Here is a 57,671-nt window from a genome sequence, read left to right as displayed (position 1 = left end):
GCAGGCAGGTGTCGATCTGCACCGGCTCCGTATCGAGGCGGTAGGTGACGCGCACAACCTCGTCTGTCGCCGTTTCTGTTAGCCACTCGCTGGAGTACAGGCTCTTGTGCTCGACAGGCAGCGAGGTTTGCAGGTCTGGCTGCACGATGTAGTTGCGGCAAAAGCCGATCTTGACGGCCGCCAGCACCTCCTGGCGCGCTACCGGCCGCAATGTGCGCTCGCGCATGTGCTCCGGCGTGATGTACATCGTCGGCGTGCCCACGCCAGGCAAGCGCAGCTGGATCAGCCGCAGCAGGCCGGCGCGCGACAAGATCAGTTGCGCACCTACGCTGGCCGCCAATTGCTGGCACGCCACCAGCACGTTGGTGCGATCGGTCACTGACAGGCCTACTGGCTGCGAGTGCGCGGCATCGAAAATGGCGAAGTTAGCCGCGTCCAGGTCCTCGGCCGTGAAACGCGTCGACGCTTTGCCATAGCCGGTGACAATGCGCTGCACCAGTGGGCCGATGCGGTTGCTATAACCGCCGGCGCTGTCGCCGTGGGCGCTGACCGTGACGGCGCCGGTGCCGACGGCATCGCGGAAGCGGAATGCGCCGCGCTCTGGGTAAAAATCCACCTCGCGCGGCTTGCCGTTGGTGCGCACCTCGGCACCAGGTTCGACCTGGCCCGCGTGGAACTGGTACTCCTGCAACGCCGGGTCGGTCAGCAGCGGTGCCAGGTTGTGGCCCTCGCCGAACAGTAGCGGTAGCAGCGCGCCTTTGTTGGCGGTGGCGCCACCCAGAAGCTGCTCGGTCAGCGGCGTGTTCAGCCGCTGCAACTTGTCGCGCAGCTTGATGTTGACGCTATCGCGGCTGGCACTGTCGATATCGGCGATGACACCGTTGAAAATCGGCTGGAACTGCCCGCGCGGCCAGCTTGGATCGCCTACCCAGGCCCGGATAGTACGGTTCACCCACACTTCACCCAGCCAGCCATCGAGCTCGCCGTCGACGTTTGACAGCTCGATATCGCCACTCGACAGCGATGCCTCGGCCGTCAACGAGACCTGCTCGCTCAGGCCGATGCCGCCCACGATCAGCGGCTCATACAGCGTATTGGCTGGAACGTCGGCCGGGCCGGTCAAGAACGGGCGCGAGGCCAGATAACGGGTGACCTCGACGCCGGCCACATGGACCAGCGCCTCGACCAGTACCATACGCACTGCCGCAGGATCCTGCAGCCATACTAAAAATTGCTCATTTGTCATGCTAGTTCCGCTTTCGATTCATTGGTCCAGACGGACTGTTTGGCTGATTTCTCGACGCCGGCCACTACCGTTTTAGCGGTGATGGCGTTCGACTCGACCGTGGCCTGGATGGTGGCGCCGGTGTGTTTTTTCTGATCGTCACGCAGGCCCTTGATTTCAGCGGTTTGAGCATCCAGGCGAGCATTTAGGGCGCGGACCTCGGCGACCAGCACTTCGGAACTCGCACTTGACCCGGCCGAATAGCGCGTGGCATCGAATACCACCGGCACAGGCGCGCTGGTCATGGCGGCCTGCACGGCGACGGCTGGTGCATTCGTGAATTCCACGCCCAGCCCACTCGACACGCCCATGGCAACCTGCAGGTTGGCAATCGCCTGCGCCACCGTCAGCACGCTGTCGTTGATGGTGATCAGGCCGGATACCTGGGCATTCAAGGCGTCGAGGCTGGCCTGCTGCACGTCGACCTGTGCCGCCGCCCATTTCAAGGCGTCTTCGTTGGCAGCCACCACCCGGGCATAGTCGGCCGCATAACGGCCATCGGCCGCATTGACCACTTGCGATGCGGTGAGGAAAGCCTGCTCGGCGGCTGACAGGCCCGACTGCGCTGAGGCGTCGCCTGCATTGGCTGCCGCCAGGGTCTTCTCGAACTGGGCGCGCGCCTCGGCATACTTTTGCTCCGGCGTCAGCGTCGATTGGGCACCCAGCGCCATGCTGGCGTTCAGGCCATTCAGGGTGGTCACCCAGGACCTGGATTTATCGAGCGCCGATTTGGCTGCCGCCGATTCGGTTTCGTAGGCTTTGGATAGCGCGTCCTTGGCCGTCACCACCGCCTTGGCCGCCTGCACCTGATCGAACAGTGCGCGGTTGACGTCGGCCAGGCCATCGCGCTGTGCCGCCAACAGCGCGGTGTCGCTTTTGGTCAGCTCGTTCAGCTGCTGCTGCAAATCTTGCCGTTCGCTGACAATCTCGCTGGCGCTCTTGTTTGCCGCAGCCACCGCACCGGTGGCCGCGGCCAGGTCGGCCGCGTAATCGGCGGCCGTCTTGAACGGCTCGGCCAGGGCCAGCAGCGATGCATACAGCTGCGCCGCCCCATCCTGGCCCAGCGCCACGCCATCGGCCGCGCTCAATACGGCAGCCTTGAAGCCGTCCATGGTGGTCACACCGGCCAGGCCCAGTTTGCCCATGGCGTCGTTGACGGATTCCGTGATCGGCGCCATGCGTTCGGCTTCGGTCAGGAAATTGTCGACAAAAAAGCTGGTGCCGCTGGTCAGCGCATCGAGATCGCCGGCGGCGGTGATCAGATTCTCGCTGAGCGCCACGGCACCCAGGCCGGTCACCTGGAAGGACTTGCCCAGCACGGCCAGCACGTCCGACACTTGCATATAGTTGTTGGCGACGCGGGCCAGCGTTTCCAGGTAGCCCTCGCCCACCTGCTGGTATTTTTCCAGGCCACCGACGCCGAATTTGGCCATGTCGTCGCCCAGCTTGGAAAACGCGGCTTCCAGGGCTTTCTGCAGCTCCTCGCCCTTCAGGTCTTTCAGGCTGATCTTGCCCAGATTGACGACAAAGGTATTCAATTTATTGGCAAAGGCGTCGCCGCCCAGGCCCAGCGTATCGGAGGCGGCGACGATGGTGTCGCGCAGGCCCAGAATGATCTTGCTGAACTGGTCGTCGGTTTCGGCGCCAAGACCCGTCAGCGCCGTGCGGTATTTGTCGCTGGAGAACCAGCCGCCGGACTTCTTGGTGTCGACATAGGAACTGACGCTGATGCCCGATTGTTCCAGATTGCCCAGGCTCGCCTGGCTGGTCACGATCCCGGTATCGATGACGCTGGTCTTGCCGCCGAAAATGCTGCTGGCGATATTGCCCAGCATGCCACCACTGGAGCCGCTTTTGGTCGCCAAGGTGGCGGTCAGCGAGTCGGAGCGCACCAGCAGGCTGCCCAGTCCGCCGATACCGGACACGATCTGCTTGAGCGACAGCACCATGGACGACGAATACGCCAGGCCCAGGCCGGAATTTTTTTCCATGATGGTCAAGCTGTTGGCGATCGATTCCGACTTGGCCGACGAGTCGCCCAGCACCGTGCCAGTGCCATTAGCGGACTGGCGGTCCTTGGCGGTGGTGTCGGCGCCGCCACCGCCGGAAACGGCGACACCGATCGCCATCAGCATGCCAGCCACCATCGCAAAGGCGCCGATATTGGCTGGAAAAGGTGTCGCCAGGGCGGATGCCAGCGCAGTCGTTCCGTAGGCGCTCGACTTGGCCGCCTCGGCGGCCGCTACGGGAGCGACGGCTGTCGCGGCGCCCGCAATTTCGGCGGTAGTGGCCGCAGTTTTCGCCGTGGTGACCACGGTGATATTGGTCAGCTTCTCAAACAGGGCTTTGGCATTCATGGCGAATTCATAGGCACGGAACCCCTTCTCCACCTTTTCCATCACCTCGTAACCAGTCGTATGCTCCTTGAAGAAGCCCTTGGCGGCGCCTGCCAGTTCCCTGTATTGCTTGACGCCCGCCATATGCGCCTTGTCGCGCGCTTTGGTCTCTTCCGGTTCAGACTTTGCCGCAGCAAGATCCTTCGCCAGGTTGAAATCGATATCGTCCTGCGTCTTCCTGAAGTTGAGCAAGGCAGTGGTCATCTTGCCGATGGTGGTGCCGACACCACCGAAAGCATGTTCCAGTTTTTTTCCGAGCTCGGTGGCGAAGTCTCCCGCCTCCTTCCATTCCGCCTCGCTATATTTGCGCGTTGGCGCCACAGGCGCCGCAGCCGTCTTGGCCTTGGCATCGGCAGCTTCCTTGCCGGCGCCATCCAGATTAATCTGGCGCTGTTCGTCCGAGGCAAAGGCAATGTATTTGTCACCGGCCTTGGTCGCGACACCCTTGCCGGCGCCGATTCCTTCAGTGGCGCCGGCGCGCATGGCGGCTAACCGGGTATAGGCATTGCCCAGGCTGGCCACCTTGTAGGCGTCAGCCAGCGCCTTGGCTTCGGCGACGTTGACGGCTCCCAGCGCCTTTGCTGCCGCAGCGCTGTCCCGCGCCTGTTCTGCCTGCGCGCGCAGCAGCAGCACGGACAATTCCGTCTGTGTATTGACCTCCTTGAGGCTGGCGGCTGCGGCGCTGCTGGCTTCGTCGAGTGCCTTGAGTGCCTCTGCGCCCGCCTTCGACGTATACAAGGTGATTTTTAACTCCGTTATCTCTGGCATGGTTGGCCTGTAAAAAAGGCCGCACATGGCGGCCGGGTTGGAAAAAACAGTCAGCCAGGCGCATGCTGGTGCGACAGGAACAGCGCATCGAGACTATCGAGCAACTGGTGCTCGAACGGCTCCACGGCGAGCCGGTGGCGCGCCTGCCACGCCAGGATCTCGGTGCTGGCGATGGGATTGACGGCCATGCCGTTCTGACGCTTGCGGTTCAGCTGCACGAACCACTCCCAGACGTGGGCCAGCTCGAACGGCAGCGGCGGCGCTTCGGCTTCCGGCGGCGCGCGGTAGAGCGGATGACGGCGGGCGGCATCGAGGTGCTCGCCCTTGGCATGGCCGTCGGCGGCGCGCGCGCCGCGCTCGAACTGGTGGCCCGCGTAGCGCAGCAGGCTGGCCGTCAGAGTTTCAAAAAATTCGACTCGTTTTCCAGCGCGGTGGTGACTTTTTCCTGCCAGGTCGGATATTTTTCAAACGCCGCTTCCAGCAAGGCCGGGTCCAGCGGCACCGGCGCGCCATTGCTGGTGAAGCCATACCAGCCGGTGACCACGGCCAGCGCCAGGCGCTTCTGGTTGCCGTCGATCGCCTGCACCAGCAGTTCGGCGCCTTCGTCGGTGGAGGCGTCGATGGCGGTCTTGCGGCGCGCGGATTTCTTGTAGCCTTCGGCGCGCACGGCGTTGTTGGCGATGCGGTATTGCTCGCTGTTCTTGCCGACAATGGTCAGGCCGGCCACCGCTTCGCCGTCGGCGTCGAAGATGACGGGCACGTCGAAGGTGACGGGCGCGGCGGCCGCGTTGAGGTTGCCGATATCAAAACCTGCCTGGATTTTTTGTGCGTTGTTCATGTGTGCTGCTTTCTGTAGAAAGTAAAAGATAAAAAAAGGCCGCCACGCGGGCGGCCCTGGCAACCGTGGAATGCTTACAGCGCGCTGTCCTGGATGCTCAGGGTGGTCGCTTCATGCTGCGCGTCGGCACCCTGGTAGCGCAGGATGTCGAAGGCGCAGGTGACGATCTTGTTTTTCTCGCCGTCGTCGATCTTGGCCGAGGTGATCTTGACCCGGCCCATGGCCAGCGCCAGCACGTCGGCGGCAGGCGCCGTGCCCGAGGCCATGGCGTAGGCCAGGGCGATTTCCGTCTCGTCCTTGAAGTAGTCGAGATAGACGGCATCCTGCAGCAGCACCGTGAACTGGCCCGAGCCCAGCACCTTGCCGCGCGAGGCGGCGGTGGCGAACTTCGAGCCGATCACCGGATCGACCTTGACCTGGCCGTCGAGCGAGACCGACATGCCGGTGCAGATCTGCGACGGGATGCCGTTCACCGACAGCATCGCCGTGGCGCCCGAGAACTTGCCGCTGCCCGCGGCCGCAGCCGGTGTGACGAAATGCGGCGCAGCCGTGGTCGGGCCTTCCGCCTTGCCCATCAGTGTGAAGTCCAGGCTGGTGATGCCGTTCGGCTGCACCGCGATATCCATCTTGCTGACCAGCTGGTCGACAAAGCTGCGATGCACGCCGATGTTCGGGTCCTGCACTTCGGCCGTGAACCAGTCGGTGGTGTGGCCGGTCAACGGCGTGAAACTGCGCTTGCCCACGGCGCTTACTGCGACCGAATCGCCGGCCGCCTTGACGACCATCGCCGAGCCGTCCATGAACTGGCCGTTCAGGTTGGTGGCCGTAACGGCGGTGACGAAAAAGTTTTTTGCGTTGTTGGCGGTGGCCGGCGCCGTCATGCCGCTGATGCGCACCACGCTGCCGGCGCGGAAACCGTCGGCCAGCCAGGAACCCGCACTGCGCACCAGTCCGTTGGCGGCGGCAGCGATGTTGGTCTGGGCGGCGGCCACGCCACCGGCCGTGAAGTCGCGGCGCAGCAGCGCGGCCATCAGCGGCGCATAGGTACCGCAGGCCGCTTCGGCCTTGATGGCACCGGTCGTGCGGAAGTTGCCCAGGCGGGTGTCGCCCTGCTGCTGGCTGGCGTCGATTTCGCTGCTGGCGTATTTGTCCGCTTCGGTGTCGAAGGTGGCCGTGACACGCGGGTAGACCTGGCCGCCGCCGGCCGCCGCCTTGACGCCTTCGGCGCCTTGTTTGCTGATGACGATCACGCTGTCGATGCCGTTTGCTGTCGATGCCATGGGTAATGCCTTTCATGAGATAAAAAAAAGACCGCCGGGCGGTCTGGGTGGATGTGCTGGAAAAACGGGAAAGCAATGGAAACAGCCCGCAGGCGGCAAGGCTCTGCGGGCTGAAAAGTTCGGACGGCGCGAGGCCGCGCCGAACGGGAGGTGTGCGTAGTATTGCCGGGAAGGCGTGGGCGCTGGAGATTATCCTATCGGTGTCGCGCCGGAAGCGCGTCTATTACGAGTGGACAAGCATGTGGTGTTGCGGTTCTGCTGTGCTGCGTTCGCTTTGTTTGCTGCTTGAGCGAGACTCTATTCTAGGGGCGTTTTTTTCAGTACCAGGCTTCTTGCACAATTATTTTATCTGCCCAGACGGCGCATGGCGCGCCGGCCGTGCGACTGGAAAATCGCTTCCAGTTCGCTGACCATGTCCTTGATACGCTCCAGTTCAAAGCCGCCGGAACAGGTGATCGCCGCTACACCGGCGCCGTGGCAAGCCTTGCAGACGAGCGGTGCGCCCGCCGTGCCGGCGCTGACGACACCGGTGCCGTGGCAGACCTTGCATTTGCTGTCGAGCCAATGGGCCAGCGACGCTTCGGCCACGCGCCGGTACAGGGTATTGGCCGCCTGCGCGTCCCAGGCGGTGCGCGCCTTGACCCAGCGCCGCGCCTGGCCCTTTTTTGCCACGGCCGCGGTCCAGGCGCGCAGCAGCTGCGCCAGGTTGCCGGCATTGCCCTCGAACACGCGGCTGACGGTGCCGTCCGCGTACTTGACGCGGCACAGCAAGGCACCCATGTCGCCGGCCAGCGCGGCGGCGGCGATCACGTCGAGGTCGTGGTGCACCGCGTCGTCCCGCAAATTACGCGACGACAGCGAGGCGATGAATTGTTCTGCAAACCCCATGATGTTCTCCTCGTTGTTACTGTGTTGATGAGCGGGCCGGGCCGAACAGGGCCGCCACCAGCGGATCGCGGCTGGCCGTGCCGCACGGCCAGCTGGCCATGCGGCGCACCTGCGGCGGTAATTCGGCCCAGGCTTCGCCTTCGTCGTCCGCCTCGCCCGGCGCATACAGGGCGGGCCGCTGGCGCCCCGGCTCGGTGCAATGGCGCTGCGCCAGGTGGATCAGTCCGGCGCCGCACATATGGCGCAGGTAGCGGCTCATGGTGCCGGCGTCCAGGCCCAGCAGGGCCGACAACTGCGCCGCGCTGGCCTGGCCGTGCGCGGCGATATGCTGCGCGATATCGGCGATATGCAGCTGCGATTTCTTGCTGCGCCCCAGTATCCTGCGCCCTGTTTGCGGTGGCGCTCCGCGACGGACCACCTGACTGCTGTTCAACATCTCCATCCTCCCTGTACCTGCCTGCCGGGCAACGCTGTGTGCGAATTTGCGACAGGCAACAAGTGGACTTTATCAATCGCTAATGTTAAAGTCAAGCATTTGGTAATTTATCAAACGGTAAATTTCGGGTTTAATGCGGAGATGAACATGTATCAATACAGACGCGACCGACTGCTGGCACTGATCAGCGAGCACTACGAGCACACGCGCAAGAAAATATCCGACGCCAGCGGCTGGAGCGAAGCGCGCATTTCGCAGATCCTGTCGCCCACCTACCGCGAAGGGCGCGCCTTCAGCGAAAAGATCGCGCGCAAGCTGGAGGCGGACCTGCAGCTCGACAGCATGTATTTCGACCAGGGCGCTGCGCCCGACCAGGCGGCCCTGGCGGCGCGCGCCTTGGCCGGCGTCAAGCCGGTCGTCGTCAACGATGGCGAGGACGAGCGCTTCTACGATATCCGCAAGGTGAAATTGCGCTTGTCGGCCGGTATCACCGGCTTTGCGATCGAGCCGGAAACGCATGACGGCAGCACCATCAGCGTGCCGCGCGGCTGGGTCGACCGCCATGGCTATCACCCTGAAAAACTGGTGGCGATCAAGGTCAAGGGCGAGAGCATGGAGCCGGCCCTGTATGAAGACGACGTGGTCATCATCAACACGGCCGATATCCGGCCCATCGACGGCGTGGTGTATGCCATCAATTACGAAGGCGAACCGGTGGTCAAGCGCCTGTCACGCGATGTCGGCGAGTGGTGGCTGACCTCGGATAATCCCGACCAGCGCAAATACCACCGCAAGATGTGCCGTGGCATGGAGTGCATTATTGTCGGGCGGGTGGTGCGCAAGGAGAGTGAGCGCATCTGAGATTCATGGCAAACGCCATCCTTTGTAGGCCGCATCGGCCTCCATGGGCGCCGGTGGCCGGATGCCGGTCTCGCTGAAAAAACGCGCGTAGTTGACCAGTTCCAGCCGCGTCGCCATGCCCGCGCCGTGATCGCCGCGCGCGCGCAGGCGAAAGGTCAGCGAGATACAGCGCTGCGCCGCCGGCACCAGGCTGCTGTTGGAAAATACCGTCCACAACGGCCCGCTGCCAGGCTGGCGCAGGCCGGCCAGCCACGCTGTGCCCGGCAGCGCCAGTTCGCCGGCATCACGCGCGTCCCACGGCTGGCCCGTGACGGCGTCAACCAGCGCCGCATCGCCCAGCTCGGCCCGGACCGCCAGCATCGCCGGCGCCAGCTCCCTGTTTTCGCTCATGCCGATCCAGAAACACTCGTCGTCGGCCAATGGCAGCAGCCACGCGCCCAGCGCATTGCGCCCGACCGGCAACGCGCCGAGGCTGGCCGGTGGCTGGTCCACGCTGCCCCCGGTGGGATAAAAGAAGCGCTGGAACGTCAATATCACGCCGCGCCCGAGTTCCAGACGGCCTGGCCTTGCCTCCTTCATGGCGGCGCGGCGGGAAGCAAGTCCAGCGCAGAAGGAGGCAACTGCCATTTCCGCGCCCGCGCCAGGCGCGCGCGGGAATGCCGCGCCACCGCACTGGCCGGCGCCATGTTCATCGGCATTGCCATCACGGGCGATGGCGGCTCCTGCAGCGCCTGGCGCAAGGTTTCCCATGCCGCTCGCTTGACCCCTTCATCAATGCTCCACGCCATGAACGGCGGCAGCGAGGCCGGCGCCTGCATGCGGCTCCACATGGCGGCCGGTATCTCGATCCGTCCCTCGTGCGCGGCCCGCACCAGCAAGGGCCAGCTGCGGGCAAACATCGGCGGGCCATCCAGGACGACGTCCCGCGGTACGATGACCTTGCTGCACTGCAAGGCCAGCGCCACCCAGTCTGGGTGCGTCGCCCCCAACGGTTGCTGCAAATTACGCACAATCGCATCGAGCTTGCTCACATCGCGGTAGCGGTCGCGCTCACGTTCGAGCAGCAGCAAGTGCGCGCCGGTCAGCCCGAAGATGGGGTTGGCAAGATTCTCCTGTGCCAGCATCTGTTCCAGATCGGCATTCAGTATGCGCCGTTCATCCGCCAGCGCCAGGCGCAGGCTCTCGGCCATGCGGTCTTCCGTCTCATCCTGTGGGGCACCCTGGTCCATCCTGTGCATCATCAGCGACACGCGCGGACGCGCACTCAAACTGTCCTTGCCGGGCACGCCACGGCGCAGCAGATACACTTCCAGGCGCCACCCCTTGCATACCAGCAGGCTTTGTTCCAAAAGGCTGCCATCGCTGAGTTTCTGGCGCAGGAAGTAGTTGCCGGGCGCCAGTTTCCGGCTGCCCACGGCATACGGGTCGGCGTCGCCGCGATGCAGGCGCGTATCGCATGTGCCATCGAATACCATGGCGCCACTGGCGTCGACGATGGCCACGTCTTTCCACAGTTCGGTGTGCGCCAGCGACGAGTTTGGCGCGCTCCAGGCGCGCACCATCAGCATCAGCGACGCGTCATCGCCGTCGGCCGCCTGCCGGCTGCTGGCGTTCAATTCCTGCGCGCGTGCCAGGGTATGCGCGGCCAGAGAAGAGCTCGTGCCTGGCAGCGGCACCACGGACGACGGCAGGCGCGTGACGTCGGTCGGGTCGATCGCCCCCGATTGGCTGTCCAGCAAGATGATGCGCTGGCTGAGGCCGCGGCCGATACGCGTCTTGACCTTGAACAGTCCGAAAGGCAAGGACGTCGACAGGCGGCCGGCATCCCTGTCGACCAGCGACAGGCGCTGGTCGATCACAAAGATTTCAGTGCCCGGCTCGCCGGGATCGACATTGAGCGTGAAGATTTTTCCTGCGGCAGTTGCGTCAACTTGCGGTCCGCTGTCACGCACCACGACACGCATGTCGGCCAGCACCTCGAAACCCTGCGACAGCCCGATATCCGGCACTTGCACCAGATACAGGCCGGGCGCAAGCAGGTGATCCGTGCCGTCCACCGTGAACGGCCGCGCGGCGGGCGGCACGCCGCTCCACAGAAAAGCCGCACGGCCGTTCGCCTCTGGCGGAAAATAGAGCGTGACGCGATAGCGCAACTGCTCGATGCCACGCACGAAGATCAGGCCGGGATCTTCCTGAATGATCTCGGGATCGAGCGCGACATTGCTGTTTTCGCGCTGCGCGTCGGTCATCAAGGCAGCCTGGGCGTTGCGCACCCAGTCGGCCAGGCTGCGTCCGGTGACGCGCCCGTTCTGGTCGGCCGCCGCGCCGCGCAGGCCTTGCAGCAAGGCCCAGGTAAATACGCCATGCACCTTGTTGTCATCGGCCGGTATCGGATTTTCAACCGCCTTCAAGGGGCGCTGCGCGGCGAAGGCAACGAAGCTGGCCCGTGGCGGCACGCCGCCATCGGGTGGATTCAACAGTGGATCGCGCACGGGACCGGTTGCCATGCGGTCCATGCAACAATCCATCCACAGCACGAACTCTTCGAAGAAAGCGCTTTCCTGCAGCCAGTTGAGCCATCCGGTGGCATGGATGTGGGCGTTGAAACCGGGCCGCGCATTGGCGGTGTACAGGCAGGCGTCAGTACGTTCCGGCGAAAAGCCGTGGCCGGCCATGAACAGGTACAGGCGCTCGCCCACGCGCAGGCCAGTACCCCTTGCATTGCTCTTCTGCGCCAACAGCGCGAGATGCAAGAGCACTTCTTCCAGCTCCACGTCCGTCGGCCTGGCGCCGTCAGCGGGCGCGGCCTCGTCCGAGATAATGACATGGATGGTGCTGTCATCGGCGAAGCCGCCACCACGGCAATCAAGCAGCCATGCCTTGACGGCTTCGACATCGTTGACTGGGCCTTGCAGAACGCTGGTTTCCTCGTCACCAAGCAGCGTCGGGTAATCGCGGATGCCGATCAATATCGCATGGTCTGCCATATCGCCTCCGCTCAGTTATGGTACATGGTCTGGACAAACTTCTTGTCCTGCTCGGACAGGACAGAGTTGAAACCGATCGACATGCCGTTGAGCGTCCAGGCCGCCGGAATCGGATACATCATGATCGATTCGCGGTCCATCACCGTATTATAGATCTCGGCGTCCCTGAATTTCTGGAACATATTGTGTTCGATCGTGTCGGCATCCCAGTTATTCGGCGGGCCGCTCAGATCGCGGATCACCGCGTCGCGGTTCCATTCGATGCCGCCGCCCTTGACGTTGAAGTGTTCATGCGTCAGGCCCAGCAAATGACCGAACTCGTGCAGCACCACGCTGCGCACTTCCTCGTCGCTCGATTCGTTCGTCAGCCAGCCGAAATTCATGGTCGGCTGGGGCTCGGGGATGCTCTTGCACATGGTGCCCAGATAAGACCATGAGCCCTTGCCTTGCTGGAAGGCGATGCGCGCATCGCTCGGCCTGCGCTGGTCGAACGAGAATGTCAGGTTGACCAGCTTGTCCCATTCATTGGCGGCCTTGCGCACGCGCTGTTGCAGCGCGGGATCGCCGTCCAGAAAGCGTATGCGGATGACGCTGCGGTCGGGCCACTTCGCACTTTTCAGCAGCACGCCGCGCACCTGGCTGTTCAGCACCTTCTGCACCGCCGGATCAAGATCTTCAAAAGTCAAACAACTGCAATAGTGTGTTTCATTCGCCGACATGGCCGTCTCCTGTCATGGTGGAAGGGTGGATGATGGATGCGGCCGGCAGGCACCGTCCGCTGGCGCAGACCACGGTGCCACCACCGCTCCTTCCATTAAGACGGATCAAAACAGGACCAAGTTCAGTCCTTGCCCGGGCATGGTTTGATCGCGCGCATACAGACCGGCAAGAGCGCTCAAGCCGCCATCACGCTCTCGATCTGCTGCAAGGCCAGCGGATCGTCCATCGACGTCAGGTCGCCCGGATGGCGCCCTTCGCACACGGCCTGGATGGCGCGCCGCAGCAACTTGCCCGAACGCGTCTTCGGCAATTGCGGCACGAACAGCACACGCGCCGGCCGCGCCACGGCGCCCAGCTGGCGGTCGACCACCGCCATCACTTCGCGCTCCAGCAGCGCCCTGCCCTGCTCGCTTTCCGCCGCCCGCGGGTCTTTCAGGATCACGAAGGCCATCGCCACCTGGCCCTTGAGCTTGTCCTCCATGCCGACCACCGCCACTTCCGACACATTCGGGTGGCTGGAAATGCTCTCCTCGATCTCGCGCGTGCCCAGGCGATGGCCGGCCACATTGATCACGTCGTCGGTGCGGCCCAGGATAAAGTAATAGCCGTCGGCGTCGCGCAGCCCCCAGTCGAACGTCGAGTACACCTGTTTGTCGCCGAAGGTGGACCAGTAGGTGTCGACAAAGCGCTGGTCGTCGCCATACACGGTTTGCAGACAGCCCGGCGGCAGCGGCCCTTCCAGCACCAGCACGCCCTTTTCATTCGCGCCGCACTCCTGGCCGGTCGATTCATTGAGCAGTTTCACCTTGTAGCCGTACATGGCCAGGCCGGGGCTGCCCAGGCGCGTCGGCGTATTGTCAACACCCCTGGCCACCGACAGGATGGGCCAGCCCGTCTCGGTCTGCCAGTAGTTGTCGATGATATCGACTTTCAGTTCGCCGGCGATCCATTGCGAGGTGGTTTCATCGAGTGGTTCGCCCGCCAGGTACAGCGCCTTCAAGGACGACAGATCGTGCTTGCGCATCAGCTCCACCGGGTGCTTGCGCAGCACGCGAATCGCCGTCGGCGCCGAGAACATGCGCGTGACCCGGTATTTTTCAACGATGCTCCACCAGATGCCCGCGTCGGGGCAGATGGGCAAGCCTTCGTACAGGATGGTGGCCATGCCGGCGATCAGGGGGCCGTACACGATATACGAGTGGCCGACCACCCAGCCGATATCGGAAGTGGCAAAAAAGGTCTCGCCGGGCTTGCCGCAAAACGTGTATTCCATCGACGAGGCCAGCGCCACCGCATAGCCGCCCACGTCGCGCTGCACGCCTTTCGGCTTGCCGGTGGTGCCCGAGGTGTACAGCACATACGACACCTCGTTCGATTCGAGCCAGGTGATGGGTACCTGCGCCTCGAGATGCTGTTCGCGCAGGGCCGCGTAGTCGACATCGCGCCCGGCCACCAGTTCCATCGGCGCCAAGCGGCGGTCGACCAGCAGCACGTGCTCGGGCTGGTGCGCAGCGATGCGGATCGCTTCGTCCAGCAGCGGCTTGTAGGCAATCGGCTTGCCGTTGCGCGAGCCCGCATCGCTGGAAAACACCAGTTTCGGCTGCGCGTCGTCGATGCGGCTGGCCAGGCTGTTGGAAGCGAAGCCGCCGAACACCACCGAGTGGATGGCGCCGATGCGCGCGCAGGCCAGCATGGCAAACGCCGCTTCGGCGATCATCGGCATATAGATCAGCACACGGTCGCCCTGGCCCACGCCCAGCGACAGCAGGATCGCCGCGCAGCGCTCCACCTCGCGCTGCAGTTCGCGATAGCTATATGTGCGCTCGGTATTGGTTTCGGTGGAAATGGCGATCAGCGCCGGTGCGTCGCCACGGGCGCCGACCCAGCGGTCGACGGCGTTATGGCACAGATTCGTCGTGCCGCCGACGAACCACTTCGTGAATGGCGGCCGGCTGTCGTCGAGCACCTGTGAAAACGGCGTATGCCAGTCTATCTTCTTGGCTTCCTCGCGCCAGAACGCTTCGGGGTGGTCAATTGAATGCTGGTAAAACTGGGCAAAACTCATGTCTCCTCCTTGGGGTTTTTATGGTGTCATTACATCGGTTTTTCGCCGCGCGGTCTGTCACGCGGGTCAAACATTTTTGTTGCGGTTAAAAATACATCCGGCTGGGCCGCCATGCATTCCAGCCGTTCGGCGGCGATGCGCCGCGTGTTGGCCGCCAGCGAGCTTGAGTCAAGGCCCGGGCCAGGCGACTGTGATGCCGGCAACAGCAGCCGCTCCAGCACCACGTCGCCCAGCGCCTTCTTGAAATGCCCGGCTTCCCAATACCACTGCGTGACGGCGCCGCGCTCGCCGGCAGCGGGAATACGCTCGCAGTTGTACGGGCCAAAGCCGCTGAAATCGTGCAGGGAAATCGAGGCGCCGGGGTGGCTGGCCTTGATGGCGGCAATCTCGCGCACCAGCTGCGCCTTCCACTGTTCGAACAGCGGCCACAGGCCGGCCGCTTCCAGCATCGCCAGCCACTGCGCGTGATACGGATAGATCACCAGCTTGATCTGCGCGTCAGTGGTGGACGCCTGCACCAGCAAGGTCCGCAATAGCCGGAAATCGGCCGTGTCCAGCGCGGTGGTGGATTTTCTTTTCAGGCTGGCGGCATTTTCACGCGCACGCTGGGTGAACATCTTGTGATAGCCGTCGTTGCGCACATGCGCGCCATAGTCGCGCAAGGGGTTGAAACCGTCGGCTGACAAGATCGCCGCTTCCGCATCATCCTGTATGCGCAAGGTGTTGAGCGCATCCTTGACGGAAGCGAGCGAAAACAGCGCGTCGAATTGCCAGTAAGTTAAGCCGACCGGTTTTGCGGCGCTGCGAGCCGGTGATTTCAACGCCAGAAAATCCATGAATTCGACAGCGAGTATCACGGTCGCCGGCTTGACGCCGGCGGCCAGCAATTGCGTCAGCTGGTACGCCGAGGTGCCCAGGCCCGTACCCGGTATGGCCAGGTTGTACACCGTGCCATGCGCCGCCGCAAACGCCGGCGCGGCCGGATCGAAGCCGATTTCGGCGCGCGAGTTACCGAGTATCAGCACCTGCGGCCGCAGGCGCAGCGCGTGGGCCTGCTTGATCTGCACCTGGTAGCGAGTCAAGCCCGGCTTGACGGCATTGAAGCCGGGGCGATCGACCACCTTGTACAGGCCATACGGGTCGACGATCACCACCAGCGCGATGGCGGCCAATACGCCGAGGATCAAGCAGGCGCACAAGGCCAGCAGAAAGCGTGGATAGTCGCGGGAGCTCGTTTTCATTGCCGCTCCCTAGAATTGAAAATACAGGAATTCGGCGGGGCGGTTCAAGGACAGCATGCTGGCCAGCGCCAGGCAGGCGATCGCCGCCGCCCAGCGGCGCGTCGGCTGCCAGACCAGATAACTGCCGACAGGTTTGGCATCGAGCGCGGGCGCCACCAGGCGCATGATCTGCTGGGTATTCGGACAGGCAAACGCCAGCAGCGCGGCCAGGCAGATCCAGCGCCAGCCGTCGATAAAGGCGCTGCCGCCGCCGAGATAAAACGAGACGTTCATGGCCGCCAGAAGCGGCTGCACGGGTAGCAGAAACCGGGCCAGCGCATCGGGCAAGGCGACGCCATTGCCGCCATACAGGCCATCGACGATGGCCAGCGCGCTGGCCAGGTCGGGCGCGCGAAAGAAGACCCAGGCGGTGCAGACGGCCACAAAGGTCAGCGCGGTGGAGAAAATCCTCCAGGCGGCCGATGTCGTGGAAAAACGCAGGCGAGCGGCCAGCGGACCCCATGCGCCATGGACGCCCAGGAACACGCCGTGCAGGGCACCCCAGACCAGGAAATTCCAGCCGGCGCCATGCCATAGTCCGCCCAGCACCATGGTGATCATCAGGTTCAGGTAGCGGCGCGCACCGCCATGGCGGTTGCCGCCCAGCGGAATATACAGATAATCGCGCAGGAAGCGCGACAAAGTCATGTGCCAGCGGCGCCAGAATTCGGCGATATTGGCCGCCTTGTAGGGCGAATCGAAATTCAGGGGCAGCTTGACGCCGAACAGGCGCGACAGGCCGATGGCCATGTCGGAATAGCCGGAAAAATCGAAATACAGCTGAAACGCATACGCCAGCACGCCGCTCCAGGCGAGCAACAGCGACGGCTCGCCGGCCTGGTTGAACAGCGCGCCGGCAAACGGCGCCAGGTTATCGGCAATCAGCACTTTCTTGGCCAGGCCGATAAAGAAAATACTGGCGCCGGCGGCGATGTTTTCCTGCGATAGCCGAAAAATGCCGCGGTCGGCGAACTGCGGCATCATCTCCTTGTGATGCAGCACCGGGCCGGCGATCAGGTGCGGGAAATAGGTGACGAACAGCAGGTAGTGGACAAAGCGCCGCTCCCGCACTTGTCCCCGGTACGTATCGACCAGGAAGGCAATCTGGGTAAAGGTGAAGAACGAGATACCGACCGGCAGGATCACGTGCAGCGCCGGCAGTGGCCGGGCCAGCAGTTCCGCGATGCTGGCGACAAAAAAGCCCGCATATTTGTAGTAGCCGAGCAGCGCCAGGTTGGCGGCGATGGCGGCAATCAGCAGCGTCTTGCGGCGCTTGGCCGGCCCGCTGGCCAGCACGGTGGAACAGCCGTAATTGACGCAGATGGAGGCGAGCAGCAGCGGCACATAGCGCAGGTCCCACCAGCCATAGAAAAACAGCGAAGCGGCGGCCAGCCAGGCCGCCCCCATGACAGGGCTGCGCCGGCCCAGCAGAAAAAAGCCGGCGAGCGTGACGGGCAAAAAGCCCAGCAGGAAAATCCAGGAATTAAATAGCATGGGGGCCCCAGGAAGGATGAAAATACACGGACTCGATGGATAAAGCCATGCCATTTTCCTTCGCTGCCGAGCTTGCGATCCTGCAAAAAATCAAGCCTGCCGTCTTTCCTCTTTACCCTGGCACGCGCACAAAACCCTCCATCAGCACGCGCGCGCTGCGGCTCATGATGGCCTTGGTGACGCTCCAGTCACCGTCGACCTGTTGCGCCTCGGCGCCCACCATCAGGGTGCCGGACGGGTGGCCGAAACGCACGCTGGTCTTTTCTCCGCCACCGGCCGCCAGGTTGACCAGGGTGCCCGGAATCGCCGCCGCCGTGCCGATGGCCACCGCCGCCGTGCCCATCATCGCGTGATGCAGCTTGCCCATCGACATGGCGCGCACCAGCAGGTCGATATCCTGCGCTGCTACCCGCTTGCCGCTCGACGACACATAGCTGGCGGGTCTGGCGACAAACGCCACCTTCGGCGTATGCTGGCGCCTGGCCGCTTCGTCCAGGTGGCTGATCAGCCCCATGCGCAGGGCGCCGTGGGCACGGATGGTTTCCAAGCGCGCCAGGGCGGCCGGGTCGCTATTGATCGCCTCCTGCAGTTCGGTGCCGGCATAACCGATGGCGCCGGCGTCGACAAAGATGGTCGGGATGCCGGCGTTGATCATCGTGACGCGCAAGGTGCCGATGCCGGGTACGTCGAGGTCATCGACGAGGTGGCCAGTAGGAAACATGGCGCCGCCGCCGCCCTCTTCTTCGGCCGCCGGATCGAGAAACTCGAGTTTTACCTCGGCGGCCGGAAAGGTCACGCCATCGAGTTCGAAGTCGCCCGTTTCCTGCACTGTGCCATTCGTCACGGGCACGTGGGCGATAATGGTCTTGCCGATATTGGCCTGCCACACGCGCACGACCGCCACGCCGTTATGCGGGATGCGCACCGCATCGACCAGGCCATTGGCGATCGCGAACGAACCGACGGCCGCCGACAGGTTGCCGCAGTTGCCGCTCCAGTCGACAAACGGCTTGTCTATCGAGACCTGGCCAAACAGGTAATCGACATCGTGATCTGGCCGCTCGCTTTTCGACAGGATCACCGTCTTGCTGGTGCTCGACGTGGCGCCGCCCATGCCGTCGATCTGCTTGCCATACGGGTCGGGACTGCCGATCACGCGCAGCAGCAAGGCGTCGCGCGCCGCGCCCGGCACCTGGGCATCGGCGGGCAGGTCCTGCAGGCGGAAGAACACGCCTTTGCTGGTGCCGCCACGCATATAGGTGGCGGGGATTCTGATTTGGGGTTTGTGAGTCATATTATTTCCAGGTAGGTCGGATTAGCGCGGCAACGCCGCGTGTAATCCGACAACATTGTTGACGCTGCCGGTGTTGTCGGATTACGCCGCTTCGCCGCTAATCCGACCTACGGAAGACTCCAGGAAATCCTGCGCAAACCGCTGCAAGACGCCACCGGCCTCATAGATCGACACCTCTTCCGCCGTATCGAGGCGGCAGGTGACCGGCACTTCCTCGGTGTCGCCATTGGCGCGGTGGATCAGCAGGGTCAACATCGAGCGCGGCGTGCGCTCGCCCACCACGTCGTAGGTTTCGCTGCCGTCCAGGCCCAGGGTCTTGCGCGTGACGCCTGTCAAAAACTCCAGCGGCAGCACGCCCATGCCGACCAGGTTGGTGCGGTGGATGCGCTCGAAACCTTCGGCGACAATCGCTTCCACGCCGGCCAGGCGCACGCCTTTGGCGGCCCAGTCGCGCGAGGAACCCTGGCCATAGTCGGCGCCGGCGATAATGATCAAGGGCTGCTTGCGCTCCATATATATCTCGATCGCTTCCCACATGCGCGAAATGGTGCCGTCCGGCTCGATACGCGTGAGGGACCCGGCTTTCACCTTGCCGTCTTCGATCACCATCTCGTTTTTCAGGGTCGGATTGGCAAAGGTGGCGCGCTGCGCCGTCAAATGGTCGCCGCGGTGGGTGGCGTAGGAGTTAAAGTCTTCCTCGGGCAGGCCCATTTTCGCCAGGTATTCGCCGGCCGCGCTATCGAGCATGATGGCGTTCGACGGCGACAGATGGTCGGTGGTGATATTGTCGCCCAACACGGCCAGCGGACGCATGCCTTTCAAGGGGCGTGCGCCAGCCAGCGCGCCTTCCCAGTACGGCGGGCGGCGAATATACGTGGTCTGCGGACGCCAGTCGTACAGCGGGCTGACCTTGATGCCATCATCCACCTGCTTGGCGAACATCGGGATATACACCTTGCGGAACTGCTCCGGCTTGACGCTGGCCGCCACAATCGCGTCGATCTCCTCGTCCGATGGCCAGATGTCGTTGAGCAGAATCGGCTGGCCATCGGGGCCATGGCCCAGCACGTCTTTTTCGATATCGAAGCGGATGGTGCCGGCGATCGCGTAGGCCACCACCAGCGGCGGCGAGGCGAGGAACGCCTGTTTCGCGTACGGGTGGATGCGGCCGTCGAAGTTGCGGTTGCCGGACAACACGGCCGTGGCGTACAGGTCGCGCGCCACCACTTCTTCCTGGATCACCGGGTCGAGCGCGCCCGACATGCCGTTGCACGAGGTGCAGGCAAACGCCACCACGCCAAAGCCCAGTTGTTCCAGTTCGTCCATCAGCCCTGCTTCCCGCAGGTACAGTTCCACCGTTTTCGAGCCCGGCGCCAGCGACGATTTGACCCAAGGTTTGCGCAGCAAACCGAGGCGATTGGCGTTGCGGGCGATCAGGCCGGCGGCGATCATGTTGCGCGGATTATTGGTGTTGGTGCAGCTGGTGATCGCCGCGATAATCACGGCGCCGTCCGGCATCTTGCCCGGCTCATTTTCCACCACGCCCGAGATGCCGCGCGCGGCCAACTCTGAAGTTGGCACGCGGTTGTGCGGGTTCGACGGGCCGGCGATATTGCGCACCACCGACGACAGGTCGAAGCTCAGCACGCGCTCATATTCGGCGTCCACCAGGCTGTCGGCCCACAGGCCGGTTTCTTTCGCATAGGTTTCCACCAGCGCCACCTGCGCGTCTTCGCGGCCGGTCAGCTTCAGATACTTGATGGTCTGTTCGTCGATATAGAACATGGCGGCGGTGGCGCCAAATTCCGGCGCCATATTGGAAATGGTCGCGCGGTCGCCAAGGGTCAGGTGCGAGGCGCCTTCGCCATAGAATTCCAGATACGACGAGACCACTTTCTGCTTGCGCAAAAATTCCGTCAGCGCCAGCACGGTATCGGTGGCGGTAATGCCCGGCTGCGGCTTGCCGGTCAGCTTGACGCCGATAATGTCCGGCAGGCGCATCCACGAAGCGCGGCCCAGCATCACGCTTTCCGCTTCCAGGCCGCCGACGCCGATGGCAATCACGCCCAGGGCGTCGACCATGGGGGTGTGCGAATCGGTGCCGACCAGGGTGTCCGGATAGGCCACGCCGTCCTGCACCTGGATCACGGGCGACATGCGCTCGAGGTTGATCTGGTGCAGGATGCCGTTACCGGGCGGGATCACGTCGACATTCTTGAACGCCTTCTTGGTCCAGTCGATAAAGTCGAAACGGTCTTCGTTGCGGCGGTCTTCGATGGCGCGGTTCTTGGCAAAGGCGTCGGGGTCGAAACCGCCGCATTCGACGGCCAGCGAATGGTCGACCACCAGCTGGGTCGGTACCACGGGGTTGACCAGGGCCGGATCGCCGCCCTGGGCCGCGATGGCGTCGCGCAGGCCGGCCAGGTCGACCAGGGCCGTCTGGCCCAGGATGTCATGGCAGACCACGCGCGCAGGAAACCACGGAAAATCCAGGTCGCGGCGGCGTTCGATAAACTGGCGCAGCGAGGCGTTCAAAGTCTCGGGGTCGCAGCGGCGCACCAGGTTTTCGGCCAGCACGCGCGAGGTGTACGGCAAGGTGGCATACGCGCCGGGTTGAATCGCGTCGACGGCGGCGCGCGTATCGAAGAAATCGAGCTGGGTGCCCGGCAAATTCTTGCGGTGCAAGGTATTCATCGTGATGCTCATTATTTGCGGTCCTTGATCGGCACGAACTGCAAGTCTTCCGGACCCACGTAGTTGGCGCTGGGACGGATGATCTTGTTGTCGATGCGCTGTTCGATGATATGGGCGGCCCAGCCCGAGGTGCGCGAGATGACGAACAGCGGCGTGAACATCGCCGTCGGCACGCCCATCATGTGGTACGACACGGCCGAGAACCAGTCCAGGTTGGGGAACATGCTCTTGATCTCCCACATCACCGTTTCCAGGCGTTCGGCGATATCGAACATCTTGGTCGAACCCGCTTCCTGAGACAGCGAGCGGGCCACTTCCTTGATGACCACGTTGCGCGGGTCGGAAATCGTGTAGACGGGATGGCCGAAGCCGATCACCACTTCCTTGTTGGCGACACGCTCGCGGATGTCCGCTTCGGCTTCGTCGGCGTTGTCGTAGCGTTTTTGAATGTCGAGCGCCACTTCATTGGCGCCGCCGTGTTTCGGGCCGCGCAGCGCGCCGATGGCGCCGGTGATGGCCGAGTGGATGTCCGAACCCGTGCCGGCGATCACGCGGCTGGTAAAGGTGGAGGCATTGAACTCGTGTTCCGCATACAGGATCAGCGAGGTGTGCATGGCTTTTTCCCACGACGCCGACGGCTTTTCGCCATGCAGCAGGTGCAGGAAATGGCCGCCGATCGAGTCGTCGTCGGTTTCCACTTCGATGCGCTTGCCGTTATGGCTGTAGTGGTACCAGTACAGCAGCATCGAGCCGAACGAGGCCATCAGGCGGTCGGCGATATCGCGCGCGCGCGGTGCGTTATGGTCGTCCTTTTCCGGCAGGGTGCAACCCAGCACCGACACGCCGGTGCGCATCACGTCCATCGGATGGGCGGCGGCCGGCAGCGCTTCCAGTGCCGCTTTCACGGCGGACGGCAAGCCGCGCAGGGATTTCAGCTTGGCCTTGTAGCCTTTCAGTTCGGCCGTGGTCGGCAGCTTGCCGTGCACCAGCAGGAAGGCGATTTCTTCGAACTCGCAGCTGTCGGCCACGTCCAGGATGTCATAGCCGCGGTAGTGCAAATCGTTGCCGGTCTTGCCGACCGAGCACAGGGCAGTATTGCCGGCGGTAACGCCAGACAGGGCGACGGATTTTTTAGGCTTGAAAGTGGTGGCTTGTGGTGCGGTCATTGTCTTCTCCGGATAATAATTATTTGGTTTTCTGCGCTGCAAAGAGGGCATCGAGCTTCTGTTCGAAGTCGTGGTAATTGATCGATTCATACAGCTCCATGCGCGTCTGCATGGTGTCCAGCACATTCTGTTGCGTGCCGTCGCGGCGCAGTGCCGTGTAGACGTTTTCGGCCGCCTTGTTCATGGCGCGGAAGGCCGACAGCGGATACAGCACCAGGCCGACATCGGCGCCGCGCAGCTGGTCCACCGTGAACAGGGGCGTGGCGCCGAATTCGGTGATATTGGCCAGCACCGGCACCTTCACGGCATTGGCAAACGTGGTGTACATCGACAGATCCGTGATCGCTTCCGGGAAGATCATGTCGGCGCCCGCCTCGACGCAGGCCACCGCGCGTTCCAGCGCCGCTTCCAGGCCATCGACGGCCAGCGCATCGGTGCGCGCCATGATGACGAAGTTCGGGTCGGTGCGCGCGTCGACGGCCGCCTTGATGCGGTCGACCATTTCTTCCTTGCTGACGATTTCCTTGCCCGGGCGATGACCGCAGCGCTTGGCGCCCACCTGGTCTTCGATATGCAGGGCGGCCGCGCCGGCCTTGATCATTGATTTGACGGTGCGCGCCACATTGAAGGCGGACGAACCGAAACCCGTGTCGGCGTCGACCAGCAGCGGCAGGTCGCACACGTCGGTGATGCGGCGGATATCGGTCAGCACATCGTCGAGGTTGGAAATGCCCAGGTCCGGCAGGCCCAAAGACCCCGCCGCGACGCCGCCACCGGACAGGTAGATGGCCTTGAAGCCGGCGCGCTTGGCCAGCAAGGCGTGATTGGCATTAATCGTACCGACCACCTGCAACGGGGATTCTTCCTGGACGGCCTTGCGGAACGCGGCACCTGCGGAGTAAAGACTCATGTGTTCACCTTATGGGTTCGAATGTTTCATGGACCTGCTATGAACATGGATATTGCAAGTGCCGTGCCAGCGCACTGCCGTACGGTTGCAGATGGCCTTCGCCAGAGAGAAAACGACCGTATTGCGGTGCCTTGCGGGTAGTATGAGGGGATGGATGATGGAACAGCGAGGATGAAAGCCGTTCATCATGACGTTTCATTTTGTTTCAGCATTTCACAATGAAACAATTATTGAAACATCGATGAAACGTGGACGAAAGCAATGGCGTCAAGGAAAGCAGCTGGCGGGCGCCAGCTGCATGGAATGGCGATGCGTGGCTGGCCTCAGGCGAGGCGCACCAGCGGATTGGCGATGATATTGTCGATCTGGCGTACGGCTTCTTCGCAGGCGGCGGCAATCGCGCCGTCTTCGTCGTCACGCACGAACTGCATGGTCGAGCCTTCGAACACTTCCAGGCCTTCGACCGTGGCGCGTTCGATATCGCAACTCGCCGACCATTTGCCATCGCTGGTCGGCACGGCCAGGGGAACGATTTCCCAGCCTTTGTAGTGAATCTTGGAACTGCTGTTCATGGGCTACCTCCTTGCGCAATAAAGGAAATCGTAGCATGAAGCGCCGTGCGCCGCGATCAGTTTCGGCGGCGCCGCGCATTCACACTAAACGATTTACGGTGGATCAAATCGGGGCGTCATGGACGCAGCAGATTGTCCACTTCCGTCTTGGCTACTTCCAGGCCGGCCACTCGGGCGGTCTCGGGCGTGGCATAGCCGCCCAGGGTGCGGCTGCGCTCGATGTCCTTGGCGTCGCCTTCGGCGCCAGCTTCGCGCTGCAGGCGGTAGGTGAAATCCCACAGGTCGTCATTATCCTTTTGCGGCGTCACGGAGATCGTGAAACCGCGGTACTGTTCGCTACGTGCAGTGGTATCGTTCATGGACTTCCTCCTTGTGGCAATGAGATTAGCACGAAGCAAGTTCAGACGCGCGCACCTTGCAACGGCAAGCCCCTGGCGATATGCGTTTTTTACATATCAAATCGCGATTCGAGATATTTTTCAAGCGATCACGGCGATATAATAAGCATCCCTGCCAGCACCACGCCACCATGATGACGCCCCAAATACACGCTTTCTTCGACCCCGCCACCGCCACCGTCACCTATGTGGTGTACGAAGGCGAAGGCGGCGCCTGCGCCGTGATCGATTCCGTGCTCGACTACGATCCGAAGGCGGGCCGCACGGCCACTACCTCGGCCGACAAGGTGATCGCCTTTGTACGCGAACATGGCTTGCAGTGCCGCTGGCTGCTGGAAACCCATGCCCATGCCGACCACCTGTCGGCCGCGCCCTACCTGCAGCGGCAGCTGGGCGGCGAAGTGGCCATCGGCGCGGCGATCCAGGCGGTGCAGCAGGCGTTTGCCGACATCTATCACCAGCATGGCGCAACAAGCGACGGCTCGCAATTCGACCAGCTGTTCGCGCCCGACCAGGTGTTTCATATCGGCGCGCTCGAGGTGCGCGCGCTGCACGTGCCGGGCCACACGCCGGCCGACCTGGCCTACCAGATCGGCGACGCCGTGTTTGTCGGCGACACCCTGTTCATGCCCGACGTCGGTTCGGCCCGCTGTGATTTTCCCGGTGGCTCGGCCGCCCTGCTGTACCGCTCGGCCCAGCGCCTGCTGGCGCTGCCGCCGGCAACCCGCCTCTTCATGTGCCACGACTACCCGCCGGCCGGCCGCGAGCCGCGCTGGGAAACCACGGTGGCCGCACAGCGCGCCGCCAATATCCACCTGCGCGACGGCATCACCGAAGACCAGTTCGTGGCCCTGCGCACGGGCCGTGACGCCACCTTGGAGATGCCGACCCTGATACTGCCGGCGATCCAGGTCAATATCAACGCGGGCAAGCTGCCCGAGCCCGAGGAAAACGGCGTGCGCTATCTGAAAATACCGCTGAACGCGTTGTAGCAAACACCCGTTTCAAGGCGCCACAACCGAACGATATGACTACATCGCATGGTGTTTTCATGCCAATGAGAGCGCTATACTTCGTCAAATGTCTACATAACGAGGCAGCAAGTCCTGATCGACCAGACGAATTTCAATGGCATTGGCGATCTTCACGTGCTCAGGATTCTCATCATTGAAAGCTTCGTCGGTGACACTGACGATGATGGTGCCGATCTGCTTGTCTTTACCTTGCTCGCCCGTCGCCATGACGGGTACCAGGGCGCGGGCTTCCGGGACTTGCTGGGCCGTCAGTATACGCGGCAGGTACAACATCCAGCCAACACCTGGACGATCCTTGAAGACTTGTTTTTTAAAATATTGATTACGTGCTACCGTGATCAATACCGGCCGAAGGGATCCCGCTATAATGGACAGCATCTCTTTTACTCCATCAATACCAAGCCGTTTCGCGCCGACGCCTTGATCGCTGATTTCCAGACTCCTAGAGGGCCACTCACTGTCGCTGAACCCAAGCGCAATACTCGCGCCCTCGCCTTCTCCGAGTTCGCCATTCCAAGCACTGAGATATCGAAATTTCTCACCCTTAAACTCGGCCTCGAGTACGGCTTCGGCCGCAGTAGTGAGCTCTCCCGAGGCATCGAAAACAGTATATAGAAACGACTCTGCTTCTGTCTCTTTCGACAGAAACCAGTTCTTTCCAAACGCCTCAGTTTTTTGCAGGAAGCGGACAATCGTCGCGATTTTTTGGACGGAAGGTCGGAACGCAATGGATGGGTTCGCTGCATCGCGTTTGAACAAGGATTTTATTATCATAATATTATGGAATGTAATAAGTGGCAATACCCAATCCACTAAGACTGGGCAGCATGTGTTCATACGCGAGTGGCGTTTGAAAGTACCAGCTCAGCGAGGCTGGAGGGTTATCTTTGACAATATTGGACTGAGCGGTGGCCTGTTTCAATACCATGTTCTGGAAGATACTTTTTTGAAAATCGTATCTAAGTTCACCGTTTGCCTTAAAAAACTGGTCATAATCCGCTTTCGCTTCCTGTAACAAGCATAAACGGGATTGGAAGCCGTCAAAATCCCTGCCTTCAAACACCCATTCCATGCCGATCAGGAAACCAGTGATCCGGGCCTGATAATCACGCGCGGCGGGCCACCAAGGTCCTGTACGGCAAATAGCCAGGTAAGGGAAGGTGTTTCCTGCTCCAGTGCGGCGAGGTCTTCAAGAAACGAAAGCGCTGCTCCTGCCATGTCGACCAACCAGGGGCCTGCATGCGCGAGCGCAGCGTCAGGTGTGCCGGCAAACAGCGGGTAGCGCGTCGCATCCTCCGTCATGCGCGTTTGGCGGTGTGTCTGATACTGGACACCGTCGACCAGTGCGTATAAGTGTACAGTGCCGGGTGATGTTGCCGAAGTTGCTTCAGGCGTTCCAGGACGTCAATCAATATTGTTACTCCCTGATAACGGTGGTCGCGCCAGCGGCGGCAGCGGACATCAAGCATTCGAGGCAAATGCCGGAGTCGGTATTTGCGGCGATCTTGCCGGCAGCTTCCATCACGTCGTTGTCGTCGACATCAGCTGGGTCGCCCACGCTGGACTGGTCCAACCAGATCGTCGTGAACTGTCCGGATATAAGCCTGGCGCCGCAGGCGGTCGTGTCCAGATGCCGGGCTTAACCCTTGCCTGATCCGTCGACCAGGTCGGCGGCGGCAGAGTTGATCGGGAATGTCCCCTTGCATTTAGGACATACAGTCATGTCGCCCATCCTGGCCACATACTTGCCGTTGATATCGACTGTCATGTCAGCGCTGATCACGGTGCCACCATGATCGGTCTTGTCGCCAAGTATGATGAGTGGACGAGCCATTTGATGCTCCTGAGTATTGGAAAACCACGGGCTTAGTTACAGTACAAATCGCAACCCTGACACGCGCTTAGTTAATAAATCGTAACATGTTCATCCTGGGGGCCGCGCCCTGCAGGTGCGGCATCGGCTACGCCAATCCCATGAGCAAGCCGGCGCTGACATGGCCGCCAGCCAAGGTTCTCCCCATCGCTCACGACAAGCCATAGTTCCACGCACGCGGCTGGAACCATGCTTACCTTGCCTGGTGGGGCATCCGCCCTGACACGGCGGACAATCTCCAGGGGGCTCTCAACAAGCAGCTGCCGCTTACTCCTGCTCGGGCGCCCTGCCGATCTCGCCATCCAGATTGGCCAGGTACCAGGCCAGCGACGACATGAGCGCCACATTGCGCTTCAGGTTGTCCGGATCGACCTTGTCGAGGGTATCGGCCGGCGTGTGGTGGTAGTGAAAATAGCTGTGGCTGTCGACCAGCGGCTCGAAGCTGGGCACGCCGCCCTTTTCCAGGCGGTGCAGGTCGCCCGTGCCCAGCGCATCGCGGCGGGTAAAGGCGTGGGCGCCGATCTGCTGCAGGGCGGCGCGCAAGGGCGCAAACAGTTTTTCCGATTTCGGGCCGACGCTGGCCAGGATGCCGAACGGGCGGCCGGCGCCGCTGTCCATTTCGATGGCGGCGTATTGCTTGGCCAGCGCCTGCTTGTTCGCCTCGAAATAGGCCTGGCCGCCACGGCCGCCGTTTTCCTCGTTCATCCAGGCGATCACGCGGATGGTGCGGCGCGGTCGGTAGTCAAGTTTTTTCAGGGTCTCGATCACGCCCATCGCGGCCACCACGCCGGCGCCATCGTCATGCGCGCCGGTGGCCAGGTCCCAGGAATCGAGGTGGCCGGACACGATCACCACTTCGCCGGCCTTGTCGGTGCCCGGCCAGTCGGCGATCACGTTATAGCTGTCGGCCTCGGGCAGGTTTTGCGGCGTCAGCGTCAAATGCATTTTCATCGGCCCGCGCGCGGCCAGGCGCTTGATCAGCAGCGCGTCTTCCACCGTCACGGCGGCGGCCGGGATGCGCTTGCCGTCTTCCAGGCCGGTCGCGCCGGCGTGGGGAATGCGGAAATCGGCGCCGCCGATCGAACGCACCAGCGCGGCGGCGGCGCCCAGTTCGGCCGCCGCTTTCGGGCCGCCGAAGCGGAAACGCGAACCCTGGCCGTAGGTGACGCCGGCCAGGCCGCGTTCCGCCATTTCCTGGTCGAATGCGGTGTCGATCAGCACGATGGCGCCCTTCACTTCGGCCGCGCGCGCCTTGAGTTCCTCGAAGCTGCTGACGATGATCAGCGGCGCCGTCAGGCCGGCGGCCGGCGTCGCGCCCGAACCGCCCAGGGCGGTCAGCACCACGCGCTGCGAGACGCCGTTCGGACGGCCCGCATAATCGACGATTTCCGCCGTTTCCACGCCGCGCACCCAGTGCGGCACCTTGACCGGCTGCAAAGTGACGGTGGCGCCCAGGCCGCGCAGGGTGGCGGCCACCTGCTCGACGGCGGCGGCGGCGCCGGCCGAACCGGACAGGCGCGGGCCGATCAGGTCGGTCATATCGGCCAGGCGCGCATACGCCCAGTCGCTGTGCAGCGCGGTGTCGCGCACTTGCGCCAGCGCGGCCGGATCATTGCCCGGCGCGGCGGCCAGCGCACCGGCACTGACGACGCTGCCCAGCAGCACGGAAACAAGGGAACGGTGAAATTGTACGGAAGGCATGCGAGTCCTGTGAAAGTGGATGGGGCCGGCGCACCGCGCATGAACCACGGGGTGCAGCCCGGCACGATAGCGTATTTGATCTTTGTTTGCAGCAACTTTGACACCCGGCGATTGCCGGGCGCGGCCGCTATCGCTTACCATGGGGCCTGCCTTGCTACGGGAAATATCATGATCAAAGGAACACTGTGCAGCTTGCGCCACCTGCAGGCCGCCGACCTGGCCACCTATATCGCGCTGGTCAACGACCTGCCCTCGCGCGGCGCATTCTTTTCGCCGCAACTCAAGTCGCCCGAGGCGATCCGGCGCGACTTCATGCAAACCGGCTTCGTCACCGAAGACAGCGAGCTGTTCATCATTGAAGACCAGCACCAGGCCATGATCGGCACGATTACCCATTTCAAGAGCCGCACCCCAAGCAGCCGCGAGATCGGCTACCGCCTGTTCGACCCGCAGCGCAACGGGCGCGGCTATACCAGCGAGGCAACCCAGCTGCTGGTCGACTACCTGTTCAAGGCCTACCCGTATCACCGGCTGGAGCTGCTGATGGATCCGCTCAATACCGGTTCCGAGCGGATTGCGCAAAAATGCGGTTTTACGCAGGAAGGCGTGCTGCGCCAGGCCTTCTTCATCAACGGCGTGATGCGCGACGTCAAGATGTATGGCCTGCTGCGGCCCGAGTGGCAAGCGGCCCGGAGTACGCCCGGCTGACTTGTTACGGTCCGGTTCGGATTGTAATAAGTTGTATTAGACATGGATCAAGTTTTGTGCGGCCGCTATAGTTCATTCATGCAGATCACTGTGATCTCGCCGGATTGGAAGGAAATGCCATGTTGAACAAGAAACTCCTGGGTGCGGTAATGGTAGCGGCTGTAGCTGTCTCATCGGCAGCAACGGCCGCCGGTGACCGCGACTTCAATACCGTTGCCGGCGCCGTCGTCGGAGCGGCGATCGGCAACAACACTGGCGGCACCAACGGCGCGATCGTTGGCGGCGTGATCGGTGCCGCCGTCGGCAACAGCCTGCGCACGGGCGACCGTGGCTATGATCGCGGCTACAACCGCGGTTATGACCGCGGCTACCGCGGCACGTACTACCAGAGCCCGCCGCCCGTGTACTACCAGCCTGCGCCGCGCCCCGTGTATTACGCGCCGCCACCGCGCTACTACGGCCCGCCACCGGTCGTGTACGTACAGCCGGGCCGTGGCTACTACCGCGATCACGACCGCTGGGATGACCGCCGTGGCTACCGCGACGACCGTGGTGACCGTGGCCATGGCTGGGGACATCGCCGCTAAGCGCATCCGCGCCTGAACACAACCTGCGCCAGCAACGCTGCCGCAGGTTTTTTTACATTTATTTATACAGACGCAAGGTATCGTCCTTCGGCAAGATCAGCTAAGCTGTATTAATTATCAACATCGATACCCACCAGGGCCGCCATCACCGATGCACTTTATCAAAGACGAACTCGATTTCGGCCCGGGACTGGATGCCGCCGCCGGCAGCAGCGTGGGCGCCGGCCCCATGGCGCGGCGCGAGAACCAGGACAATTTCCTGCTGATCGACGCCACCGGCCAGGCCGCCTGCCTGGTCGGGCAAACGCCCTGGCGTGGCCAGGTGGCGGGCTGGCCGGCCGGCCATGTGCGCCTGGCCGTGCTCGATGGCATGGGTGGCCATGGCCATGGCCGCGAGGCGGCCGAGGCCACGGTGCAGGGGTTGCTGGCGATGCCGGCCTGCCTGGACGCGGCCACGCTGGCGCATGAGCTGGACCAATTGCACGCGCGCCTGCAAGCGGCGTTCGATACCGGCCCCGAAGCCCGCTCGCGGCCGCCCGGCACCACCTTGACCCTGCTGGAAATTGCGCCGCAACAAGCGCCGCTGCTGTATCACGTGGGCGATTCGCGCCTGTATGAAGTGGTCGATGGCGCCGTCACGGCCCTGACCGTCGACCATGTGCCGGCCACCGTGTACGCCATGCACAGCGTGATCGGCGAGCAGCAATGGCGCGGCCGGGTGTATGGCGAACACCAGCCGCAGATTTCGCAAGCTTTTATACTAGGCAACGTCATCGTCGACCCGCAGGTGCTGGGCGCCACGCTGCATGCGCTGGACGAGGCCAACCTGCCGCCCTTTCTGTCGCACCTGGGCGACCGCCGCATGCTGCGGCTGCGCCGTGACGCCGTGTATCTGCTGGCCAGCGACGGCTTCTGGTCCTGCCAGGACCCCGCCAGCGTGCTCGCCCGCTGGCCGGCACTGTGCGCCGGCCGCACTGCGGCGCAGGCCAGCGAGGCGCTGTTCGACGATTTCCTGTCGCATCCGCCGGCAGGCATGCACAGCGACAATCTCACCTTGCTGGCGCTGCGCGTCAAGCCTTAGCCTGCTGGCGCCCAGCCGCCTGCAAGCGTCCCGGCGGCGAACCAAGTGCGCGCCAGGTGGTCTGACCAGAACCGCAACAGACCACCAGGAGACCATCATGAGCACTTCCACCTCCTCGACGCCAGCCGCTGCCTCCCCTGCCGGCGCACCCGACATGGCCGCCATCCGCCAGCGCCAGCAAGCCACCTGGGCCAGCGGCGACTTCGCCATGATCGGCGTCACCTTGCAAATCGTCGGCGAATCGCTGGCCGAAGCGGCCGATATCCGCGCCCGCGAAGACGTGATCGATATTGCCGCCGGCAATGGCAACGCTACCCTGGCGGCCGCCCGCCGCTTTGCGCGCGTCACCTCCACCGACTATGTACCGGCCCTGCTGCAACGGGGCCGCGAGCGGGCCGATGCCGAAGGCCTGCAAGTGAGCTTCCGCGTGGCCGACGCCGATGCGCTGCCGTTTCCGGACGCCAGTTTCGATGTGGCGATCTCGACTTTCGGCGTGATGTTTGCGCCCGACCACCCGCGCGCGGCGCAGGAAATGCTGCGCGTGGTGCGCGATGGCGGGCGCATCGCCATGGCCAACTGGACGCCGGAAGGCCTGGTCGGCCAATTGTTCAAGCTGATCGGCAAGCACGTGCCGCCGCCCGCGGGCCTGAAGTCGCCTGCGCTGTGGGGCACCACCGACTATCTGCAAGACCTGTTCGGCGTGGCGCCCGGGCAACTGCAGGCGCAGCGCAAGCTGTTCAATTTCCGCTACGCCAGCGCACAGCACTGGATACAGGTATTTCGCGACTACTACGGACCGGTGCACAAGGCGTTTGCCGCACTGTCGCCCGATGGCGCACGGGCGCTGGAGCAAGATCTGACCAGCTTGCTCGACAGCCTGAACATAGCAGGACCCCATTCGCTGGTGGTGCCGGCGGAGTACCTGGAAGTGGTGATCGGCAAGCGCAGGAACTGAGCATGAGCAGAGATACACTATTGCAATAAATAACTATCTTTAAATCCATAAAATATTATTTTAGGCAATGGTTTCCGGGGATACCGGGTGGAACGTTGGCCAGACTGCACATCTGCCGAAAAAACAGGCGGTGGCGCAATCATGCTTGTTGCCAAGCAAGGTCAAAAGGGCGTAAGCTCTCATGTATAACAGAGGGCGCCACGCTCCCACCCGGTCGAGTTTCCACCACATGAAAAAATGCAGCAACCCGGAGCACCCGCACTGTACGTTCTGGGTCTTGCCTGGTGAGCAGGTCTGCGCGGGCAACCACCCGCAGCCAGTCCTTGCGCCCACCAGCTATGACCTGCTGAATGCCATGCGCAACGCCCGTTCCGAGCAATCGGCGACGGCGGGCGTGCCTGCGTCCGTGGTTTCCCTGCCCCTGGCGGTGTCGCCGCCCGTCAATTCCGTCAGCATGCCTGTCATGCGCCCCGCCCTGGCTCCCGCCTTGGCTCCCGCCTTGGCGCCCGCTGTCGTCCCGGCCACGCCGGTGGCCACCCATCTGCATATCAGTGGTTTCGATCCGCGCGCGGCCGGCGGGAGGCAAACCCTGAAAATGGAATTGCGCGGTATGGACACCACATGCGCCCCGCAGCTGAGCTTGCGCCTGCGCTCGGACCTGATCGCGCGCGGCCAGGTACAGCACGACGTCGTACGCACCACGCGCGGCGACTGGCGTCCGGTGTTTGTCGAGTTTTCATCGCGCAACAAGGAACACGGGCAATACCAGATCGAAGTGGACGTGCTGAGCCACGTGGACGGTGCGGTGGCGCAGAAATGGGTGTGCACCTTTGTCATCCTGGTGCCGCGCCGCGACGCCACCCTGACCGAAATCCACCAGATTTTCCTCAGCACCCATAAAAACGTGCGCGTGATGGCCGATGACGCCTCGATCGCGCGCGTGACGGGCGGCGACGGCTGCAATCTCGACGTCACCGCGCGCAATGCCGGCATCGCCCACGTGGACTTGTCTGCGCCGCAAGGCAAGATCGACATGGGTTTTACCACCATCGCCTGGGACGAGGAACTGATCGAGGTCGACGTGCCCGCCGCCAGCGAGTGCCACCCGCACCCCAGCGTGGCGGCCTGCATCGTCAATGCCGCGCCGGAAGCGGGCGAACAGCGCCAGATCCGCCTGTTTGCGCTGGAAGAATGCATGCTGGGCCGTTTCGAGCTGGTCGATCCGGAAGCCGATGTGCTGCTCAGCCATTTCAGCATCGACGGCCAGGACAACAATGGTCTGACGCGCCGGCTTTCCGGCCGCCACGCCGTGATCCGCCGCGGCGCGCAGGGTTTTGACATCGAAGACGTGTCGCGCTATGGCGTGCTGCTCGACGGCGTGTGGCCGGGCAAGCACAAGCCCGTGGCGCTGCGCCAGGGCATGCGCATCGAACTGACGGCCAGCATCAAGGGCATCGTGGTGCTGGGCGTCTCGGCCATATTGCAGCACGGCGTGATCCTGCACCGCCTCGATCAGGGCGCCCATGCGGAATGCTTTTACCTGCTGCTGCCCGAAGCGCGCCCGGTCGTCGTGCCGGCACCGCACACCCTGGCGCCACAGGCGGCGGCGCTGCCGGTGCTGTTCCACCGCAACGGCGGCTTCTGGCACCTCGATTGCGCCAGCGGCAAGGAAACCGCGCTGGCGCCCGCCACCGCGCTCGACAAGCTCGCCGGCTTTGCCCGCCATAACCGCTTCGCCAGCGAAGCGTATCCCGAATGCTGGATTATCCGCACCGAAGGCGCCAGCCTGTGCGACAGCGCCGTGCTCACCGCCTAGCCAGACGCCTAGTTCGGCACCAGCACCAGGAAGATCAGCGCCACACCGACGATAAAGATCGCCTCCAGGCTCAGCACGATGACCGGGATCTGTATTTCGCGCGGAATTTTCATGGCGTCACCTGCCTCAGGATGGATCAGGATTCCAGCATAGCGCGTGCGCCGCGAAATGCATTATCAGCCAAATAACACTGTTTCCTGTCCAGCACGGCTGCCACGCCGGCTTAAGACGAGCTGAAGCACAGATTATTTAACAAATAATTTAGTCATCTTGTGCAAATTGCCTCGCATGACGCCCTTGCGTACTGTATATTCATCCAGCAAATCTCCCCGACGTTTTACACAGCGCGCGCAGCGTGTTTTACATTTCCTATGGCTTCAAATAAAGCGCACCATGCGACTGGCTGGGCGGCTGGCGTGATCGCCGCGGCGCTGGTCGCCCACGCTGACGCCGGCGGCCCGTACCAGGTGCTGAGCATGCTCGCATTCGTGATGGGCGCGCTGGGCGGCACCGCGCCCGACTGGCTGGAAGTGGCCTGGTGGGCGCCCACGCGCCGGCTGTGGATCACCCACCGCACCTGGACCCACTGGGGCCTGGCCTGGATCGCCCTGCTGGTCTACACCTATCTGCAACTGCCCCACCATGTGTGGGCGCCGCCCCTGTTCGGCTTTGCCGCCGGCGGCATCATGCATCTGCTGGCCGACTGGCCCAATCCGCTGGGCGTGCCGTGGATTATCCGCCGCCACTCGCTGCGCTGGTGGAAAAGCGGCCGCCACGACCTGATCGTGATCGCCGCCGCCTGGCTGGCCGCCACCATCGTGGCCGACCATGTGTTTTTCGACGGCATTCACTTGCGGCGCGCCACGGCCTTCGTGCAAGGCTGGCCGCTATGGTCGACCGACTGGATGGTCAAAGCGCTCGACACTGCCTGGCAATGGCTGCGGGAGTGGCGCCTGGGTCCCGGGAATTGACGCGGCCACCACGGCAATGGGATAATGAATGAGTATCATTCTCAATATCCAGCCTGGAGTCCGCAGTGAGCACCGTCAGCACCACCCACTTGCCGCACCTGAATACCCTGTACCGCGACCACCACGGCTGGCTGCATGGCTGGCTGCGCGGCAAGCTGGGCAATGCCGGCGACGCGGCCGACCTGGCGCAGGATACCTTTGTGCGCCTGCTGGGCAAACGCGAAGCGGGGCCGCTGCGCGAGCCGCGCGGCTACCTGGCGACGATCGCGCGCGGCCTGCTGGTCGACCGCTACCGCCGCCAGGCGCTGGAACAGGCCTACCTGGAAGCGCTGGCGCAGCAGGACCAGGCGCTGGCGATCTCGGCCGAAACCCACGCCATCATCATCGAAACCCTGCTGGCGGTCGACCGCCTGTTGGAGCGCCTGGGCACGCGCACGCGCACCATCTTCCTGCTGGCGCAGATCGAAGAGCTGAGCTATGTGGACATCGGCAAGCGCCTGGGCGTGTCCCTGCCCACCGTGAAAAAGCACCTGGTGCGCGCCTATACGGAATGCCTGGTGCTGGCGGCCGCATGACGCATGTCGCACCGACAGCACCGATCGCCCGCGCCGTGCTGGCCCAGGCCGCGCACTGGCATGTGGAACTGAGCTGCGGCGGCGCCGACCCGCAAGCGCTGGCGGCGTGGCTGGCCGAAAGCGGCGAACATGCGCGCGCCTGGGATCTGCTGCGGCAGATGGATGGCCAGATGAAATCGATACCCTCCTCCCTGGCGCTGCCGGCGCTGCAGGCCTCGCATTTGAGGCGCCGCGCGGCCGCCAAGCTGCTGGCCATGCTGGTGGCCACCGCCGGCGGCATCAAGCTGGGGCAGGTCGGCATGGAATCCAACGCCTGGCAGTCCTGGACGGCGGCGCTGCGCACGGCGCCGGGTCAGCGCCGGCGCGTGCTGCTGGCCGATGGCGGCACCCTGGAGCTCAATACCGACAGCGCGGCCGACGTCGATTACAGCGCCAAGCGACGCCTGCTGCGCCTCCATCGCGGCGAGATCATGATCGCCACCGCGCCCGATGCGCGCCCGTTCCTGGTCGACACCGTGCACGGCGTGATCCGCGCGCTGGGCACGCGCTTTGCCGTACGCTGCGATGCCGAGGCCAGCAGCGTGACCGTGTTCGAGCACGCGGTGGAAGTGCGCAGCCATGGCCATGCCGCGCCCGGCAAAAGCCGCCGCGTCGAAGCGGGCCAGCAACTGCGCTTTACCCGCCTGGGCGACGGCGGCGTGATGTTGGCGCCGCGCCACCAGGACAGCTGGACGCGCGGCATGCTGGTGGCCACCGACTGGCCTTTGTCGCGCCTGGTGGCCGAACTGGCGCGCTACCGGCGCGGCCACCTCGCTTGCGACGCCAGGGTGGCGCGGCAAAGCGTCACGGGCACCTATCGCCTCGACGATATCGACGCCGCGCTGGAAAGCCTGTGCGCGTCGCACGGCTTGCAGGTGACGTATGTGACGCGCTTCTGGGGCACGGTCGGCCCGCTTGCCGGCTGATTTTTACTTTTTTTTGTGTTTTGGGGTTGGTGTTTCGGGCCGCTGCTTCGGCTTACCAGACAAGCAGCCGATGTACGCCACCACCATCCCACCAACACAGAAAGCTCACGCATGAACCTGAACACCCCCGCCCTGCTCGCCATGAGCTGCGCCGTCTCCGCCGCCCTGATCGCCCTGCCGGCGCAGGCGCAAAGCCAGCGCGCCAGCGCCAGCTACGCGATCGCCGCCGGCCCGCTGTCGACCGCCCTGAACGACTTTGCCGTGGCCGCCAGTGTCAGCCTGTCGACCGACCCGGCGCAAACGCGCGGCCTGCAGTCGCCCGGCGTGCGCGGCGCCTACAGCGTGGCGCAAGGCTTTGCGCTGCTGCTGGCCGGCAGCGGCCTGGAAGCGGTGCAACTGCCCAACGGCGGCTATGTGCTGCGCCAGGCGGCAGCGGCGCAGGCGCAGGCCGGCGGCGAAAAGACCATGGCGCCGGTGACCATCAGCGCCAGCCTGGAACGCGACCCCGTCAGCGAACACGGTAATTCATATGCGGCGCGCGCCGTCACCGTCGGCAAGGGCGTACAGACCCTGCGCGAAATCCCGCAATCGGTCAGCGTCATCACGCGCCAGAAGATGGACGACCAGAACCTGACCACGATCGACGCCGTGCTGGCCAATACCACCGGCATCACCATGTATGACAGCCCGATGGGCGGGCGCTATGTGTATTCGCGCGGCTTCATGGTCGAAACCTACCAGTTCGACGGCGTCAACCGCGCCATGTACTACCCGCAGGCGAACAGCTTTACCAGCAATACGGCCGTGCTGGACCGGGTGGAAGTGGTGCGCGGCGCCACCGGCCTGCTGCAGGGTACGGGCTCGCCCGGCGCCGCCATCAATATGGTGCGCAAGCGCCCGCTGGCGGAAAAGCAGGTGCAGCTGGCGGTGACGGGCGGGCGCTGGAACGCGCTGCGCGGCGAAGTCGACGCCACCGGCCCCTTGAACGAATCGGGCAGCATACGCGGCCGCGTGGTGGCCGCGCATGACCAGCGCGACTATTTTTATGACGTCGGCGACAGCCGCACCGACGTGCTGTACGGCGTGCTGGAATTCGACCTGGCGCCGGACAGCAAGCTGACGGCCGGCGCCAGCCTGGAAAAACTGCGCTCCACGCCGTTCTTTTCCGGCCTGCCCCTGTACAGCAACGGCCAGGACTCGAAGCTGCCCCGCTCGACCTTTATCGGCGCCGACTGGAACCGCTGGAACAGCCGCCAGACGGCCGCCTTCGCCGAATTCGAGCACCGCTTCGACGCCGACTGGTCGCTGAAAGCCAGCGCGAATGTTACGCGCGAGCGGCATGACGTGAAATACATGTTCAACCTGGGCGCGATCAATCCGGTCACGCTGGCCGGCATGATGCGCTATGACGGCGTGTTCGACTACGGCACCACCAACAAGGGTGTCGACCTCTCGCTCGATGGCAAATTCAATGCCTTCGGCCGCCGCCACGGCTTCAGCGCCGGCGTCAACACCAACCGGCTGGAAGGCGACAGCGATTTCAGCCTGGCGATGCTGAACCAGGGCATCAATCCGCTGCAGCCCGATCATGGCGTGGAGGAGCCGAGCGACGCCTGGCTGCGCGAGCACAGCTACCGCGGCTCGCCCACCATCACCCGCATGCGCCAGACCGGCGCCTACGGCGTGGCCCGCTTCAGCGTCAGCGACCCGTTCACGGTGGTGGCCGGCGCGCGCGTCTCGAACTACAAATCGAGCAATATCAACCGCATCACGGGGGCGGCGGAAAGCGATCCGTACCAGGAAAACGGCGTCGTCACGCCCTACGGCGGCGTCCTCTATGCGTTCGACCCGCGCTGGTCCGGCTACGCCAGCGTCTCGGACATCTTCCAGCCGCAGAACTCGCGCGACGCCGCCGGCGCCCTGCTCGATCCGCTCAAGGGCCGCAACCTGGAAGCGGGCGTCAAGGGCGAACTGTTCGACGGCAAGGTCAATGCCTCGCTGGCCGTGTTCCGCATCGAGCAGCGCAACCGCGCCGAACTCGATCTGGTCAATACCTGTTCCAGCGGCACGGAATGCTATATCTCGGCCGGCAAGGTACGCAGCCAGGGCGTGGATGCGGAGATCAGCGGCGAAGTGGCGCGCGGCTGGCAGCTGTTCGCCGGCTACACGCTGAACAATTTCAAGTACCTGGACCAGACCTCGAGCGCCGGCGTGATGTTTGCCAGCACCTACTCGCCGCGCCATATGCTGCGCGTGTGGAGCGACTACCGTTTACGCGGTGCGCTGGCCGCTTGGAGCGTGGGTGGCGGTGTCAACGTCCAGACCGAGAGTTCGCGCGTCACGCAGAACATCAAGGTGGCGCAGGCCGCCTACGCGCTGTGGAGCGCGCGCGCCGCGGTCCAGATCGACCGCAACTGGACGGCATCCCTGAGCGTGACCAATTTGCTCGACAAGCGCTACTACCAGACCGTGGGCGCGCCTGCCTGGGGCAATTTCTATGGCGAGCCGCGCAAGGCTACGCTGACCTTGCGGGCGCGTTTTTAAGACCTACAGAAACTGCGGTGCCGGGCGCGCGGGCGGCTTGGGCAGCGGGATGAATTCCGTCTCGCCCGGCACCTGCCCCATGCGCTGCGCGCTCCAGTCCTCGCCCGCCTGCGCCAGGCGCTCCCTGCTCGACGAAACGAAGTTCCAGAAAATGAAACGCGGACCGTCGAGCGGCTCGCCGCCGATCACCACGAACTGCGCCGGGCCGGTGCCGGCAGTGACCACCGGGACTGCGTTCGATTCCAGCAGCGCCATGGTGTGCGGCGCCAGCGCCACGCCGTCCACCAGCACCGTGCCACTGATCGGGTAAATCGCCGCCTCCGCCGGCAAACCGTCCAGGCGCAGCTCCTGACCGGCTTGCAGCGCCACGTCCAGATACACGGTTTGCATATAGGTGCGCACCGGCGACGTCCGGCCAAAGGCGGTGCCGATCAGGACCTTTACCACCGCGCCATCGAGCGTCACCACGGGAATGTCGGCTTGCGGCGTATGGGTAAAACTCGGTTCGTCTTCCTCGTGCGCCTTGGGCAGCGCGGCCCACAGCTGCAGGCCGTGCGTGCGGTGCGGCTGGCCGGCCAGGTCGCCCGGCGTGCGTTCGGAATGGACGATGCCGCGCCCGGCCGTCATCCAGTTGATGGCGCCCGGTTCGATGCGCTGGTACGAGCCGATGCTGTCGCGATGGTCCATCGCGCCTTCGAACAGATAGGTGACGGTGGCCAGGCCGATGTGCGGATGCGGGCGCACGTCGTGGTTGGCGTCGGGCGCCACGTCGATCGGGCCGAAATGGTCGAAGAAGATAAAGGGGCCGACCGTCTGCTTGACGCTGGACGGCAGCAAGCGGCGCACCACGAAACCGCCGCCCAGGTCTTTTTCGTGGCTTTTCAGGATGGCCGCGCTCATGCCAGCACCGTCGTGATTTCGGTGGTGACGGCCGTCATCAGCTTGTGGATCGGGCACTTGGCGGCCGCGCCCAGCAATTCCTCGCGCTGCGCGTCGGAGAGGTCGCCCGTCAGGTGCAGGCTGACGGCCAGGCGGTACACGCCCTTGCGTTCTTCGCTGGCGTCGCGCTCGGTCGATACCTCCACGTTTTCCAGCGGAATACCCTTGTGCTTGGCGTACCAGACCACCGTCAGCGCCTTGCAGGCCGACAGCGCGGCGTCGTACAGGTCGTGCGGCGACGGGCCCGAATCGCCGCCGCCTTCGGCCACCGAGCCGTCGGCGGAAATGATATGGTCGCGCACGTGCACGATATGGCGCATGGGTTGCGACTGGTCACGGATGGCTTTGATGGTCATGGCGTTCCTTGCGGCGTTTGGGAAAGCCACAATTTACACCGTTTGCCCGCTTTGCGCACCCGGCCATAGTGGTAGCTGGGGGCTATTTGATGCGGAACAGCGCATCGACCGTCTGCGCCATCTTGACGGCGCTGACCATCAGCATGTCTTCGGGATTTTGCCGCTCGCGGCTGTTGGCCCGGCTGTATCGGTCGGCCGGCACCAGACCCACCGAGTTGCCCAGGTATTTCAGCTGGTCCGACGAGATGCCGGCCACCGCGCCGACGCGCTTGCCGAAGCCGCGCGCCATGGCGTCGGCGCGGCGCTGCGCATCCCTGACCGCCTCGCCCACCAGTTCTTCTTCCAGCCGCACGCGCTCGGTGAGGCCGAAGGTGACGGCGAAGGCGTCGAGGTTGGGCATGTCCAGCAAGGCGCGCATCACGACCGGCCACTTCGACAGGTCCGCCACATTGATATGCACGCTGGCCTTGACGGTGTATTGCGGATTGGCCGGGTCCTGCTCGGCGCCCTTGCGGATTTCCTTGCGCACGTCGCGCACGTCGATGCCGGCCGCCGCGTCAGGCAAGCCCTGCTCGACCAGCAAGGCCTTGATATGCGTGATGCGCGCTTGCACCTGCGTGGTGGCCGCCTCGGGCGAAGGGTCGAACACCGCCACCTCGAAATCGATCTCGCCCAGGTCGGGCGTGACGAAGCTGAAGGCGGTGCCGGTGGCGTGAATGAAGGGATAAGAAGGCAGGTCGGCCGCCACGGCGGGCAAGGAAAAGCCGCTGACGGCCAGCACACAGGTGAACCAACAAGTCTTGAACACGGCATCTCCAGCGATGAAAGGAAGATGCAGTATCGGGCAAGATGACTTATTTGACAAGTTCGGGATCGAGCTGACGCGCCACGCGGAAGCCGACGATATCGTTCGACAGCACGATGGAAAAGCCGTTGCGGATGGCCGAGCGCAGATAGCGCGGGTGGTACAGCCAGGAGCCGCCGCGCAGGATGCGCCGGCTGGTGTCGCCGCCGTCTTCCCAGGCGCTGCCGTCGCATGGCGCGCCGTCGTAGTTGTCGTGCACGATGTCCTGCACCCACTCCCACACATTGCCGTGCATGTCGAACAAGCCCCAGGCATTCGGCGCGAAGGTATTCCTGGCGCTGGTGCCGCCCCGGTACTGGCCGCGCGCGCCGCCGTTGTAGACATACAGGCCGTCGAAATTGGCCTGCTCGGTACTGATGGTGTCGCCCACGTTGAAGGCACCGCGCGTGCCGGCGCGGCAGGCGTATTCCCATTGCGCCTCGCTCGGCAGGCGATACACCTGGCCGGTTTTTTCGCTGAGCCAGGCCAGGTACAGCTGGGCGTCGTTCCAGCTCACGCCGACCACCGGATGCTGCTCGTTCTGCACGAAGCCGGGATTGTCCCAGTCGGTTTCCGCGCCTGCCCGTTCCCAGCCGGTCGCCTTGACGAAGGCGCGCCACTCGCCCACGCTGACCGGGTGGATCGCCAGCGCAAAGCCGCGCTCGATGCCGACCCAGTGCTGCGGCTTTTCGCGCTCCAGCCAGCCCTGCTGCGAGCCGGCCTGCAAGGCGGCCTTGTGTTCTTCGTCGCTCGCGCCCATCTGGAAACGGCCGCTGGGCAGGCATACCAGCTCCGGCCCCTGGCCGGAACCATCGAGAAAATCGTCGCGCAGCAGGCCGGTGGGCGCAGCCACCGGCGCGGGCGGCTGCGCCTCCGGTGTCTCGGTGACGGGTGCCACCGCAGGCGCAGGCGCCGCCGGCGCGGCGGCGCGGCTGGCCTCTTCCTTGCGCGCCCTTTCCTGCTCGGCGCGGTAGGCCGCCTCGGCTTTCGCCTGGATCGCCTTGCGCTGCAGTTGCTGGTGCTCCTGCAGGGCGGTGGCGGCATCGGCTTCGCGCCGCGCGCGCAGCTGGCCGCGCAGCGCTTCCTTGCGCAGCTTGCGCGCCTCTTCCGCTTCGAACTGGCGCTGGGCTTCCTGCTCGCGGCGCAGCTTGTCCTGGCGCTGCTTTTCCAGCGCCGCGGCATGGGCTTCGGCCTTGCGGCGCTGTTCCTGTTCTTCCTCGCGCCGGCGCGCTTCCTCCTTGGCCTGCTCGGCGTCCAGCGCCGCCTGCTTTTGCCGCGCGGCCGCGCGCGCGCGTTCCTGGCGCGCCTGTTCGGCCAGCTCCTCGGGCGATGGCCCGGCCGCCCGTTCCAGCATTTCCAGCAAGGCCAGCACCGATTGCGGGCGCAGTTCCGGCGTCATCGAAAAACCGTTCTGCAGCACCTGCCATTGGGCCGCCTTGAGCGCTTGCGGCGCCGATGGCAGCTGTTCCGCCGTGCGCGCGCCATCGAACGGCATGCGCCCTTCGAGCATCTGGTAGATCATCACCGCCACCGCATACACGTCCAGGCGCGGGCTGGGCTGGCGCTGGTGGGCGCCCGCCTCGGGCGCGCGATAGCCTTCCGTGCCCGCGTTCGGTGTTTCCAGCCCCAGGCTGCTGCCGGCATTGCGCACGCGCGAGGCGATGCCATAGTCGAGCAGCTTGATGTCGCCCTTGCTCGTCAAAAAGACATTGCCCGGCTTGATATCGCGGTGCACCAGCTTGTGCTTTTCCCACGCATACGACAGCGCGTCGGCCACCGGCTGCAGCAGTTCCTGCACCGCGGCCAGCGGCAGCGGCCCCTGGCGGCCCAGATAGTGTTCCAGGTCTTCGCCATCGAGGCATTCCATGATGATGAAGTAGCTCGCGGTGGCCGGGTCCTGCGCCCATTCGTACACGCGCACGATGTTTTCATGCGCCAGTTTGCGCGCCTGCGTCGCCTCCTCGATCAGCAGCCGCGCGTGGGTGGCGCTTTGCGTCAGCTGCGGCGGCAGGATCTTCAGCGCCACCATTTCGCTGCTGCCCAATTCGGCATGCGTGGCCAGGTCGGTGGCCTGCCATACCTGGCCCATGCCGCCGGTGCCGATCAGGCGCTCCAGGCGGTAGCGGCGGTTTTGCGGACCGATCTCCTGGCCCGTCATGAAACCCAGCTCGGTACCCTGGCGTACCGGCGGCGTGCTTGGCGCCGGCGCGGCGCCGGGCGGCGCGTATTCGGCGTCGAGGATGGCGTTCTTGCGGCGTTCGAATTCCTGCTCGCTGAGCAGGCCGTCGTCGTGCAGGGCGCGCAATTCTCGCAGCTTGTCTCGTGCTTTTTGCATCATCTGGCGTACTGGGCTTCCATCAAGGCTGCACTGCCACGCCGCAGGCGGCGCAGAATTTATCTTCCGGATGGCCGGCCCGCAGCGCATGGCCATTGCTGCAGCAGCGCGCCGGCGCGCCGCCGGCAACCGCCTGCGCCACCGCCACGCCCAATTGCGCCTGCGCGCTCAAGCCATGGCTGTGCGCGGCGTTCTGCAAGGCGATCAGGTCCAGCTGCTGGCGCCGTTCGCGCTCGGCCTGCGCCTCGAGATACGCGCGCTCCTGCGCCACGCCCTCTTGCGCCATGCGCATGGCCTGTTCCGGCGCGATGCTGTTCTCGGCCGCCGCCAGCGCCGCCAGCGCGTGGATCTGCTCGGCGCTCATGCCGGCCTGCAGCTGGGTTTTCAGCACCTGCGCCAGCACGGCCGCATTCGGCCCGGCCGCCATCGCCACCTTGCCGGTGTCGCTCAGGGTGCCGATTTTTTCAATCCGGTCGATATCGATGCGCGCCAGTTCGGCCGCATGCGCCTGCTGCGCCACCAGCGCTTCGTAGTCGTTTTTCCAGCGCGCGTAATCGTGTTCGCGCTGCTGCGACATGGCCAGCAAATCACGCTGCCACTGCGCCTCCTGCTCCAGCTGGCGCAGCTGCTGGCGCTGTTCCTCGATCGCCAGCGCGTCGAGCTGCGCAAGGTGCGCCTGCTGGTGCAGCTGGCGCGCATGCACGCCGTCGGCCTCGATCGTGCGCAGCAGTTTTTCCTGCTGGGCGACGGCGTCCTCGCGTGCGCCGCCACGGCGCAGCACGGCCACTTTTTCGGCGATTTCGGCCGCCTGCACCTGCGCCGCCTCGTCCTTGTGCGCCTCGGCGCGCAGCAGTTCGCGCTGGCGCGCCAGCTGCATCTGGTCTTCCCATTCCTGCACCCGCTCCGCTTCGCGCTTGCGCGCGGCGGTGGCCAGCACGGCGCCCTGCCAGGCCGCCTTGTGCTGCTCCGCTTCCAGCTGCGCTTCGCGCTGGGCCGCATCCTGTTCGGTCTTGTGCAGGCGCGCCAGCTGGGCGCGGCGGCCCGCTTCGTCGTCGATCAGCAGCGCGCTTTCCACCTGCTGGGCGATGGCCTGCAAATGCACCTGGTGCGTGAAACGCTGCTGCGCCAGTTGCAGCTGTTCGCGCCCGCTCAGCTGCGACAATTCCAGTTCGCTGCGCATCTTGATGGCCGCCAGCGCGCGCACATGCTGCCATTCGGCCGCCTCATCGGCGTGCGTCGCGCCCTTTTTCGCCAGTTCCTGCTTCAGCTCCTGCAGCGCCACGGCGGCGCCATGGTCAAGCGCCTGGCGCTGCGATTTCGCTTCCAGGATGCGGCCGTACAGGTCGATCTGGCGGCCGCGCAGCGCTTGCAGGCGTTCGGCTTCCTGGTGCGCCAGTTCCGCCTGCCCCACCTTGGCGTCCTGCTGCAGTTCCAGGCGCCGCTGCGCGTGGCGCAGTGTCAATGCTTCGCGCGCGATGCGCTGCAGTTCTTCCTCATCGTAGAGCTGGTCCAGCTGGCGGCCGCGTTCCAACGCCGCCTCGCCGTCGGGCGCCTGCAGGCCGCCCAGCCACAAGGTGCCGATGCAGGTCTCGTCGATGGCCAGCTTGTCGTGGCGCAGCGCCACGGTATCCACGCGCGCCACCGCCAGGCCCGAGGGGGCCAGGCGCTGGGTCAGGGACGATTGCAGGCGCTCGTTGAACTGCGGCCGCAGGTCGGCGTTGGCGTCCATCTCGCGCAGCGCGCGGCTGCCGGTAAATTCCAGCGCGATCTGGCGTACCGAGGGCAGCAGCAAGGCATGCAGATGGGCCAGGGTGACGGCGCCCGGCGCGCGCATGAACTGGCGCGCAAACGCGTCGGGCTGGCCCAGCGCGAGTTCGACCTGGAAGGTGGCGGCGATCTGCAGCTGCTCGGTGCTGGCCAGCGCAGGCAGTTCGAAGGCCAGCGAGAGCGGCGCGGCGCGCGCGATCAGCACTTCGGCCGGACGCGCCGGCAGCAGCTGCGGCAGGCGCGCAAAGAAGGCGGCGCTGTCATAGTCGCCAGCAGGTATCAAGGTGAAAGCGTCCGACTGCACGATCCAGGCGCGCGCCTGCTCGGGCACCTGCAGGCGCTTGCCGGCGCCGCCAAACAGCGACGACAGCTCGCGCACGCCAAAGAACAGGGCCAGCTGATCGTCGGCGAGGCGCCACTGGTTGGCATGCAGCACGGCGTCGTTGCCGGGTGTGCCGAGCGACAGGCCGCATTGCGCGCAATACCCTGCGGCCGCGGCATTCTTGTGTTCGCAACGGGGGCACCGGGCGCCGCCAAAACCAAACAATTGGAACATGTGTGACTCCTGATGATGATGTGATCCGCGCAAGCTGCGACGTCGATTCTAGCAGCAGCGCCGCCAGCGCAGCGCGGCGCGTCAAACGCGCGCGCACTTCCGCCCAGTTGTAAATGATGCCACATGGCAATTAGCTTCATAGGGCAGGATACAGGCCTGTTTCCCCCTCAATTCGAGCGGTGGCCCCGGCCACGCATTTCAGCGCCCGTTTTTTGCCGTTGATGCCGCAAAAATCGCGGCTGGTCGCAAGCGCGTGGCGGCCTGCGGGGCGCATGGCTACAGTACATCCATACCCCACCCGCCAGCCGAAAGGACGCATCATGAAAACCCTGAAAAACGTCGAAGCCATCTTCACCGTCGCCGTCGCCATCGCCTGCTCGGCCAGCTATGTCAGCTTCCTGCAGGCGCCTGCCGCGAAAGCCAACACGGCCCAGTCCGCCAGCGCCATGCATGTCGTGACCGTCACCGCCAAGCGCCTGACGCCGCAGGAAAAGCAGCTGTCGCTGCTGGAGGAACGCCAGGGCCGGGCAGAGAGCCAGCAAGGCAACAGCACCGCCAGCATCCTGTGAGTGGCGCATGACGAGCACCGCGCCCGGCGTTTTCCGGCACGCGCCGGGCCATGCGGATGTATCGCCTGATACACCACCGCACAGCATTGTGTCAGTTGTAATAAGTTAATTCAAAGCCGCAAACAGCGCCGGCAAGTCGCTATAGTCCATTTCACGCAATCACCGAAATGGAGACGCACATGAAACCCATCACCTTCTACGCAGCAGCCATGCTCGCCATCAGCAGCGCGGCCTTCTTGCCAGCGCAAGCCATGGCGCAAAACCAGGTCGGCGTCAGCATTGTCGTCGGCAACGCCCCGCCCCCACCGAGGTTCGAAAGCGTGCCGCAAGCGCGACGCGGCTATGTCTGGGCGCCGGGCTACTGGAACTGGGACGGCCGCCGCCACGTCTGGAACAACGGCGAATGGCTGCGCGAACGCAGCGGCAACCAGTACCGCCGCGCCGAATGGATACAAGAGAACAACCGCTGGCGCCTGAACCGCGGCGGCTGGGTCACCGTGGCGCAGCCGGTGCGCTATGACGAAATCCGCATCGCCCCGCCGCCACCGCGCCGCGAAGCGATACCGCGCGAACGCCGCGGCTATGTATGGGCGCCCGGCCACTGGGAATGGCGCGCCCAGCGCTACGACTGGACCCCCGGCGTCTGGATCGCCGAACGTCCCGGCTACGTCTACACGGCGCCGTCCTGGAACCAGCGCGATGGCCGCTGGCAGATGGAACAAGGCCGCTGGGCACAGCGTGGCCCGAACGGCGACCGTGACCACGACGGCATCCCGAACCGCCACGACAACAACGATGGCCGAGGCCGGGATCATGGCCGGGACAACGACCGCGACGGCGTGCCGAACCGCGATGACCACCGCCCCAACGATCCGCGCCGCTATTGATCGTATTGATCGTTGAGTTGACAACGACAAAGGCCACCGCATGCGGTGGCCTTTGTCATATGCCGGTCATGTTTGTGGCTCATACTCGCGCGACGATCATTTTATCTGTGCGGGACATAATCACGATGGCGATGGAAACTGCCGGTTTTACCTATGGCTCGGACACCTCGGGCCTGGTCTGGGGCTTCCTGTTTGGCCGCCAATCACAGCCGCTGGCGCTGGACTCGGACGCCGCGCTGGCCTGGCTGGCGCCCGGCGCCGTACGCCAGCCGAACGAATTCGTCTGGCTGCATTTCAATCTGTCGCACGCGGCCAGCGAAAAATGGCTGCATGCGCACACCCGGCTGGCCGACGAATTCTATGAAACCCTGCACCAGGGTTCGCGCTCGACGCGCATCGAACAGGCGGAAAATACCCTGATCGCGGTGGTCAACGACGTGGTGCACAATTTCAGCTTCGAGGCATCCGATATTTCCACCATGTGGGCCAGCGTGGCGCAGGACCTGGTGATCACGGCGCGCCGCGCGCCGTTGCAGTCGATCGAGCGGCTGCGCCAGGCCGTGATCAAGAATCACGAGCCGATACGCTCGTCGGTGGAATTGCTGGTGCATCTGCTGCGCGACCAGGCCGATGTGCTGGTCAATATCGTGCGCGACGCCGTGGCCAGGGTAGACGATATCGAAGACCATCTGCTGGCCGGGCGGCTGGTGCCCAAGCGCGAAGACCTGGGCGCCATGCGGCGCGTGCTGGTGCGGCTGCAGCGCCTGCTGGCGCCCGAGCCGGCCGCCCTGTTCCGCTTGCTGCAACGGCCGCCGTCATGGGTGCAGGAACTCGACAGCCTGGAACTGCGCCAGTCGACCGAGGAATTTTCGGTGGTGCTGAGCGACATGTCCTCGCTGCAGGAACGCATCAAGCTGCTGCAGGAGGAAATCGCCGCGCGTGTGAATGAAGAGAATGGCCGCAGCCTGTATGTGCTGACCATCGTCACGGTGCTGGCCCTGCCGATCAATATCATCGCCGGCATGCTGGGCATGAACGTGGGCGGCATCCCGCTGGCCCAGCACCCGCACGGCTTTGCCATCATCGTCGCCATTATCCTGACCTTTACGGTGGTGGCGGGATGGCTGGTGGTGCGGATGCAGAAGAACAGCTAAGAGCCTATCCCAGTAGTGAGCGTCTTCTGCTTGCAGCTCATCAGGAGCGCGGACAAGGCGCGAGGAGGCCGCATGGCGAGCCATGCAACGACGAGCAACGCAGTCCCCGCTTCTGAGGGGCGCCAGCAGGGGGCGTATTCATCTACTGGGATAGGCTCTAAGGGATCAACGGTGGAATTCGCCGGCCCGTTCCGGCTGGTACAGCAGTTCCTCGATGGTGACCTTGACCACGCCGCCCGGCATCGGCCAGGCCATGCTGTCGCCGACCGACAGTCCCAGCAATGCGCTGCCGACCGGGGCCAGCACCGAGATGCGGTCAGGCTGGCCATCGACGTCTTTCGGATAGACCAGGGTCAGGCGAAATTCCTCCTTGTTCTCGACCGTGAAGCGCACGGTCGAATTCATGGTCACCACGGTGGGCGGAATTTCCTGCGGTTCGAGCACGTCGGCACGGCCCAGCTCTTCGAGCAAGGCGGCCTTGTCGGGTGACAGATTATTTCCCAATGCATACAACAATGTTTCCAGTCGTTCCAGGTCCTGTGACGACAAAATGATTTTTGGTTTTTTTTCCAAGATATCCTCGCTGATGAATATAAAGGTGGCGGCCGGCTTGAAGCGGCAACAAAGGCCTCGATTATCAGCGCGATTATGGACGAACTTGACAGCCGAGGCCAGAGCGTTTGGCGGTTTTTCTTTAAAATTTATTAAAATCAAGGAGTTATCGAGAAATAACAGTAAAAACCGGGAAAGCCGAGCCGAATATCTCGTTGCCACGAAGAATTTTATGTTGCCATGCGCCTCGATCAAGCTTTTTGAAAAGCAGCCTCGGCAACAAAAAAACAGGCGGACCCAGGATAAGATTAAAATTTGACATTCTTTATTAATATAAAGATACTCCACATATTTTTGTCGCAGCGACAAAAAAATTACGGCCTGCGCTGTACTTTCCTGGCGCGAAATGACAAGATGCCGGCCTTCACGACACGTTGAGCGTTCCGGCGCACAGCGGTTTTTACCAGACTGGAACCTAAAGTATGGCAGGGCAAGGCAGGATCACACGGGGCCACGCGGCATGAGGCCGTCCGGGGTGGGTGACAACATGATGGCGAGCCCGTCGCTGCCATCGGCAAAAATGCGCGGCGACCGCGTGGCCAGGTTCAATCTGCTGGCCGCGGCCGCGCTGATGATGGTGACCGGCGTGATGCTGGTGCTGTTCCAGCTCCATGCGCTGCAGGGCGCACTCGGGCGCAGCCTGCAAGTCCATGCGGCCATGCTGGCCACGCCGGTGGCCGACGCACTGCGCCGGCAAGACCGCCTGGCGGCCGAACAGTTGCTGGCGCCGCTGGCGGGGGCGCCCGCCATCGAGCAGGCGCTGGTTTACACGCCCTACGGCCTGCCCTTTGCCCGCTTTGCCCGCAGCGGCAACGATATTGCACCGGCGGCGCCCGTCCACGGCATGCACTTTGCCTGGGGTGACGGCAATGCCACCCTGCTGGCCAGGCTGCCCGATGGCGGCGCCCTGCTGCTGCGTTCCAGCCTGGCCCCGCTGTACCGCAGCCTGATGCAGTCGGCCACCTTCACGGCGCTGGTCAGCCTGTTTGCCTTTTGCGTCGCGGTGCTGATGGTGCGCCGCACGCGCCGCGCCGCGCAGCAGGCGGAAAATCACCTGCATTACCTGGCGCACGTCGATTCCGTCACCGAGCTGCCGAACCGGCATGAATTCAACGAGGCGATGGCCTATGCGCTGGCGCGCGCCGACCGCCAGGACAGCAGCGTGGGCCTGCTGCTGCTGGACCTGGACAACTTCAAGATCGTCAACGACACCCTGGGCCACCATTGCGGCGACCACCTGCTCAAGCTGGTCGCCCGGCGCCTGGTGGCGGTGCTGCGCATTACCGATGTCATCTGCCGCATCGGCGGCGATGAATTCGTCGTCATCGTCGAGCCGGCCGATGACGCCTCCGAAATGGCCAGCGTGGCGCGCAAGATCCTGGCCGTGCTGGCCGAGCCGTTCGCGCTAGACGGCCACCAGCTGCATGTCAGCGCCAGCATCGGCGTCAGCCTGTATCCGTTCGACGCGCGCGACGTGGCGACCCTGACCCGCAACGCCGACACCGCCATGTACCACGCCAAGCACCAGGGCAAGAACCGCTACGCCGTGTTCAAGGCGGACATGGAGCTGCGCGCCCAGCGCCGCCTGCGCGTGGAGGCGAACCTGCGCCGCGCGCTGCAGGACCAGGAACTGTACCTGCACTACCAGCCGCAGGTCGATCTGCGCAGCGGCCGCATCGTCGGCGTCGAAGCGCTGCTGCGCTGGAACTGCCGCGAGCTGGGCCCCATGAACCCCGCCGAATTCATCGCCGTGGCCGAGGAAAGCGGCGTGATCGTCGAACTGGGGCGCTGGGTGCTGCACACCGCCTGCCGCCAGGCGGCCACCTGGTGCAAGGCCGGCCTGCTCGATTCACTGGAACACGTGGCCGTCAACCTGTCGGCCAGCCAGGTGCGCGAACCGGGCCTGATGGACGATATTCGCGCCATCCTGCACGAAACGCAGCTGCCGCGCGGCTTGCTGGAACTGGAAATCACGGAAGGCGTGATGATGGACGATGTGCCGGCCAACGTGGAACTGATGCGGCGCCTGCAGGAAACGGGGATACACCTGTCGATCGACGATTTCGGCACCGGCTACTCGTCGATGTCCTATCTGAAGCGCTTGCCGATCGACCAGTTGAAGATCGACCGCAGTTTCGTGCACGACCTGCCCGGCGAAGGCGAAGCGATCGTCACGGCCATTATCGCGATGGCGCACAGCCTGAAGTTGAAAGTGGTGGCCGAAGGCGTGGAAACGCCGCAGCAGGTGGAATTCCTGCGCCGCGCCGGCTGCGACAACGTGCAGGGATTCTATTTTGCGCGGCCGATGACGGCGGCGCAGCTCACAGCCCTGCTGCTCGAGCGCAGGGACTGGAGCAGCAGGACGGTGATGACGGTTTGATGGTGGAGCCAACAATGGTGTCGGATTAGGCCGAAGGCCGTAATCCGACAACATCACGCCAATTTGGCCGAATGCTCGCGCGTGGCGTGGAATTTCAGTTTCGGCCAGCGCTCTTCCGTCAGACGCAGATTCACGCCCGACGTCGCCAGGTAGGCCATGTTGCCGGCCGCGTCGTAGGCCACGTTGTGACCGAGCGCATTCTCGAAATCCTGCAGGATGCGCTTGTCGTCGCAGCTGACCCAGCGCGCGCTGCTGATGCTGGTGCCTTCGAACACGGCGTCGACACCGTATTCGTTCAGCAAACGGCTGGCCACCACTTCGAACTGCAGCACGCCGACCGCGCCCAGCACCAGTTCACCGCCCTGCACCGGCTTGAAGACCTGCACCGCGCCCTCTTCGCCCAGCTGTTGCAAGCCCTTGTGCAGCTGCTTGATCTTCAGCGGATTACGGATGCGCACCGAGCGGAAGAAGTCCGGCGCAAAGTACGGGATGCCGGTAAAGGTCAGCAGCTCGCCTTCCGAAAAACTGTCGCCGATCTGCATGTTGCCGTGGTTCGGCAGGCCGATGATGTCGCCCGCGTACGCCTCTTCCACCTGTTCGCGCGAGGAGGCCATGAAGGTCACCACGTTCGACACCTTGATCTCGCGGCCCAGGCGCAAGTGCTTGACCTTCATGCCGCGCTCGAAACGCCCCGAGCACACGCGCAGGAAGGCGATGCGGTCGCGGTGGGCCGGGTCCATATTGGCCTGGATCTTGAACACGAAGCCGGTAAACGGCTGCTCGGCCGGCGCCACCGAACGCACGGTGGCGTCACGCTCGCGCGGTGCCGGCGCCCAGTCGACCAGCGCCGACAGAATCTCGCGCACGCCGAAGTTGTTGATGGCCGAACCGAAGAACACCGGCGTCTGCACGCCGGACAAAAACTCTTCCAGGTTGAACGGATTCGAGGCGCCATGCACCAGCTCCACTTCCATGCGCAGCTGGTCCATCTCGAGCGGGAACATCTCCTGCAGGCGCGGGTTGTCGATGCCCTTGATGATCTCGAAGGCGCCGTCGGCCTTTTCCTCGCCGGCCTTGAACAGCATGATCTCGTCGTTCAGCAAGTGATACACGCCGCGGAAGTTCTTGCCCATGCCGATCGGCCAGGTAACGGGCGCGCACTGGATCTTCAGCACCGATTCGAGTTCGTCGAGCAGGTCCAGCGGATCGCGCGTCTCGCGGTCCATCTTGTTCATGAAGGTGACGATCGGCGTATTGCGCATGCGGCACACGGCCAGCAGCTTGATCGTCTGCGCTTCCACGCCCTTGGCCGCATCGATCACCATCAGCGCCGAGTCGACCGCCGTCAGCACGCGGTAGGTGTCTTCCGAGAAGTCCTGGTGGCCGGGGGTGTCGAGCAGGTTCACCACGTGGTCGCGGAACTCGAACTGCATCACGGACGAGGCCACGGAAATGCCGCGCTGCTTCTCGATCTCCATCCAGTCGGACGTTGCATGGCGGCCCGATTTGCGGGCTTTCACGGTACCGGCCATCTGGATCGCGCCCGAGAACAGCAGCAGTTTTTCGGTCAGCGTGGTCTTGCCGGCATCGGGGTGGGAAATGATGCCGAAGGTGCGGCGGCGCTGCACTTCGCGCGCGATCACGGCCGGCGCCTTGCTGCTCGCGGCAGCGGCTGCGGACGGCTCCGCGCCGGCCTCGATGTCGGTGGAATCGGGGGTGTTGATGTCGTTCTCGTTGGCCATATTGGTGACCATGATATGGCCCTCGCAAAAAACCCTCGATTTTACAGAAGGAACGCCCTTCCGTGTGAACTGTTCCACTCTGGCAGACGGCAAATACTGGCGCCGCGTCAAGTGAGATCAGCCGGGCGCCATATTGCATGGCATTAATTAAAGCCAGCGCTATCACAAAATGTCACACAATGTCGCAAGCATGACGGTCAACAGAACGGTCGTAGGACTGGGACTACAAAGCAACCTCAATTGAGACTACAAAGTGGCGACTGCTAATCTTATGTTCGCCAATTACATACGCCCTTAAAGTAGCTACATCGCGATCTGCACTGTGCGGTGGGAAAAATACCCTCCTCCACGACGTAGCCGACGCACTCCGATGTAAAAAAGCCTGCGAGGAAGAATATGAACCACACTCAACTGAACGCCCCGGTCCAAAAGAACCAGATGCTGCCACACGCCATGCCTGCGGCCGGACGCGAGATCAAGCTTGGGTCGCGGATCAGCCTGAGCAGCGCGCAACAGAATGAACTGCTGGGCGCCCTGCCACGCGCCGCGCTCGAATCGCTGTTCGAGCACCTGGAACTGGTGGAACTGCCTTTCGGCAAAGAATTGTACGCCTACGGCAACTGCCTGGAATATACGTATTTCCCGACCACCGCCATCGTCTCGCTGCTGTACGTGATGGAAGACGGCGCCACCACCGAGATCGCCGTGGTCGGCCATGAAGGCGTGGTCGGCGTGTCGCTGGTGGCCGGTGAACGCGCCATGTGCACGGCAGTCGTGCAAAGCGCCGGCTACGGCTACCGTCTGAAGACGCAAAGCCTGCGGGAAGCCTTCAACCAGGGCGGCGCCCTGCCCCAGCTGCTGATGCGCTACACCAATGCCCTGTTCGCCCAGATGGCGCAGAACGCCGTTGGCGGCCGTCACAGCTCGATCGAACAGAAGCTGTGCCGCTGGTTGCTGGACCGCCTGGACCGCTCCCCATCGAACGAATTGAAGGTGACCCAGGAACTGATCTCGATCATGCTGGGTGTGCGCCGCGAAAGCATTACGGCCGCCGCCGGCAAGCTGCAGGATGAAGGCCTGATCCACTATCGCCGCGGCAATATCACGGTGCTGGACCGCGCTGGCCTGGAAGACTACGCCGGCGAATGCTACAAGGTCGCCAAGACCGAATACGACCGCCTGCTGCGCGACGTCGCCCGCTGCTGATCACGGCAGCTCCACCAGTTACAAAAATGGCCGGACATGCTTGCATGCCCGGCCATTTTCTTTTGTAGTACCCGGTTTGATCCTTACGCTTCGATCTCGTCCGGCTCCGGCGTCAAGGGCAGCGGTATCAGGGCTTCCACGCAGGTGCCCTTGCCTTGCGGGCCGGGCTTGACGGTCAGGCTGCCACCGAGCAGCAAGGCCCGTTCGCGCATGCCCAGCAAGCCGTGCGACATCGGTTTTTGCAGCGCATCTTCGGTAATGCCAATGCCATCGTCGAGCACGCGCAGCACCAGCCCCGTTTCATTGCGCTTCAGGCTGACGCTGACGGTGCCGGCCTTGGCGTATTTCAGGATATTCGTCAGCGACTCCTGCACGATGCGGAACAGCGCGATGGTCAGGGTGGCTTCGCGGTTGTCGATATGGATGGCGACGTCGGTATCGCAGCGAACCGAGCTCATGCGCGCGAAATCCTCGCAATAGCTCTCGATGGCGGCGCACAGGCCCAGGTTGTCCAGCAGGCTGGGGCGCAGATCTTCGACGATGCGGCGTTTCAGCTCCACCGTTTCGAGCAGGGTGGCCTTGGCGTGGCGCAGTTGCGCGGCCAGTTCGGGGTGGGACTGCGCCAGTTGCTGCGTGACGGCGCCCAGGTCCATGCTGATCGAGGTCAGGTTGGCGCCTAGCTCATCGTGCAACTCGCGCGCCAGCCGCGCCTTTTCCACTTCGTTAACACTGATCAAATGACGCGACAGCACGGATAGCTGTTCGGTGCGCCTGGCCACCGTCGACTCCAGTGTGTCATTGGCGTTTTTCAGCGCGAACTCAACCGCCGCGCGGTTCTGGAAGCTGCGTCGCACCAGCTGATAAAACATGATCAGCACCAGGATCGCCAGGCCGTTGATGCCAATCCCCAGCAACACGGCTTTCTGGTATTCACGGTAAAAGGCGGCGCTGCCGGCCGCCAGCGCTTCGTTCTGCTCGCGCACCATGATCACCACCTGCAGGCGGATTTCGTCCATGGTGGCACGCTCGTCGCTGACCCTGGCGATATTGACGATATCTGCCAGGCCGCCCTGCTTGTAGACATTGATGGTCTCGTCGAGGGTCATCATCTTGCGGCGTATCAAGGTCTTGAGCTGGGCCAGGTTTTTCAGCTGGCTGGGGCTGCCCTGCAGCAGGATTGCCAGGCCCTTCAACTCATTGTCGATTTCGGCGGTGGCGGTGCGGGACGGCCCCAGGTAGGAGTCGGCATCGGAAATGAAATAGCCGCGCAAGCTGCTTTCGGCATCGAGCACCAGCACGTTCAGGTATTGCAGGCGGTCAGCCACCTTGGCGCTCTGGGCCAGCAAGGCATTCGTGCTCTTCAGGGTTTCGAGGTTGTGGGACAGGCTGAAACCATTGAGCACCAGCAACAAGGCGCAGGTGACACAAAGGATGGTCTTGTACAGAGGCAGGCGATGATACGGCGCCGGTTCGACGGTGAAATACATCCTGGTGTGCATCCTTGGCAAGGTTCAGCGCGGCAGAGAACGCCAGCGCCGGCCAATTATACCCCCGCTACAACGTGCCGCCCCGCACGCTATCTGGCCTGCCGGCAAGCAGAAGGAACTCCGGGGCGTGATCGTCCCACCTGCATCAATCGAGCAGATTGTTCTTCATGGCGTAATAAGTAAGGTCGCTATTCGATTGCAAACCCATCTTTTCCATGATGCGGGTGCGGTAGGTACTCACCGTCTTGATGCTCAACGACAGCGCCACGCCGATATCGGACACGGTGGCGCCGCGCGCCAGGCGCAGGAAGACCTGGAACTCGCGGTCCGACAACTCCGTGTGCAGGGCCGCGTTGGTGTCGCGGTCGAACGACTGCGCCAGCAGCTCGCCCACGGTCGAACTGACATAGCGCCGTCCCTGGTAGACGGTACGTACGGCCGTCATCAGTTCGTCGGCTTCGCATTCCTTGTTCAGATAGCCATTGGCACCCATCTTGAACAGGTTCAGCGCGTATTGCTGGGCCGGATAGCCGCTCAGTATCAGCACCGGCAATTCCGGCTGGCCCTGGCGGATCGTGCGCAGGGTATCGATGCCGCTCTGGTCGGGCATGGCGATATCGAGCAGCAATACATCACATATTTCGCGGCGGGCGATATCGAGCGCTTCACGCCCGGTACCGGCTTCCGCCACCACATTAAAATCGTCAGACGATGAAAAAATCTGCTTGAATCCGGCTCGTACTATTTGGTGATCATCACAAATGGCAACGCGTATCATTGTTTCCCCTTAAATTTTCCTGGCTTGGGAAAGACTACCGGCGCCTCATGGCGCCAGTTCAGCGTCACTAACAAAAACGCAACTAGAGCATTATATGTAAAATGCGCACGGCGCACCTTACAAGGCGTGCGTAACACCATTTTAGTCAAAAAAACAGCGTTATCAAACAACCCCACCCATATTGGTCCTACTCCTGTTTTAGCAAGGCGAGTATCGCAAATAATTCGCCGCGTATCCAGTCGCGGTCCAGCGGCGCTTCCTGGGGCGGCGGCGGCGCGGCGTCCGGCACAGCACCCACGCCGGTTTCGATCTCGATGCCGGGCGCCGCATGCAGGCCGCCACGGCTGTCGAGCTTGTTTCGCGCACCGCTGATGGTAAAGCCCTGTTCGTACAGCAGCTCGCGGATACGCCGTATCAGCAGCACTTCGTGGTGCTGGTAATAGCGGCGGTTGCCGCGCCGTTTCACGGGCTTGAGCTGGGAGAACTCCTGTTCCCAGTAACGCAGCACATGGGGCTTGACGCCGCACAGCTCGCTCACCTCGCCGATCGTGAAATAGCGCTTGGCCGGTATCGGCGGCAAGGCGATCAACTCGGTCTTACTGATGCGCTCGTTCATCGGCATTCACTCAGGCGGCACGGGCCAGCGGACTGGTCTCTTCGACCATGCTTTTCAGCTTCTGGCTGGCATGGAAGGTCACCACGCGGCGCGCCGTGATGGGAATTTCTTCGCCGGTCTTCGGGTTGCGGCCCGGGCGCTGCGGCTTGTCGCGCAGCTGGAAATTGCCGAAGCCGGACAGCTTGACGGCTTCGCCGCGCTCGAGCGCATTGCGGATCTCGTCAAAGAAGGTCTCGACCATGTCTTTCGCTTCGCGCTTGTTCAGGCCGACCTGTTCGAACAGCAGTTCGGCCAGTTCCGC

General features: G+C 63.8%; 52 protein-coding genes (2 of these 52 running past the window's edge). 16 read left to right on the top strand and 36 right to left on the bottom strand.

Features of this window, described 5'->3' with window-relative positions; genetic code table 11:
• From ACP7B7_RS12430 to ACP7B7_RS12400, 7 genes are all read right to left on the bottom strand, one after another.
• Positions 1-1,246: the 5' portion of a hypothetical protein gene (locus ACP7B7_RS12430; protein ID WP_426076867.1), read on the bottom strand. 230 nt of this gene lie to the left of the window's left edge; 1,246 of the gene's 1,476 nt are visible here — the first part of the coding sequence; its start codon is at positions 1,244-1,246; its stop codon lies beyond the left edge, outside the window.
• A complete protein-coding gene (locus ACP7B7_RS12425; RefSeq protein ID WP_426076866.1) occupies positions 1,243-4,449 on the bottom strand; it encodes a hypothetical protein in 3,207 nt (1,068 codons plus the stop codon). Before ACP7B7_RS12425 ends, ACP7B7_RS12430 begins: the two co-directional genes overlap by 4 nt.
• A gap of 50 nt (positions 4,450-4,499) precedes the next feature.
• Complete coding sequence (locus tag ACP7B7_RS12420) at positions 4,500-4,832, bottom strand: phage tail assembly chaperone (RefSeq protein ID WP_426076896.1); 333 nt, start codon at positions 4,830-4,832, stop codon at positions 4,500-4,502.
• 11 nt (positions 4,833-4,843) lie between these two features.
• Positions 4,844-5,287: a hypothetical protein gene (locus ACP7B7_RS12415; protein WP_308921758.1), complete on the bottom strand. Its 444-nt coding sequence runs from the start codon at positions 5,285-5,287 to the stop codon at positions 4,844-4,846.
• A gap of 74 nt (positions 5,288-5,361) precedes the next feature.
• Positions 5,362-6,567 (bottom strand): phage tail tube protein, encoded by a 1,206-nt coding sequence (locus ACP7B7_RS12410; protein ID WP_426076865.1) that lies wholly within the window; start codon positions 6,565-6,567, stop codon positions 5,362-5,364.
• Between the two features lie 345 nt (positions 6,568-6,912).
• Positions 6,913-7,455: a hypothetical protein gene (locus tag ACP7B7_RS12405; RefSeq protein WP_308921760.1), complete on the bottom strand. Its 543-nt coding sequence runs from the start codon at positions 7,453-7,455 to the stop codon at positions 6,913-6,915.
• Between the two features lie 16 nt (positions 7,456-7,471).
• Positions 7,472-7,891, bottom strand: a complete 420-nt coding sequence (locus ACP7B7_RS12400; RefSeq protein ID WP_308921761.1) for a helix-turn-helix domain-containing protein — start codon at positions 7,889-7,891, stop codon at positions 7,472-7,474.
• Between the two features lie 147 nt (positions 7,892-8,038).
• Here ACP7B7_RS12400 and ACP7B7_RS12395 point away from each other — a divergent pair, with 147 nt between their 5' ends.
• On the top strand, positions 8,039-8,752 hold the full coding sequence (locus tag ACP7B7_RS12395; RefSeq protein ID WP_426076864.1) for a S24 family peptidase: 714 nt from the start codon (positions 8,039-8,041) through the stop codon (positions 8,750-8,752).
• A 3-nt stretch (positions 8,753-8,755) separates the two neighbouring features.
• Here the strand turns inward: ACP7B7_RS12395 and ACP7B7_RS12390 are convergent, their stop codons facing one another.
• From ACP7B7_RS12390 to ACP7B7_RS12335, 12 genes are all read right to left on the bottom strand, one after another.
• Entirely contained in the window at positions 8,756-9,331 is a 576-nt protein-coding gene (locus ACP7B7_RS12390; protein WP_426076863.1) for a hypothetical protein, read from the bottom strand.
• A complete protein-coding gene (locus ACP7B7_RS12385) occupies positions 9,328-11,739 on the bottom strand; it encodes a caspase family protein (protein ID WP_426076862.1) in 2,412 nt (803 codons plus the stop codon). Before ACP7B7_RS12385 ends, ACP7B7_RS12390 begins: the two co-directional genes overlap by 4 nt.
• 11 nt (positions 11,740-11,750) lie before the next feature.
• The gene (locus ACP7B7_RS12380) at positions 11,751-12,458 is read right to left on the bottom strand and encodes a M12 family metallopeptidase (RefSeq protein WP_426076861.1); all 708 of its coding nucleotides are present in this window, start codon (positions 12,456-12,458) and stop codon (positions 11,751-11,753) included.
• A 176-nt stretch (positions 12,459-12,634) separates the two neighbouring features.
• A complete protein-coding gene (locus ACP7B7_RS12375) occupies positions 12,635-14,524 on the bottom strand; it encodes a propionate--CoA ligase (RefSeq protein WP_426076860.1) in 1,890 nt (629 codons plus the stop codon).
• A gap of 29 nt (positions 14,525-14,553) precedes the next feature.
• Entirely contained in the window at positions 14,554-15,765 is a 1,212-nt protein-coding gene (locus tag ACP7B7_RS12370) for a hypothetical protein (RefSeq protein ID WP_308921767.1), read from the bottom strand.
• A 9-nt stretch (positions 15,766-15,774) separates the two neighbouring features.
• Entirely contained in the window at positions 15,775-17,298 is a 1,524-nt protein-coding gene (locus ACP7B7_RS12365) for an MBOAT family O-acyltransferase (protein ID WP_426076859.1), read from the bottom strand.
• A 112-nt stretch (positions 17,299-17,410) separates the two neighbouring features.
• Positions 17,411-18,592, bottom strand: coding sequence for a 2-methylaconitate cis-trans isomerase PrpF (gene prpF / locus ACP7B7_RS12360; RefSeq protein WP_426076858.1), 1,182 nt, complete (start codon positions 18,590-18,592; stop codon positions 17,411-17,413).
• A gap of 81 nt (positions 18,593-18,673) precedes the next feature.
• Positions 18,674-21,286 carry a Fe/S-dependent 2-methylisocitrate dehydratase AcnD gene (gene acnD / locus ACP7B7_RS12355; protein WP_426076895.1) on the bottom strand — a complete coding sequence of 871 codons (2,613 nt, stop codon included), beginning with the start codon at positions 21,284-21,286 and terminating at the stop codon, positions 18,674-18,676.
• An 11-nt stretch (positions 21,287-21,297) separates the two neighbouring features.
• The gene (gene prpC, locus ACP7B7_RS12350) at positions 21,298-22,452 is read right to left on the bottom strand and encodes a bifunctional 2-methylcitrate synthase/citrate synthase (protein ID WP_426076857.1); all 1,155 of its coding nucleotides are present in this window, start codon (positions 22,450-22,452) and stop codon (positions 21,298-21,300) included.
• Positions 22,453-22,471: 19 nt separating this feature from the next.
• Entirely contained in the window at positions 22,472-23,362 is an 891-nt protein-coding gene (prpB, locus tag ACP7B7_RS12345) for a methylisocitrate lyase (RefSeq protein ID WP_308921771.1), read from the bottom strand.
• A 323-nt stretch (positions 23,363-23,685) separates the two neighbouring features.
• A complete protein-coding gene (locus tag ACP7B7_RS12340; protein ID WP_094444960.1) occupies positions 23,686-23,934 on the bottom strand; it encodes a hypothetical protein in 249 nt (82 codons plus the stop codon).
• 116 nt (positions 23,935-24,050) lie between these two features.
• On the bottom strand, positions 24,051-24,293 hold the full coding sequence (locus tag ACP7B7_RS12335) for a hypothetical protein (RefSeq protein WP_308921772.1): 243 nt from the start codon (positions 24,291-24,293) through the stop codon (positions 24,051-24,053).
• Positions 24,294-24,466: 173 nt separating this feature from the next.
• Between ACP7B7_RS12335 and ACP7B7_RS12330 the strand changes: the two genes are divergently transcribed.
• A complete protein-coding gene (locus ACP7B7_RS12330; RefSeq protein WP_426076894.1) occupies positions 24,467-25,324 on the top strand; it encodes an MBL fold metallo-hydrolase in 858 nt (285 codons plus the stop codon).
• Positions 25,325-25,408: 84 nt separating this feature from the next.
• Here the strand turns inward: ACP7B7_RS12330 and ACP7B7_RS12325 are convergent, their stop codons facing one another.
• From ACP7B7_RS12325 to ACP7B7_RS12300, 6 genes are all read right to left on the bottom strand, one after another.
• Entirely contained in the window at positions 25,409-26,125 is a 717-nt protein-coding gene (locus ACP7B7_RS12325; protein ID WP_426076856.1) for an immunity 52 family protein, read from the bottom strand.
• A 19-nt stretch (positions 26,126-26,144) separates the two neighbouring features.
• Positions 26,145-26,438 (bottom strand): Tox-REase-5 domain-containing protein, encoded by a 294-nt coding sequence (locus ACP7B7_RS12320; protein ID WP_426076855.1) that lies wholly within the window; start codon positions 26,436-26,438, stop codon positions 26,145-26,147.
• Between the two features lie 5 nt (positions 26,439-26,443).
• The gene (locus ACP7B7_RS12315) at positions 26,444-26,710 is read right to left on the bottom strand and encodes a DUF4123 domain-containing protein (protein ID WP_426076893.1); all 267 of its coding nucleotides are present in this window, start codon (positions 26,708-26,710) and stop codon (positions 26,444-26,446) included.
• A gap of 73 nt (positions 26,711-26,783) precedes the next feature.
• Entirely contained in the window at positions 26,784-26,939 is a 156-nt protein-coding gene (locus ACP7B7_RS12310; protein ID WP_426076854.1) for a hypothetical protein, read from the bottom strand.
• A gap of 66 nt (positions 26,940-27,005) precedes the next feature.
• Positions 27,006-27,200 (bottom strand): PAAR domain-containing protein, encoded by a 195-nt coding sequence (locus tag ACP7B7_RS12305; RefSeq protein WP_426076853.1) that lies wholly within the window; start codon positions 27,198-27,200, stop codon positions 27,006-27,008.
• Between the two features lie 306 nt (positions 27,201-27,506).
• Entirely contained in the window at positions 27,507-28,940 is a 1,434-nt protein-coding gene (locus tag ACP7B7_RS12300; protein WP_426076852.1) for a M20/M25/M40 family metallo-hydrolase, read from the bottom strand.
• 168 nt (positions 28,941-29,108) lie between these two features.
• Here ACP7B7_RS12300 and ACP7B7_RS12295 point away from each other — a divergent pair, with 168 nt between their 5' ends.
• The 9 genes from ACP7B7_RS12295 to ACP7B7_RS12255 all read left to right on the top strand — a co-directional run bounded on the left by ACP7B7_RS12295 (position 29,109) and on the right by ACP7B7_RS12255 (position 39,142).
• Complete coding sequence (locus tag ACP7B7_RS12295) at positions 29,109-29,648, top strand: GNAT family N-acetyltransferase (protein ID WP_308921776.1); 540 nt, start codon at positions 29,109-29,111, stop codon at positions 29,646-29,648.
• 119 nt (positions 29,649-29,767) lie between these two features.
• Positions 29,768-30,235 (top strand): glycine zipper 2TM domain-containing protein, encoded by a 468-nt coding sequence (locus ACP7B7_RS12290; protein WP_426076851.1) that lies wholly within the window; start codon positions 29,768-29,770, stop codon positions 30,233-30,235.
• A gap of 151 nt (positions 30,236-30,386) precedes the next feature.
• Entirely contained in the window at positions 30,387-31,316 is a 930-nt protein-coding gene (locus ACP7B7_RS12285; protein WP_426076850.1) for a PP2C family protein-serine/threonine phosphatase, read from the top strand.
• Between the two features lie 97 nt (positions 31,317-31,413).
• Complete coding sequence (locus tag ACP7B7_RS12280) at positions 31,414-32,271, top strand: class I SAM-dependent methyltransferase (protein WP_426076849.1); 858 nt, start codon at positions 31,414-31,416, stop codon at positions 32,269-32,271.
• Between the two features lie 229 nt (positions 32,272-32,500).
• Entirely contained in the window at positions 32,501-34,087 is a 1,587-nt protein-coding gene (locus ACP7B7_RS12275) for an FHA domain-containing protein (RefSeq protein ID WP_426076848.1), read from the top strand.
• Between the two features lie 371 nt (positions 34,088-34,458).
• Positions 34,459-35,058 (top strand): metal-dependent hydrolase, encoded by a 600-nt coding sequence (locus tag ACP7B7_RS12270; RefSeq protein WP_426076847.1) that lies wholly within the window; start codon positions 34,459-34,461, stop codon positions 35,056-35,058.
• Between the two features lie 65 nt (positions 35,059-35,123).
• A complete protein-coding gene (locus tag ACP7B7_RS12265) occupies positions 35,124-35,633 on the top strand; it encodes a sigma-70 family RNA polymerase sigma factor (protein WP_426076846.1) in 510 nt (169 codons plus the stop codon).
• Complete coding sequence (locus ACP7B7_RS12260) at positions 35,630-36,598, top strand: FecR domain-containing protein (RefSeq protein ID WP_426076845.1); 969 nt, start codon at positions 35,630-35,632, stop codon at positions 36,596-36,598. Before ACP7B7_RS12265 ends, ACP7B7_RS12260 begins: the two co-directional genes overlap by 4 nt.
• A 111-nt stretch (positions 36,599-36,709) precedes the next feature.
• Complete coding sequence (locus ACP7B7_RS12255) at positions 36,710-39,142, top strand: TonB-dependent siderophore receptor (protein ID WP_426076844.1); 2,433 nt, start codon at positions 36,710-36,712, stop codon at positions 39,140-39,142.
• A gap of 3 nt (positions 39,143-39,145) precedes the next feature.
• Here ACP7B7_RS12255 and ACP7B7_RS12250 read toward each other — a convergent pair whose 3' ends face one another.
• From ACP7B7_RS12250 to ACP7B7_RS12230, 5 genes are all read right to left on the bottom strand, one after another.
• Positions 39,146-40,042, bottom strand: coding sequence for a pirin family protein (locus ACP7B7_RS12250; protein ID WP_426076843.1), 897 nt, complete (start codon positions 40,040-40,042; stop codon positions 39,146-39,148).
• Positions 40,039-40,437: an OsmC family protein gene (locus ACP7B7_RS12245; protein WP_308921786.1), complete on the bottom strand. Its 399-nt coding sequence runs from the start codon at positions 40,435-40,437 to the stop codon at positions 40,039-40,041. Before ACP7B7_RS12245 ends, ACP7B7_RS12250 begins: the two co-directional genes overlap by 4 nt.
• Before the next feature lie 82 nt (positions 40,438-40,519).
• Positions 40,520-41,245, bottom strand: coding sequence for an SIMPL domain-containing protein (locus ACP7B7_RS12240; RefSeq protein ID WP_426076842.1), 726 nt, complete (start codon positions 41,243-41,245; stop codon positions 40,520-40,522).
• A gap of 46 nt (positions 41,246-41,291) precedes the next feature.
• Positions 41,292-43,619, bottom strand: coding sequence for an SUMF1/EgtB/PvdO family nonheme iron enzyme (locus ACP7B7_RS12235; RefSeq protein ID WP_426076841.1), 2,328 nt, complete (start codon positions 43,617-43,619; stop codon positions 41,292-41,294).
• Positions 43,620-43,638: 19 nt separating this feature from the next.
• Entirely contained in the window at positions 43,639-45,939 is a 2,301-nt protein-coding gene (locus ACP7B7_RS12230; RefSeq protein WP_426076840.1) for a hypothetical protein, read from the bottom strand.
• 320 nt (positions 45,940-46,259) lie between these two features.
• Between ACP7B7_RS12230 and ACP7B7_RS12225 the strand changes: the two genes are divergently transcribed.
• The 3 genes from ACP7B7_RS12225 to ACP7B7_RS12215 all read left to right on the top strand — a co-directional run bounded on the left by ACP7B7_RS12225 (position 46,260) and on the right by ACP7B7_RS12215 (position 48,549).
• Positions 46,260-46,508: a hypothetical protein gene (locus tag ACP7B7_RS12225; protein WP_426076838.1), complete on the top strand. Its 249-nt coding sequence runs from the start codon at positions 46,260-46,262 to the stop codon at positions 46,506-46,508.
• A 179-nt stretch (positions 46,509-46,687) separates the two neighbouring features.
• Positions 46,688-47,395 (top strand): hypothetical protein, encoded by a 708-nt coding sequence (locus ACP7B7_RS12220; RefSeq protein ID WP_426076837.1) that lies wholly within the window; start codon positions 46,688-46,690, stop codon positions 47,393-47,395.
• 125 nt (positions 47,396-47,520) lie between these two features.
• Positions 47,521-48,549, top strand: coding sequence for a transporter (locus ACP7B7_RS12215; RefSeq protein WP_426076836.1), 1,029 nt, complete (start codon positions 47,521-47,523; stop codon positions 48,547-48,549).
• 165 nt (positions 48,550-48,714) lie between these two features.
• On the opposite strand, the gene rnk is transcribed toward ACP7B7_RS12215, so the two are convergent.
• On the bottom strand, positions 48,715-49,122 hold the full coding sequence (gene rnk, locus ACP7B7_RS12210; RefSeq protein WP_308921793.1) for a nucleoside diphosphate kinase regulator: 408 nt from the start codon (positions 49,120-49,122) through the stop codon (positions 48,715-48,717).
• 526 nt (positions 49,123-49,648) lie between these two features.
• On the opposite strand from rnk, the gene ACP7B7_RS12205 reads away from it, so the two are divergent.
• On the top strand, positions 49,649-51,541 hold the full coding sequence (locus tag ACP7B7_RS12205) for a putative bifunctional diguanylate cyclase/phosphodiesterase (RefSeq protein ID WP_426076835.1): 1,893 nt from the start codon (positions 49,649-49,651) through the stop codon (positions 51,539-51,541).
• Between the two features lie 53 nt (positions 51,542-51,594).
• On the opposite strand, the gene ACP7B7_RS12200 is transcribed toward ACP7B7_RS12205, so the two are convergent.
• Positions 51,595-53,283: a peptide chain release factor 3 gene (locus tag ACP7B7_RS12200; RefSeq protein ID WP_308925788.1), complete on the bottom strand. Its 1,689-nt coding sequence runs from the start codon at positions 53,281-53,283 to the stop codon at positions 51,595-51,597.
• Positions 53,284-53,679: 396 nt separating this feature from the next.
• On the opposite strand from ACP7B7_RS12200, the gene ACP7B7_RS12195 reads away from it, so the two are divergent.
• Complete coding sequence (locus ACP7B7_RS12195; protein ID WP_065309213.1) at positions 53,680-54,489, top strand: Crp/Fnr family transcriptional regulator; 810 nt, start codon at positions 53,680-53,682, stop codon at positions 54,487-54,489.
• 83 nt (positions 54,490-54,572) lie between these two features.
• On the opposite strand, the gene ACP7B7_RS12190 is transcribed toward ACP7B7_RS12195, so the two are convergent.
• From ACP7B7_RS12190 to ACP7B7_RS12175, 4 genes are all read right to left on the bottom strand, one after another.
• A complete protein-coding gene (locus tag ACP7B7_RS12190; RefSeq protein ID WP_308921796.1) occupies positions 54,573-55,976 on the bottom strand; it encodes a sensor histidine kinase in 1,404 nt (467 codons plus the stop codon).
• Between the two features lie 145 nt (positions 55,977-56,121).
• Complete coding sequence (locus ACP7B7_RS12185) at positions 56,122-56,754, bottom strand: response regulator (RefSeq protein ID WP_065309215.1); 633 nt, start codon at positions 56,752-56,754, stop codon at positions 56,122-56,124.
• Between the two features lie 187 nt (positions 56,755-56,941).
• Complete coding sequence (locus tag ACP7B7_RS12180) at positions 56,942-57,370, bottom strand: MerR family transcriptional regulator (RefSeq protein ID WP_308921797.1); 429 nt, start codon at positions 57,368-57,370, stop codon at positions 56,942-56,944.
• Positions 57,371-57,380: 10 nt separating this feature from the next.
• A protein-coding gene (locus tag ACP7B7_RS12175) for an integration host factor subunit alpha (protein ID WP_010399205.1) crosses the window boundary here: on the bottom strand, positions 57,381-57,671 show its 3' portion. Its footprint extends 57 nt past the window's final position; the window shows 291 of its 348 coding nt (coding positions 58-348); its start codon lies off the right edge, out of view — the gene reads right to left on this strand; its stop codon occupies positions 57,381-57,383.

Source organism: Janthinobacterium sp. PSPC3-1, from assembly GCF_049896105.1.
Lineage (GTDB): Bacteria > Pseudomonadota > Gammaproteobacteria > Burkholderiales > Burkholderiaceae_D > Janthinobacterium.
This window is presented reverse-complemented; position numbering and strand designations above follow the sequence as displayed.

Coding starts and splice junctions, on each gene's coding strand:
- ACP7B7_RS12425 (WP_426076866.1), bottom strand. CDS start 4,449: ATGCCAGAGATAACGGAGTTAAAAATCACCTTGTATACGTCGAAGGCG.
- ACP7B7_RS12415 (WP_308921758.1), bottom strand. CDS start 5,287: ATGAACAACGCACAAAAAATCCAGGCAGGTTTTGATATCGGCAACCTC.
- ACP7B7_RS12410 (WP_426076865.1), bottom strand. CDS start 6,567: ATGGCATCGACAGCAAACGGCATCGACAGCGTGATCGTCATCAGCAAA.
- ACP7B7_RS12405 (WP_308921760.1), bottom strand. CDS start 7,455: ATGGGGTTTGCAGAACAATTCATCGCCTCGCTGTCGTCGCGTAATTTG.
- ACP7B7_RS12400 (WP_308921761.1), bottom strand. CDS start 7,891: ATGTTGAACAGCAGTCAGGTGGTCCGTCGCGGAGCGCCACCGCAAACA.
- ACP7B7_RS12395 (WP_426076864.1), top strand. CDS start 8,039: ATGTATCAATACAGACGCGACCGACTGCTGGCACTGATCAGCGAGCAC.
- ACP7B7_RS12390 (WP_426076863.1), bottom strand. CDS start 9,331: ATGAAGGAGGCAAGGCCAGGCCGTCTGGAACTCGGGCGCGGCGTGATA.
- ACP7B7_RS12385 (WP_426076862.1), bottom strand. CDS start 11,739: ATGGCAGACCATGCGATATTGATCGGCATCCGCGATTACCCGACGCTG.
- ACP7B7_RS12380 (WP_426076861.1), bottom strand. CDS start 12,458: ATGTCGGCGAATGAAACACACTATTGCAGTTGTTTGACTTTTGAAGAT.
- ACP7B7_RS12375 (WP_426076860.1), bottom strand. CDS start 14,524: ATGAGTTTTGCCCAGTTTTACCAGCATTCAATTGACCACCCCGAAGCG.
- ACP7B7_RS12370 (WP_308921767.1), bottom strand. CDS start 15,765: ATGAAAACGAGCTCCCGCGACTATCCACGCTTTCTGCTGGCCTTGTGC.
- ACP7B7_RS12365 (WP_426076859.1), bottom strand. CDS start 17,298: ATGCTATTTAATTCCTGGATTTTCCTGCTGGGCTTTTTGCCCGTCACG.
- prpF (WP_426076858.1), bottom strand. CDS start 18,592: ATGACTCACAAACCCCAAATCAGAATCCCCGCCACCTATATGCGTGGC.
- acnD (WP_426076895.1), bottom strand. CDS start 21,286: ATGAATACCTTGCACCGCAAGAATTTGCCGGGCACCCAGCTCGATTTC.
- prpC (WP_426076857.1), bottom strand. CDS start 22,452: ATGACCGCACCACAAGCCACCACTTTCAAGCCTAAAAAATCCGTCGCC.
- prpB (WP_308921771.1), bottom strand. CDS start 23,362: ATGAGTCTTTACTCCGCAGGTGCCGCGTTCCGCAAGGCCGTCCAGGAA.
- ACP7B7_RS12340 (WP_094444960.1), bottom strand. CDS start 23,934: ATGAACAGCAGTTCCAAGATTCACTACAAAGGCTGGGAAATCGTTCCC.
- ACP7B7_RS12335 (WP_308921772.1), bottom strand. CDS start 24,293: ATGAACGATACCACTGCACGTAGCGAACAGTACCGCGGTTTCACGATC.
- ACP7B7_RS12330 (WP_426076894.1), top strand. CDS start 24,467: ATGACGCCCCAAATACACGCTTTCTTCGACCCCGCCACCGCCACCGTC.
- ACP7B7_RS12320 (WP_426076855.1), bottom strand. CDS start 26,438: ATGGAATGGGTGTTTGAAGGCAGGGATTTTGACGGCTTCCAATCCCGT.
- ACP7B7_RS12305 (WP_426076853.1), bottom strand. CDS start 27,200: ATGGCTCGTCCACTCATCATACTTGGCGACAAGACCGATCATGGTGGC.
- ACP7B7_RS12300 (WP_426076852.1), bottom strand. CDS start 28,940: ATGCCTTCCGTACAATTTCACCGTTCCCTTGTTTCCGTGCTGCTGGGC.
- ACP7B7_RS12295 (WP_308921776.1), top strand. CDS start 29,109: ATGATCAAAGGAACACTGTGCAGCTTGCGCCACCTGCAGGCCGCCGAC.
- ACP7B7_RS12290 (WP_426076851.1), top strand. CDS start 29,768: ATGTTGAACAAGAAACTCCTGGGTGCGGTAATGGTAGCGGCTGTAGCT.
- ACP7B7_RS12285 (WP_426076850.1), top strand. CDS start 30,387: ATGCACTTTATCAAAGACGAACTCGATTTCGGCCCGGGACTGGATGCC.
- ACP7B7_RS12280 (WP_426076849.1), top strand. CDS start 31,414: ATGAGCACTTCCACCTCCTCGACGCCAGCCGCTGCCTCCCCTGCCGGC.
- ACP7B7_RS12275 (WP_426076848.1), top strand. CDS start 32,501: ATGAAAAAATGCAGCAACCCGGAGCACCCGCACTGTACGTTCTGGGTC.
- ACP7B7_RS12270 (WP_426076847.1), top strand. CDS start 34,459: ATGGCTTCAAATAAAGCGCACCATGCGACTGGCTGGGCGGCTGGCGTG.
- ACP7B7_RS12260 (WP_426076845.1), top strand. CDS start 35,630: ATGACGCATGTCGCACCGACAGCACCGATCGCCCGCGCCGTGCTGGCC.
- ACP7B7_RS12255 (WP_426076844.1), top strand. CDS start 36,710: ATGAACCTGAACACCCCCGCCCTGCTCGCCATGAGCTGCGCCGTCTCC.
- ACP7B7_RS12250 (WP_426076843.1), bottom strand. CDS start 40,042: ATGAGCGCGGCCATCCTGAAAAGCCACGAAAAAGACCTGGGCGGCGGT.
- ACP7B7_RS12245 (WP_308921786.1), bottom strand. CDS start 40,437: ATGACCATCAAAGCCATCCGTGACCAGTCGCAACCCATGCGCCATATC.
- ACP7B7_RS12235 (WP_426076841.1), bottom strand. CDS start 43,619: ATGATGCAAAAAGCACGAGACAAGCTGCGAGAATTGCGCGCCCTGCAC.
- ACP7B7_RS12230 (WP_426076840.1), bottom strand. CDS start 45,939: ATGTTCCAATTGTTTGGTTTTGGCGGCGCCCGGTGCCCCCGTTGCGAA.
- ACP7B7_RS12225 (WP_426076838.1), top strand. CDS start 46,260: ATGAAAACCCTGAAAAACGTCGAAGCCATCTTCACCGTCGCCGTCGCC.
- ACP7B7_RS12220 (WP_426076837.1), top strand. CDS start 46,688: ATGAAACCCATCACCTTCTACGCAGCAGCCATGCTCGCCATCAGCAGC.
- ACP7B7_RS12215 (WP_426076836.1), top strand. CDS start 47,521: ATGGCGATGGAAACTGCCGGTTTTACCTATGGCTCGGACACCTCGGGC.
- ACP7B7_RS12205 (WP_426076835.1), top strand. CDS start 49,649: ATGATGGCGAGCCCGTCGCTGCCATCGGCAAAAATGCGCGGCGACCGC.
- ACP7B7_RS12200 (WP_308925788.1), bottom strand. CDS start 53,283: ATGGCCAACGAGAACGACATCAACACCCCCGATTCCACCGACATCGAG.
- ACP7B7_RS12195 (WP_065309213.1), top strand. CDS start 53,680: ATGAACCACACTCAACTGAACGCCCCGGTCCAAAAGAACCAGATGCTG.
- ACP7B7_RS12190 (WP_308921796.1), bottom strand. CDS start 55,976: ATGTATTTCACCGTCGAACCGGCGCCGTATCATCGCCTGCCTCTGTAC.
- ACP7B7_RS12185 (WP_065309215.1), bottom strand. CDS start 56,754: ATGATACGCGTTGCCATTTGTGATGATCACCAAATAGTACGAGCCGGA.
- ACP7B7_RS12180 (WP_308921797.1), bottom strand. CDS start 57,370: ATGAACGAGCGCATCAGTAAGACCGAGTTGATCGCCTTGCCGCCGATA.